The sequence below is a fragment of the Methylobacterium oryzae genome, assembly GCF_021398735.1.
Classification (GTDB): Bacteria; Pseudomonadota; Alphaproteobacteria; order Rhizobiales; family Beijerinckiaceae; genus Methylobacterium.
Map to the genome: position 1 here is coordinate 840,210 of NZ_CP090349.1, position 55,711 is coordinate 895,920.

The following is a 55,711-nucleotide window of genomic DNA, read 5'->3' on the forward strand; positions in this document are numbered from 1 at the left end:
TCGGCGCCGAGACCTTCGGGATCGACGTCGAGCACGTCCACGAGATCCTCGACTACCGGGTCCCGGCCGCGCTGCCGCAGGCGCCGGCCTTCCTGCTCGGCATGATCGACGTGCGCGGGCAGAGCTACCCGGTGGTGGACCTGCGGACCAAGCTCGGCCTGCCGCCGGTGGCGCGCACGCCGGCCACCCGGATCATCCTGCTCAACGTGCCGATGCCCGGCCGGGCGCTGCGGGTCGGGTTCGTGGCCGACCGGGTGATCGAGGTGACCGAGCTCGACCGGGCCGAGATGGAGGCGGCGCCCGAGGTCGGCGGGCGCTGGAACGCCCGCTACATCGCGGGGATCGGCCGCCGGGGCGAGGCCTTCGTGGTGGTGTTCGACCTCGTCGCGCTCATGGACGGCGACGGCCCGGCCCTGGTCGCGACCCCGCAGGCCGCCTGAAGGATCCGCCACCATGGAGGCCGATCCGGGTCACCTGAGCGACCGGCATTTCCGCTCGGTCGCCGACCTCGTCCAGCAGCATGCCGGCATCCAGCTCCCGCCGGCCAAGCGCACCATGGTCGAGGGGCGGCTGCGCAAGCGCATGCGCGCCCTCGATCTCCCGACCCTGGAGGCCTACGGCCGCCACCTGTTCGAGGCCGGCCACCTCGCGGACGAGTTCCCGCACCTCGTCGACTGCGTGACGACGAACAAGACCGACTTCTTCCGCGAGCCCGCGCATTTCGACCTGCTGCGCGAGACGATCGTGCCGCGGCTGGCGGCGCGGGGCGACCGGCCGCTGCTCAAGGTCTGGAGCGCGGCGGCCTCGACCGGTGCCGAGGCCTACACGCTGGCGATGGTCCTGCACGACATGGCCGCCGACCGGTTCCGCTACGCCATCCTCGGGACCGACATCTCCTCGGAGGTCCTCGACCGTGCCCGGACGGCGATCTACCCGGCCGAGATGCTGGACGCCGTGCCGGCGGACCTGCGCCGCCGCTACGTGATGGTCGCGCGCGATCCGGCCCGGCGCGAGGGGCGGATCGTGCCGGAGCTGCGCGCCCGGGTGCGGTTCCAGCGGCTCAACCTGATGGACGAGACCTACCCGATCGACCGGGACGTCGACCTCATCTTCTGCCGCAACGTGCTGATCTACTTCGACAAGCCGACCCAGAGGGCGGTGGTCGCGCGCCTGGCCGGGCACCTGCGCCCCGGCGGCTACCTGATCGTCGGCCATTCCGAATCCATGGCGGGCGTCGGCGTGGCCGGCCTCGACCAGATCTCCTCGACCGTCTTCGGCAAGCTGCGGGAATCCGGCCGGTGAGCGCGTCCAGACCGATCCGCGTCCTGATCGTCGACGACTCGGCCTCCGTCCGCCAGACGCTGTGCAGCATCCTGGGGACGGCGCCCGACATCGAGATCCTGGGCACCGCCGCCGATCCGTTCATCGCGGCGCGCCGCATCCAGGAGGAGATCCCGGACGTCATCATCCTCGATCTCGAGATGCCGCGCATGGACGGCCTGACCTTCCTGCGCAAGATCATGGCGCAGAAGCCGCTCCCGGTGATCGTCTGCTCGACCCTGACCGAGGCCGGGTCCCGGATCCTGTTCGAGGTGCTGGAGGCGGGCGCCGTCGACGTGCTGCCGAAACCGCGCGTCGACACCCGCCAGTTCCTGCTCGAGTCCACGGTCCGGGTCTGCGACGCGGTCCGGGCCGCCGCCCGGGCCAAGCTGCGCGGGAGCCGGCCGTCCCGGCCGCTGGTGGAGGCGAAGCTCTCGGCCGACGTCGTCCTGCCGCCGCCCGTGCCCGGGCGCGTCGTGGCCGGGACCGACCGGATCGTCTGCATCGGCGCGTCGACGGGCGGCACGGAGGCGCTGCGCGACGTGCTCGAGGTGCTGCCCGCCGAGTCCCCCGGTCTCGTCATCGTGCAGCACATGCCGGAGCATTTCACGGCGGCGTTCGCCAAGCGCCTGAACGGCCTCTGCGCGATCGCCGTCAAGGAGGCGGAGGACGGCGATCCCGTGGTGCGGGGCCGTGCCCTGATCGCCCCGGGCGGGCGGCACCTCATGGTCGAGCGCCGGGGCGGCAGCTACGCGGTGTCGGTGAAGGACGGTCCCCTCGTCGCGCGCCACCGCCCGTCGGTCGACGTCCTGTTCCGGTCGGCCGCCCGGGCCGCGGCCGCGAACGCGCTCGGCATCCTGCTGACCGGCATGGGCGACGACGGCGCCAACGGCCTGCTGGAGATGCGCCGCGCCGGGGCGCAGACGGTCGCCCAGGACGAGGCGAGCTGCGTCGTGTTCGGGATGCCCAAGGAGGCGATCGACCGCGGTGCGGCCGCCAAGATCCTGCCGCTGGAGCAGATGCACCTGGAGATCCGGCGCTTCGGCCTGCCCGCGGCGCGCTGAGGCCGGGGCGAGCGCCGGGGCCGGGTTCAGGACTGGTCGCGTTGCCCGGGCTGCGCCTCGGCCTTCGCCCGGCGTCCGCGCGCGCGGCTGGATGGTTGCGCCGCGCCGCGCCGCGTCCCGCGGGGGCCAGCCTTTACCGGCCTGGCTCCGGGAAGCCCCACGCTCCCGCCCCGCCGCGCGCCGCGCTGGGCGACCTGACCGGGACGGTCACCCTCGTCCCGGGGTCCAGAATCCAGCAGGTCCTGAACACCGGGCGGATGCTCGGGCACGCGGAACAGGCGGGCCAGCCCGTCGGCGACGCCCCGGAGAACGGCATCGGCCTGCTCGTGATCGTCCTGGCCCTGTACGACGATGAAACTCATCTGCGCACCCGGATGGTTCGTTCAGGTCCTCAACTCGACACGTTGCGAAGGGTTGCCTGGGCCTGTCGGAAGTCATCCGACGATTATGCGAATCCGCACGTCATGAACGTCATGTAATCAACCGGTGGTCGTATATAGGTGAATAATGAATGATTGTGCCCGGTGGTGACGGCGACTCGCCACGATTCCCGGAGTCTTGCTCAACGCACGGTCGGATCGCGTTCGGGGCGATACCGGGCAGAGTTGTGCTGGTGCGCCACGGCACGCGCTGCGCAGCGCGACGGCGGTTCAGTGACCGGGCGACGGGGAGTCGGACCGGTCAGGGCCGATCCGGCCGGCCGGCTCACGCGGCGTAGCGGTCGAGGGCCAGATCGTCGCTCGCGATCTCCGGCGCCCGTCCGGACACGAGGTCGGCGAGCAGGCGGCCCGATCCGCAGGCCATCGTCCAGCCCAGCGTGCCGTGACCGGTGTTGGTGAACAGGTTCCCGACCCGCGTGCCCCCGACGATCGGCGTGCCGTCCGGCGTCATCGGCCGCAGGCCGGTCCAGAACGCGGCTCGGTCGAGGTCGCCGCCGGCCGGGAACAGGTCCTGCACCGAGCGCGCGAGGGTCTCGCGGCGCGGCAGGCGCAGGGCGCTGCTGAACCCGGCGAGCTCGGCGGTGCCGCCGACGCGGATGCGGTCGCCGAGCCGGGTGATCGCGACCTTGTAGGTCTCGTCCATCACCGTCGAGACCGGCGCGGCCGCCGGATCGGTGATGGGGAGCGTGAGCGAGTAGCCCTTCACCGGGTAGACCGGCAGGGCGATCCCGAGGGGGCGCAGCAGGGCCGGCGTGTAGCTGCCCAGCGCCGCCACGTAGGCATCCGCCCGCAGGAGGTCGCCGTCGGCGGTCTCGACCGCCGTCACCCGGTCCCCGGCGTGATGCAGGCGCGCGATCGCCGTGCGGTAGCGGAAGGTGACGCCGAGGCCCTCGCAGATCGCGGCGAGGCGCTGCGTGAACAGGTGCGCGTCGCCGGTCTCGTCGCCCGGCAGCCGCAGGCCGCCGACGAAGACGCCGCGCATGGCGGCGAGCGCCGGCTCGGCACTGACGCAGCCGGCCGGGTCCAGCACCGTGTAGGGCACGCCGTAGGCGTCGAGGACGCGGGTGTCGTCGCCGACATGGTCGAGCTGCTTCTGCGTCCGGAAGAGCTGGAGCGTGCCCTTCTCCCGGTGGTCGTAGGCGATGCCGGTCTCGGTGCGCAGGTCGCGCAGCGCGTCGCGGCTGTACTCGGCGAGCCGGACCATGCGGCCCTTGTTCCGCTGGTAGGCCTCCTCGGTGCAGTTCGCGAGCATGCGCGTGAGCCACGCGTAGAGGCGGGGCTCGAGCCGCGGCCACAGCACCAGGGGGCGGTGCCGCATCATCAGCCACTTGAGCGCCTTCACGGGGATCCCGGGCGCCGCCCAGGGGGCCGAGTAGCCGGGCGAGACCTGCCCGGCATTGGCGAAACTGGTCTCCAGGCCGGAGCCCGGCTGGCGCTCCAGCACGGTGACCTGATGGCCGGCCCGGGCGAGGTAGTAGGCCGAGGTGACGCCGACGACGCCGCCGCCGAGGATGAGGACGTGCATGGCGGGCCTCAGGCTCCGAGATAGACGCGGTGGAAGCGGTGGCCGAGGCTGGTCAGGACCTCGTAGCCGATCGTGCCGGCCGCGGCCGCGACGGCGTCGACGTCGCGCTCCGGCCCGACGATGTCGACGAGCGTCCCCGGCCCGAGGGTGCCGGGGGCCACGTCGGTGACGTCGAGGACGAGGCTGTCCATCGAGACGCGCCCGACCACGGGCAGCCGGACGCCGCCGAACCACGCCGCGCCGCCCGCCGTGCTGCGGAAGAACCCGTCCGCGTAGCCGATCGCGACCGTGGCGAGGCGGCTGTCCCTGTCGACTCGGGCCGCGTGGCCGTAGCCGACCGGCGTCCCCGCCGGGACGCTGCGCGTCTGCATCACCCGGGCCCGCAGGCCGATCACCGGCCGCATCGGGTTCGGCGCGCCCTCCTGCGGCGCGATCCCGTAGAGGGCGGCGCCGGGGCGTACCATGTCGAAGTGGAAGTCCGCACCGAGGAAGATCCCCGACGAGGCCGCGAGGCTCGCCGGCACCGTCGGCAGGTGCTGCCGGACCGCCCGGAAGACGGAGAGCTGCGCCGCGTTGACCGGGCTGTCGGGCTCGCCCGCGCAGGCGAGGTGGCTCATCACCAGCCGCAGGTCGAGGCCCGCGAGGGCGTCCGGCCGGTCGAAGAGCGCGCCGACCTCCTCCGGCGCGAGGCCGAAGCGGGCCATGCCGGTATCGACCTGGAGGATCGCCGGCAGGCGCCGCGCGCGCCGCCGGGCCAGGCCCTGCCAGCCGCCGAGCTGGGCCAGGTCGTTGAGGACGGGCACGAGGTCGTGGTCCGCGCAGGCCGCCTCGCTGCCCGGGGCGGCGCCGTTGAGCACGGCGATCACCGCGCCGGGGCCGAGGATGGACCGGAGGGCGACGCCCTCGCCGACCTGGGCGACGAAGAAGTGCCGGCAGCCCGCGGCGGCCAGGACCGGCGCGACCCGGTCGGCGCCGAGGCCGTAGGCGTCCGCCTTGACGACGGCCGCGCAAGTCGCCGTCCCGGCTCGCGCGGCGAGCAGGCGGTAATTCTCCGCGACGGCCGCGAGATCGATCGTGAGGAGGGCGGAGGCCGTCCCGGCCGGGCCCGCATCGGGCCGGAGCTCGCGGTCGATCATGCTCATGGCGGCCCTCGGAACGGCGCTCGGATGCAGTGCCGGAAGGCTACACGAAGGATCGTCGAACGAGCGTGCATCCTGTCGAAGGGATTTGAGTTTCGAGCTTGGCCGTGAAAATATCTGCGGCCAGTTCGAAGATCCTGCGAGGCGCGCGTGGACGCGATCGACCGCCGCATCATCCAGGCCCTGCGCGGCGACGGCCGGATCAGCAACGCGGATCTCGCCGCGGCGGTCGGCCTGTCGGCGTCCGCCTGCCATCGCCGCGTGCGGCTGCTGGAGGAATCCGGCGTCATCCGGGGCTACACGGCGCTGATCGGCGGCGCGGTCGACGGGCCGGGCCTCGTGGTCCTCACGCAGTTCACCCTGGACCGCCAGACCGAGGACTATCTCAACCGGTTCGAGGCGGCCGTGCGGCGCTGTCCCGAGGTGCAGGATTGCTATCTGATGACCGGGACGGCCGACTATCTCGTGAAGCTCAAGGTGATCGACGCGGCCGACTACGAGCGGCTGCACAAGGATGTCCTGTCGCGGCTGCCGGGAGTCGCCCGGCTGCAGTCGAGCTTCGCGATCCGGACCGTCGTGGCCGCCGGCCGGCCGCTCTGAAGGGAGCCCCGCCATGACGCCGAGCACCGAACCGCGCGGGGACGCCCCCTGCGACCTGCGCCTCCACGACGCCGCGCTCGCCGAGGGAAGCCGGGTAACGATCGATATCCGGGGCGACCGCGTGGCGGCGCTGCGGGATCCCGGCGCGCCGCTCCCGCCCGCCGGCCGCACGATCGATCTCGGCGGCGCGCTGCTGCTGCCGGGCCTGTCGGACGGGCACGTCCATCTCGACAAGTGCCTGCTCGGCCTGCCGTGGCGCCCGCACGCGGCGGCGGGGTCCGTCCGCGCGATCATCGAGGACGAGAAGGCGTTCCGCCGCACCACGCGGATCCCGCTCGCCGAGCAGGGCGCCGAGGCGCTGCTCGAACGCATGCTCCGCGGCGGCACGACCAGCCTGCGGACCCATGTCGACGTCGACGACGTCACGCGGCTCGACCACCTCGCCCAGATCCTCGACCTGCGGGCGCGCTGGTCCGACCGCCTGCAGATCCAGATCGTCGCCTTCCCGCAGAGCGGGATCCTGGGTTGCCCGCCGGTCGCCGACGACCTGGACGAGGCCCTGCGGATGGGCGCGGACCTCGTCGGCGGCCTCGATCCCGTCGGCATCGACGGAGACCGCGACGGTCACCTGGACATCGTCTTCGCCCTGGCCGAGCGGCACGGCAGGGGCATCGACATCCATCTCCACGAGGGCGGCGCGGCCGGACTCGCCACGATCGCGGCGATCGCGGCCCGGACAGCGGCGGCCGGGCTCGGCGGGCAGGTCACGATCAGCCACGCCTTCGCCCTCGCTGAGGCCGACGACCTGGAACTCGGCCGGATCGCCGAGGCCCTGAACCGGGCCGGCGTCGCGATCCTCAGCAGCGTGCCGGGCGGGGCCCGATGCCCGCCGATCCCGCGGCTGCGCGCGCTCGGCGTCCCGGTCTGCCTCGGCACCGACAACGTCCGCGACTGCTGGAATCCCGCGACGGTGACCAGCATGGTCGCCCGCGCCCAGCTCGCCGCCTACCGGTTCGACCTGCGCACCGACGCGGACCTCGCGGCGTTACTGGCGCCGATCACCGCCGTCCCGGCGCGGGTGCTGGGCCTCGGTCCGGGCGCGGTGGCGCCGGGCACGCGGGCCGACCTGATCGCCTTCGCGGCCGGCGGCGTGCCGCAGGTGATCGTCGAGCGCCAGGAGCCCGTGCTCGTCGTGGCGCGGGGCGCCGTCGCGGTCGACCGGCGCGGCGCGGCCGCAGGAGCCCCGCTACCGTGAACGACCGCGCGCTCCGCTACCTGCTGGCCGTCGTGCGCGCGGGCTCGGTCCGGGCGGCCGCCGAGGTCCTGAACGTCGCCGCCTCGGCGGTGAGCCGGCAGATCATCGAGCTGGAGGCGCAGGTCGGCGAGACCCTGCTCGAGCGCCTGCCCCGGGGCGTGGTCCCCACCGAGGCCGGCCGTCTGGTCGCCGAGCACGCGCAGCGGCAGGCCGACGAGGCGGCCCTGCTGGAGGACCAGCTGAAGCGCCTGCGCGGGGTGCAGCGGGGCACGGTCAGCCTGCGCTGCGGCGCCGGCTTCCTGATCGACCTCCTCGACAACGCGCTGGCCGGCTTCGCGCAGGACCATCCGGGCATCGCCTATCAGGTCGAGATCGGCACGACCGACGGGATCCTCGCGGCGATCGCCCGGGGGGACGCGGATATCGGCCTCGTCTACAACCCGCCCGCGCACCCGGATGTCCGCGGGATCGTCTCCGCCCGGCAGCCGCTCCTCGCCATCCTGCCGATGGGGCATCCCCTCGCCGACGGGGCGGCCCCCGTCCCGCTGCGCAGCTTCGCCACCGAGCCCGCCGCCCTCCTGCCCCCCGACCACGGGGTCCGGCAGCTGATCGGCCGCGTCGAGGCCGACGGCGGCTTCCGGCTGGTGCCGCGGCTGGAGACGGCGTCCTTCGAGCTGCACCGCCGCTTCGTGATGGCCGCCATGGGCGTCGCGTTCCTGCCCCGCTTCGTGGTCGCGGCCGAGCTGCGCGACGGCCTCCTCGCGGCTTTGCCGCTGCGCGACGCGATCCTGTCGGAGGCGAGCGCCCACCTCGTCGTCCGCGCGGGGCGGCGCCTGCCGGAGGGCGCGGCGCGGTTGCTCGGCTGGCTGGCCGACCACATGGTGGCGTTCCGGCCGCCGACCTGACGCGAGCGTGCTGAATTTCCGCACGGAACGTGCAGAAATCGGCTGTTGTCGCAACACTCGATTGCCGGAATTATCGTGCCGCTTCGTGAGGACGGATCGGCATGACCATCGCAACGGTAGGGGTCGTCGGGCTCGGCAACATGGGTCTGGGCATGGCCGCGACCCTGGCCCGCAAGGGCTTCGCGGTCCTGGGCTACGACCTCAGTCCGGCCCGGCGCCCCGCCGCCGAGGCGGCCGGCGTCACCGTCCTCGACGCCCTCAACGACGTGCTCGGCCGGGCCGACGCCCTGGTGTTCTCGCTGCCGCTGGCGCGGGACGTGGAGGCGGTGGTCACCGCGGAGGGCGGGCTCCTGTCCCGGACCGACTGGAAGGTCGTGGTGATCGACACCTCGACCTCGGATCCCGGCACGACCCGGCGCCTCGCCGAGCGCCTCGCCGCGGCCGGTCACGCGCTCCTCGACGCCCCGGTGAGCGGCGGCCCCTCCGGCGCCGCCGCGGGCACCCTGACCATGATGATCGGCGGGGCCGCGGCGGATTACGAACTGGCCCGGCCGGTCCTGGAGGCGATGTCGGCCCGCGCGCCGCATGTCGGGCCGTCGGGCGCCGGCAACATCGTCAAGCTCGTCAACAACCTGCTGGTCGCGGCCCATCTCGTGACCACCGGCGAGGCCCTGCGCCTGTCCGAGGCCGCGGGCCTCTCGGCCGAGGAGGCCGTCAAGGTCGTTAACACCGCCACCGGCCGCAGCGCGATCAGCGAGGTCATGGTCCCGCGCTGGGTCCAGTCCGGCACCTTCGACAGCGGCTTCTCGGCCGGCCTGATGCGCAAGGACGTGCGCCTCGCCCTCGAACTCGCCGCAGAGTGCGGGATCGACCTGCCGCTCTCCGCCGAGGTGAAGCGGATCTGGCAGGCGACGCAGGCCGCCATCCCCGACACGGCCGACTTCACCCGCATGGCCGATTACCGCGATCCCAAGGGAGCCCACTGATGTCCGGCACGCCGCACTCGCCCGCCGCCGACCGGGTCGCCGCCCTCCTGGCCGACCTGCTGCCGGGCGGCCGCATCGGCAGCGTCGTGGCCGGCGAGATCCTCGCCGGGACCGGCGCCGCCCTCGATCTCACCAACCCCGCCGACGGCGGCGTGCTCGCGACCTTCGCCGATGCCGGGCCGTCGGTCGTCGAGGCCGCCATGGCGGCGGCCCGGGACGCCCAGCGCGCGTGGTGGAGCATGAGCGCCGCCGCCCGCGGCCGCGCGATGTGGGCCGTGGCCGCCCTGGTCCGGCAGCACGCCGGCGCGCTCGCCGAGCTGGAGACCCTCTCGGCCGGCAAGCCGATCCGCGACACCCGCGGCGAGGTCGCCAAGGTCGCCGAGATGTTCGAGTACTACGCCGGCTGGTGCGACAAGCTGCACGGCGACGTCATCCCGGTCCCGACCTCGCACCTGAACTACACCCGCCACGAGCCCTTCGGCACCGTGGTGCAGATCACGCCCTGGAACGCCCCGATCTTCACGGCGGGCTGGCAGATCGCGCCGGCCATCTGCGCCGGCAACGCCGTGGTGCTGAAGCCCTCCGAGCTGACGCCCCTGACCTCGCTCGCCCTCGGCCTGCTCTGCGACCGCGCCGAGGGGATGCCCCGCGGCCTCGTCTCGGTGCTGGCGGGGGCCGGCCCGACCACCGGCGCCGCCGCGGTCGCCCATCCCGAGACCCGGCTGGTCGTGTTCGTGGGCTCGGCCGAGGCGGGCGCGCAGATCGCCGCCGCGGCGGCCCGCGCCATCGTGCCGAGCGTGCTGGAGCTCGGCGGCAAGTCGGCCAACATCGTGTTCGCCGACGCCGACCTCGACCGGGCGCTGATCGGCGCGCAGGCCGCGATCTTCGGCGGCGCCGGCCAGAGCTGCGTGGCGGGCTCCCGGCTCCTCGTGCACCGCTCGATCCACGCGTCCTTCGTCGAGCGCCTGTCGCGCGCCGCCGCGCGCATCCCCGTGGGCGCGCCGACCGACCCGGAGACGCAGATCGGCCCGATCAACAACCGGCGCCAGCGGGACAAGATCGCCGACATGGTCGAGGCCGCCGCGGGGGCGGGGGCCACGATCGCGGCGGGCGGGGCCTGCCCCGCCGCCTTGCGCGACACGGGCGGCTTCTACTACGGCCCGACCATCGTGGACGGCGTCGCGCCGGACGCCGCGATCGCCCGGGAGGAGGTGTTCGGCCCGGTCCTGGCGGTCCTGCCGTTCGACGGCGAGGACGAGGCGGTCGCGCTGGCCAACGGCACGCCCTACGGCCTCGCCGGCGCGGTCTGGACCAGCGACGGCGGGCGCGGCCATCGGGTCGCGGCGGCTCTGCGGGCCGGCACCGTCTGGGTGAACGGCTACAAGACCATCAACGTGGCCTCGCCGTTCGGCGGCTTCGGCCGCTCGGGCTTCGGCCGCTCCTCCGGCCAGGAGGCGCTGATGGCCTACACCCAGACCAAGAGCGTCTGGGTCGAGACCGCCGCCGCGCCGGCCGTGACCTTCGGCTACGTGGGCTAGAGCGCTACCCGACCGCGGACCGACAGACTGACGGGCGCGCGGCGCGGGCTCGGACAGCGCGACGGTCCCCCTCTCCCGTGCGGGAGAGGGGACCCGCGCTCCATCCGGCTCGGGCACGCCCCTCGGCGTCGTCCCGCGCAGAGATCAACGACAAGCCGGCGATCAAGACCGGCAGGCAGAGCAACGGGCAGCCCCGAGGGGGGCCAAGGAGGATGACGATGGCGGGGGAACTGTTTGCGACGAACACGCGGCCGGTCGCGCCGCCCGTCTCGGGCGGGGGTAAGCTGACGCTGTTCCTGCTCGCCCTCGTCATCGTCGTCATCGCGGAGGCGATCGGCAACGTCAGCATCCCGGTGGGCGCCGGCAAGATCGTGCTGCTCCCGCTGCTCTGGGCCCTGCTGCTGGGCGGCGCGCTGGGGCTGATGAGCCCGCGCCTGCCCGCGCCGCTGCGGCTGTCGGGCGCCCTGCAGAACGCGGCCGGCGCCTACCTGCAGCCGGCGCTCCTGATCTTCATCGCCAAGCTCGGCCTGCTCGTCGGCGGCTCGCTGCCGAAGATCCTCGCCTCGGGCTGGGCCCTGGCCTTCCAAGAATTCGGCCACTTCTTCGGCACGATGGTGTTCGGCCTGCCGGTGGCGCTCCTGCTCGGCATCAAGCGCGAGGCGATCGGCGCGACCTTCTCGGTCGGCCGCGAGCCGAGCCTCGCCATCATCGGCGAGCGCTACGGCATGGACTCGCCGGAGGGGCGCGGCGTGCTGGCCGAGTACCTGACCGGCACGGTGTTCGGCGCGGTGTTCATCGCCCTGCTGGCCGGGCTGATCACCAGCCTCGGCATCTTCAACCCGCTGGCGCTGGCGATGGGGGCCGGCGTCGGCTCCGGCAGCATGATGGCCGCCGCCTCGGGGGCGATCGCGGCCCAGCAGACGCCGGAGGTCGCCAAGGACGTCGCCACCTTCGCGGCGGCCAGCAACCTCGTCACCACCACGATCGGCACGTACTTCACCCTGTTCCTGTCGCTGCCCTTCACGATCTGGGCCTACGGCAAGCTGGAGCCGATCCTCGGCCGCAACCGGCCGGACGCCGCCCGCCCGGCGGCCGCCGACCCGCAGGCGCCGGCCCATCAGCCGGCTCACGAGGAGGTGAGGATCGGCCTCGGCGAGACCGTGCTCGCCTGGATCCTGATCGGCGCCTACGGGCTCATCGGCAACTGGCTGACCTACGGAATCGTCCCGGACGCGCAGGTCGTCGCCGGGATGGCGATCATCATCGGCACCGTGCTCGCCGGCTGGGGCCTCTACCTGCTCCTCGGCCGGAAGCTGCCCGCCGTCCTCTGGGTGTCGATCATCGGCATGGCGCTGACCTATCCCGGGACGCCCTACGCGGCCGAGATCGCCGCCCTGACCGGCAAGCTCAACTTCCTGGCGCTGGCCACGCCGATCCTGACCTTCGCGGGGCTCTCGGTCGCCAAGGACGTGCCCGCCTTCCGACGCCTCGGCTGGCGGATCGTCGTGGTCTCGTTCATGGCCAATGCCGGGACCTTCCTCGGCGCGGCCCTCATCGCGCAGTTCTTCATGCACCCACCGCTGGGGTGAACCGCCGCGCCGATCGGCGTAGGGTCCGGGCGGGGGATCGAGGCGCTTCGGCAGCCTCCCGTATCTGAGAGAGATCGCATGCGCATCGAGGCGGAGACCGTGGAGCGGATGGTCGCGTGGCGGCGCGACCTGCACGCCCATCCCGAGCTGGCCTTCCAGGAGGTCCGCACGGCGGATCTCGTCGCCCGGGAACTGGCCGCCTGCGGCCTGTCGGTGAAGACCGGGCTCGGTCGCACCGGCGTGGTCGGGACCCTGAGCCGGGGCGACGGCCCGACCATCGGCCTGCGCGCCGACATGGACGCCCTGCCGATCCAGGAGGCGACGGGCGCTGCTCACGCCTCCCGGACGCCCGGCGTGATGCATGCCTGCGGCCATGACGGCCACGTGGCGATGCTGCTCGGCGCGGCCCGGCACCTCGCGTCGCGCACCGACCTGTCCGGGACGGTCCACTTCATCTTCCAGCCGGCGGAAGAGTGCGAGGGCGGCGGGCGCGCCATGGTCGAGGACGGCCTGTTCCGGCTGTTCCCGTGCGATTCCGTCTACGGCCTGCACAACTGGCCGGGTTTGCCGCTGGGGACCTTCGCGACCCGGGTCGGCGCCATCATGGCCTCCCTCGACACGTTCGAGATCGCGGTCGCCGGGTTCGGCACCCACGCGGCCATGCCGGAGCGCGGCACCGACACGCTGGTGGTCGCCTCCGAAATCGTCCTCGCTCTGCAGACCATCGTGAGCCGCCGGATCGCCCCCACGGACCCGGTCGTCCTCAGCGTCACGCAGATCCACGGCGGCGACGCCTACAACGTCATCCCCGAGCGCGCGGTCATCCGCGGCACGGTCCGCTGCCTGGACGAGGCCGTGCGCAAGCGCGTGGCCGAACTCGTCGAGGCGATCGCGGGCGGGACGGCCGCCACGCACGGCGCCCGCGCGGAGGTGGACTACCGGTTCGGATACCCCGCCACCGTCAACACCGCCGACGCCGTCGGCACCGCCCTGGAGGCGGCCGGGGCCGTCCCGGACATCACCGCGCGCCGGGGCGAGGTCGGCCCCTCCATGGCGTCGGAGGATTTCGCCTACATGCTGGAGGCCTGCCCCGGCGCCTACGCGTGGATCGGGACCGACGGGACGCGCAAGAGCCTGCCGCTCCACAATCCGGGCTACGATTTCAACGACGAGGCCCTGCCGGTCGGCGCCGCCTACTGGGCCGCGCTGGGGGCGCACAGCCTCAGGCCGTGACGCGGCGCGCACCCTGAGAGATCGCCCGCGCCGGAGGCGCGGGCGATCTCGTTGGCGGCCATCAGGCCGCCATCGGCCCGTAACGCCGGTGACCCTTCACGTCGAAGCGGTCGAGCATCATGACCTTGTCCCAGGCCTTGACGAAGTCCGCCACGAAGCGCCGCTGGCCGTCGCTGCCCGCGTAGGCGTCGGCGATGGACCGGAGCTGCGCGTTCGACCCGAAGACGAGGTCGCTGCGGGTCGCCTCGAACTTCGTCTGCCCGCTCGCGCGGTCCTTGAGCGTGAAGGTCATCCCCTCCGCATCCGCCTTCTCCCAGACCAGATCGACGTCGGTCAGGTTGCGGAAGAAGTCGGTCGTCAGCGCCCCGACCCGGTCGGTCAGGACGCCCCGGCTCGACCCGTCGTGGTTGGCGTTGAGCGCGCGCAGGCCGCCGGTCAGGACGGTCCATTCCGGGGCCGTCAGCGTCAGCAGGTTCGCCTTGTCGAGGAACATCTCCTCCGGCGAGACGCTGCGCGTCATCTGCCCGAAGCCGTCGTCGACGTAGTTGCGGAACCCGTCCACCACCGGCTTCAGCCACTCGAACATCTCGAGGTCCGTGAGCGCCTGGGTCGTGTCCACCCGGCCCGGCGTGAACGGGACCGGCGTCTCGACCCCGGCATCGCGGGCCGCCTTCTCCACGGCGACGCAGCCGCCCAGCACGATCAGGTCCGCCAGCGAGATCTTCTTGCCGTCGCTGCGGCCGCCGTTGAAGGTCGCCATCACGCCGCGCAGGGCCTCGACCACGGGCGCGGCCCGCCGGTTGACGGCCCAGTCCTTCTGCGGCGCGAGGGCGAGGCGGCCACCGTTGGCCCCGCCGCGCTTATCGCTGTCGCGGTAGGTCGAGGCCGCCGAGAAGGCCGTGAAGGCGAGATCCGAGACCGACAGGCCCGTGCCGGAGATCGCCTGTTTCAGCGCGGCGATCTCCGCCTCGCCGACGAGGTCGTAGTCCCGCTCGGGCAGCGGGTCCTGCCACAGGAGCCCGTCCTCGATCACGACCTCCGGGCCGAGGTAGCGGTGCTTCGGACCCATGTCGCGGTGGGTAAGCTTGTACCACGCCTTGGAGAAGGCCTGGGTGAAGGCGTCGAAGTCGTTGAGGAACTTCTCGCAGACCTTGCGGTAGTCGGGATCGACCTTCAGGGCGATGTCGGACGTCATCATCATCAGCGGGTGCATCTGGCCGGCGACGTGGGCGTCCGGCGTCCTCGGCGCGGCGGGATCCTTCGGCGTCCACTGCAGGGCGCCCGCCGGGCTCTTGGTCTGCTCCCACTCGAACTTGAAGAGGTTCTCCAGGTAGGCGTTGTCCCACTGCGTCGGATCGGGCGTCCAGCTGCCCTCGATGCCGTTGGTCATCGTGTCCTTGCCGGAGCCCGCACCCTTCGGGTTGTGCCAGCCCAGCCCCATCGCCTCCATCGGCGCCATCTCGGGCGGCGGCCCGATCTCCTTGGCCGGCACCATGCCGTGGCTCTTGCCGAAGGCGTGGCCGCCCGCGATCAGCGCCACGGTCTCCTCGTCGTTCATCGCCATGCGGGTGAAGGTGATCCGGATGTCGCGCGCGGAGGCCAGCGGATCGCCGCTGGCGTAGGGGCCCTCCGGGTTCACGTAGATCAGCGCCTGGTGCGAGGCGGCCAGCGGGTTCTCGAGGTCGTAGTCTGCGTCGCCGTTCTTGCCCCGCCAGCGCTTGTCGCGGTTGACCATGTCGTCGAAGCTCGAGACCGAGCCCATCTCGACGACCTCCGGTCCCCAGTAGGTCGCGTCGTCCGCCTCCCAGGCGTCGAGGCGGCCGGCGGCGAAGCCGTAGGTCGGCAGGCCCATGATCTCGAGGGCGCAGTTGCCGGTGAGCACCATGAGGTCGGCCCACGACAGGGCGTTGCCGTACTTGTGCTTGATCGGCTGCAGGAGGCGCCGCGATTTGTCGGTGTTGCCGTTGTCCCACCAGCTCGAGATCGGGGCGAAGCGCTGCATGCCGGTGCCGGCGCCGCCGCGCCCGTCGGCGATCCGGTAGGTGCCGGCCGAGTGCCAGGCCATGCGGATCATCTGCGGGCCGTAATTGCCGTAGTCGGACGGCCACCACTCCACCGACGAGGTCAGGAACTGCTTGATGTCGTGCTTGAGCGCGTCGAAGTCGATCTTGGCAAACTCGGCCGCGTAGTCGAAATCCGGGCCCAGGGGATCGGCCGCCAGCCCGTTCTGGTGGAGCACTTCCACCCGCAGGCGGTGGGGATACCAGTTCTCCAGTGTCGGCCGGTTGCCGTGGGCGCCGCCGATCCGGTCGCCGCCGAACGGACACTGGCCTGCCATGTGAAACGACGTCGTGTCCGTCTTGTCGATCGTCTCGCTCATCGGGTGGTCCCCCTTGGTGTTGCGCGACGGCCGGGCGTGCGGGGCCCGGACGTCGAAGGCGGTGGGCGGTGCAGGCGGTCCGAACCCTCAGGCGATTCCCGTCGCGCTCGAGACTCGTGACGAAATGAGGCGGTCTCCGGCTGGATCAAGCGCGGGGCGTCGAAGTCTTGCCGGGCTTGCGGTGGAGGCTCCCGCAGAGACCGCGATGACGTTGTCGCGATCTGCCCTGTCGCCGCCGTCGCGGAGAGCCGGCATCGACTCGACGTCGACAACGGCCCGCGCCCGGGCATTGCCCTTCGTCTTGGAGCTGTGGGCCGACCGTCATGATGGTCGTCTCGCGGGGGGAGGTCCTGTCCCCGCGCGGACCGATCGAAACGGCCGGCGCCGGTCGACGTCGGTCAGGGCGTGGATCGCGTCCCGGCCGGCGGGGCGCTGATTGATCCGCTCTCGGAGCCGGTGACGACCTTGCGGGCGGCGGCCTGACTCTGGCTGGCGTAGTCGGGCGGCGCGGTCTCACCCTGCCAGATCATCAGGCCGGCCAGGGCGGCGACCATCAACCCCACACTCACGAGGAGCACGATCAGAACCGGCCTGCCGCGCCGACCCTGACGGGTCTCTCGAGACGTACGATATTCGACCATCCGCGCCTCGCTGGACCATGATCCCGGGAAATCCCGGCGGAAACCCGCGGCCCGGCGAATGGATCCTGTACTGCGACGCTGTGGACCACGGGATCAGCGCGCGCCGGCACCGCTCCGTCGCCCATTGGCGCCTGCCGGCGATAGTCATACAGTCATACACATGACCGTCGTGACCGCACCTCAGCCCGATCTCCGCTTGCCGCTCTACCAGCGCCTGCGGGACGAGATCGCCTTCCAGATCGCCCGCAACGTCTGGCGGTCGGGCGAACCGATCCCCACGGAGGCGGAACTGGCGGCGACCCACCGCGTCGCCATCGGCACCGTGCGCAAGGCGATCGACGTCCTCGTCGCCGACGGCCTCGTCGAGCGGCAGCAGGGCCGCGGCACCTTCGTTCGGCGGCCGCGCTTCGACCGGTCCCTGTTCCGGTTCTTCCGGCATCTCGGCCCGGACGGCACCCAGGCGGTGCCGGAGGGCCGGATCCTGTCGCGCGAGGCCTGTCCGGCCCCCGCGACCGTCCGCGAGGCCCTCGGCCTGGACGCGCGCGGCGACGCGATCCGGCTGATCCGGACACGCCACCTCCAGGGCCGCCCGATCCTGTCCGAGACGATCTGGCTGCCGGCCGCGCGGTTCGCGCCGCTCCTCCAGGCCCCGCTGACGGAGATCGGCGACCTCCTCTACCCCGCCTACGAGCGTCTCTGCGGCGAGATCGTCGCCCGCGCCGAGGAGACCCTGACCGTCGGCATCGCCGACGCGACCGATGCGGAGCGCCTCGCAATCGCCGACGGAGACCCGGTCGTCGTCATCGAGCGCCTCGCCTACGGCTTCGATGCCCGCCCGATCGAGTGGCGGGTGACGCGCGGCGCCGCCCGGGACTTCCGGTATCACGTCGACATCCGCTGAAAGGCGGGCGCCTTGACGCGCCGGCCCACGCGTGCTCATCTATTCATATAAATGACTAGTCCTCTTCAGAGGACGGAGGAAAGCCCGTGTTCCGCTGGTACCGAGAGGTCGGTCCGGCCGAGCGTCGCACCTTCTGGGCCTGTCTGGGCGGGTGGTCGCTCGACGCCCTGGACGTGCAGATGTTCAGCCTCGCCATTCCCGCGCTGGTCGCGAGCTTCGGCCTGAGCCGCTCGGAGGCCGGCCTGATCGGCGCGGTCACGCTCGTCGCGGCGGCGATCGGCGGCTGGCTCGGCGGCCTCGCGGCGGACCGGATCGGCCGCGTCCGGGCCCTCCAGATCACGGTGCTGTGGTTCGCGGTCGCGACCTTCCTGGCGGCCTTCGCGCAGAGCTTCGCCCAGCTGCTGACCCTGAAGGCGCTGCAGGGGATCGGCTTCGGCGCCGAGTGGGCGGCCGGCGCCGCGCTGATGGCGGAGGCGATCCGGCCCGAGCACCGCGGCCGGGCGCTGGGCGCCGTCCAGGGCGGCTGGGCGCTCGGCTGGGGCGCGGCCGTGCTCCTGTCCACGGCGGCGTTCTCGGTGCTGGATCAGGAGACCGCTTGGCGAGCCCTGTTCGCCTGCGGCCTCGCGCCGGCACTCCTCCTGCTCTACCTCCGCCGCTCCGTCCCCGAGCCGGTCCGGTCCGTGGCAGGGCCGGCGCCGTCACGGGCCGGAGGGCTCGCGATCTTCGCGCCCGGCCTGCGCCGGATCACGGTGCTCGCGACGCTGCTCGGCCTCGGCGCCCACGGGGGCTTCCACGCCCTGTTCACGTGGCTGCCCACCTACCTGAGCGTCGAGCGCGGCGCCTCGGTCCTCGGCACCGGGCTCTACCTCGCCATCATCATCGCGGCCTTCGGTCTGGGCTGCCTCGTCGCCGGCGGCCTCGTGGACCGGCTCGGCCGCCGCCGGACCGTGGCGCTCTACGCCGCCGGCTGCATGGCCCTGGTCGTCCTGTACCTGCTGCTGCCGGTCGGCGGCACGGGCCTGCTCCTCCTCGGGGCGCCCCTCGGCTTCTGCACGGCCGGCATCCCCGCGAGTCTCGCGGCGCTGTTCAGCGAACTCTTCCCGGACGGGCTGCGCGGGACCGGGATGGGCTTCTGCTACAACGCCGGCCGCCTCGCCTCCGGCCTGCTGCCCCTCGGCGTCGGCTTGCTCAGCGAGATCTGCGGCCTCGGCCCGGCGATCGGCCTGTCGGCCCTCGGCGCCTACGGGCTCGTCCTCCTCGCCGTCGCGCTCCTGCCGGATCGGCAGCCCGGCGGCGCGCTGATCCCCCAGACCGTGAGATGATCCGATGAACCGGCGCCACTTCTGCCGCACCCTGCTCGCGGGCGGCGTCACGCTCGCGCTTCCCGCCCGCGGCCGCGCGGCCGGGACCGGCTCCGCCGCCGACGCCGACGACGGCGTCGCTGCGGTGGACACCCACGCCCACGTCTTCACCCGGGCCCTCACCCTCACGGGCGACCGGCGCTACGCCCCCGACTACGACGCGAGCATCGCCGATTACCGCGCCATGCTGGACCGGAACGGCATGGCCCGCGGCGTGCTGATCCAGCCGAGCTTCCTCGGCACCGACAACGGCTACATGGTCTCGGCCCTGCGCTCCGCGCCGGAGCGGCTGCGCGGCATCGCCGTGCTGGCCCCGGAGGCCGAGACCGCGACCCTGCGCGACCTCGCCGGGCAGGGCGTCGTCGGCCTGCGCCTCAACCTGATCGGCCGGCCCGACCCGGATTTCGCCGGCCCGGTCTGGCGCGCCCACCTCGCGCGCGTCGCGGATCTCGGCTGGCAGATCGAGGTCCAGGCCGAGGCGCGGCGCCTCGCGCGGCTGCTGCCGCCGCTGGTCGCGGCAGGCGTCCCCGTCGTGGTCGATCATTTCGGCCGGATCGACCCCGCCCTCGGCATCGCCGATCCGGGCTTCGCCGACCTGCTCGGCTTCGGCCGCGGCGGCCGCGTCTGGGTCAAGCTCTCGGGCGCCTACCGCATCGGCAGCGGCGAGGCCGGCCGGCAGACGGCGGTGCAGGCCGCCGAGCGCCTGCGCAACGCCTTCGGGGCGCGGCGCCTGCTCTGGGGCAGCGACTGGCCGCACACGCAGTTCGAGACCCAGGCCAGCCCCGCCGAGGCCCGGCGCGACCTCGACGCCTGGGTGCCGGACCCGGCCGAGCGCCGGATCGTCCTGGCCGAGACGCCCGCCGAACTCTTCCGCTTCGACCGCTAGGCCGAGGCGGGCCCGCCCGAATTCCAGCGAGGACAGGACCATGGCAACACCGACCACGCCACACGCGGCGGACGCGGCCGCCTTCGAGAGCCGAACGATGCGGAAGGTCGGCCTGCGCCTGATCCCCTTCCTCGTGCTCTGCTACTTCATCGCCTACGTCGACCGGGTGAATGTCGGCTTCGCGGCGCTGACCATGAACCACGATCTCGGCCTCTCCGCCGCGGCCTTCGGCCTGGGCGGCGGCCTGTTCTTCGTCGCCTACGTCCTGTTCGAGGTGCCGAGCAACCTCGCCATGGAGCGCGTCGGCGCGCGGATCTGGATCGCGCGGATCATGATCACCTGGGGGCTCGTCGGCATCGGCTCGGCCTTCGTCACAGGTCCGCTGAGCTTCGCCACCGCCCGCTTCCTGCTCGGCGCGGCCGAGGCCGGGTTCTTCCCCGGCGTGATCCTGTACCTGACCTACTGGTTCCCCAAGGCCTACCGGGCGCGGATCGTGGCGATGTTCATGGTCGCGATCCCGCTCTCCAGCTTCTTCGGCTCGCCGCTCTCGGCGGCGCTGCTCACCCTCGACGGCGCCGCGTCCCTGCGCGGCTGGCAGTGGCTGCTGATCATGGAGGCGGTCCCGGCCGTCCTGCTCGGCGTCGCCGCCCTCGCGCTGCTTCCGAGCCGGCCGGCCGAGGCGACCTTCCTGAGCCCGGCGGAGCGCGGCTGGCTGACGGACCGGCTGGAGACCGAGCGGCGCGCCGCCGAGGCGAGCGCCGGGCACCACGCTCACGGCCTCGCGGCGGTCTGGGCGGTGCTCGCGAGCCGGCAGGTCTGGCTGCTCGCTGTGATCTACGCGGGCAGCTCGGCCACCAGCAACACGCTGTCGCTGTGGATGCCGCAGATCCTCAAGGGGTTCGGCCTCAGCAACCTGCAGACCGGCCTGCTGAACATGATCCCGTTCGGCATCGCCTCGGTCTTCATGATCGTCTGGGGCCTGCGGGCGGACCGCAGCGGCGAGCGGATCTGGAGCACGGCCCTGCCGCTGGCGCTGACCTCGGTGAGCTTCGCCCTGACGCTGCTGACGGGCTCGCTCTGGATGACGCTGGTCCTGCTCTCGCTGGTCCTGCTCGGCAACTACGCGATCAAGGGCCCGTTCTTCGCCCTCGCCACGGAGACGCTGCCGCCGGCCCAGACGGCCGCCGGCATCGCGGCGATCAACACCCTGGCGCATCTCGGCACCGGGGCGATCACCTCGCTGATCGGGGTGCTGCGCGAGCAGACCGGCAGCTTCCCCGTCGCCCTGCTGCCGCTCTGCGCGCTCACGGGCGTCGGCTGCGCCCTGGTCTTCTGGATCGGCCGGCACCAGCCGCGGGCGGCGACCGTCGGGGCGACCCCGTCGATCGCCCGGGGCTGAGGCGGCGGTCCGTCAGGTCAGCTGGCCGAGGATCCCCAGGATCTCCCGGCGCAGCCGCACGATCTCGGCATCGTCGCGGTGGCGCGGATAGGGCGCCGCGACGGGCAGCTCGACCCGGATCGCGGCCGGGCGGTCGGAGAGCACGATCACGCGCTCGGCCAGCACCAGCGCCTCCTCGACGTCGTGGGTGACGAGGAGCGCGGTGAAGCGCTTCTCCTGCCAGAGCCGCAGGATCTCGGCCTGCATGGCGAGCCGCGTCAGGGCGTCGAGCTTGCCCAGCGGCTCGTCGAGGAGCAGCAGCCGCGGCGCGTTGACGAGCGCGCGGGCGAGGGCCGCCCGCTGCGCCATGCCGCCGGAGAGCTGGTGCGGGTAAACGTCGGCGAAGCCCGTGAGGCCGACCAGCCCCAGCGCCTGGTCGACGAGGGCCGCCCGCGACCGCCCGACGCCGCGCGCCTCCAGCCCCAGGGCGACGTTGCCGCGCACGGTCCGCCACGGATAGAGCGTCGGGTCCTGGAAGACGAGGAGCCGGGACGGGTCCGGGCCCTCCACCAGGTCGCCGTCGACCCGGATCGCGCCCTGGTCGGGCGGCTCGAGGCCGGCGACGAGCCGCAGCAGGGTGGACTTGCCGCAGCCCGAGGGGCCGAGCAGGGCCACGAAGCCGCCGGGCTCCACGTCGAGGCTCACCCGGTCGAGGACCGGCAGGGGCGCGCCGCGGATCGCGAAGGCGTGGCTGACGGACTCGACCGCCAGGCGGGCCCCGGCGCTCTGGGCGGCGGGGCGTTCGAGGGTCGCGGCGGCTACCATTGCACCAGCCCCTTCTGCCACGCGAGCAGGCGGTCGCGCAGGCGGAACAGCAGCGTGATCAGGGAGGAGCACATCAGCGCCATCACGATCAGCGCCGCGTACATGTTGGCGTAGGCGGCCCAGCCCTGCGCCCACTGGAGGTACCAGCCGAGGCCAGACTTCACGCCGAGCATCTCGGCGACGACCAGCACCGCGAAGGAGCCGCCGAGCCCCATGAACAGCCCGACGAAGACGTGCGGCAGCGCCGCCGGGATCGCCACGCGCAGGATCAGGAAGCCGCGCGAGGCGCCGAGCGTCCGCGCCACGTCGAAATAGGCCTTGTTGACGCCCGCCACCCCCGACCAGGTCAGCACCGTGACCGGGAAGCCGGTCGCCAGCGCCACCAGGAAGGTGCTGGCCGACCACGAGGACGGGAAGACGAAGAAGGCGAGGGGCAGCCACGCCGTGGCCGGCAGCGGCCCGACGAAGCGCAGAACGGGATGGGCCCAGTAGCCCACCGCCCGGAAGGTGCCGATGGCGACGCCCAGGACGAAGCCGGTCGCCGCCCCGATGGCGTAGCCGCCGGAGAGCAGGATCAGGGAGTTGAGGATGCTGCCGCCGAGCTTCGGCCAGTCGTCGAGGAAAACCTCCAGGATCGCCTGGGGCGAGGGGAAGAACGGCATCGGCAGCAGGGCGAGCTTCGCCGTGACCGCCTCCCAGACCAGCAGCGCCACCGCCAGCACCGTGAGCCAGGGGCTCCCGTGCCGCAGCCGCGACCCGAGAGGGCCGAGGCGGCCGGCCACGGGCATGAGGGCCAGGAGGGCGAGGCCGAGCGCCGCCGCGCCGGACCCGAGGGCCGCGGTCTCGGGCAGGTCGTCCGCCTCGGGCAGGCCGAGGGTCACGCCGGCCAGGGCGAGCCAGGCGCCGCCCGCGAGGACGATCCGCCAGGGCGGCCGCGGCAGCCTTCGGAACGGGGCGGCGGCCCGCGGGGCGACGCCGGCGGTGATGCTTCCGGACATGGCGCGCCTCAGCTCAGCACGTCGGCGTAGATCCGCTCGGCGAACTTTGCCGTGTCGGTGGACCGCCGCAGGACGTTCACCTGCTTCAGCTCGTCCCCGTAGAGCGCGAGCTGCTGCTTGAGATCGCCGCCGACCGGGCTGTCGCCGTGCTGCTGGCTGCGCAGCATCGCGGCGAGATCCGCGATCGAGCCCTTGCCGCCGTAGCCGGAGAAGGCCCGGGCCGCGGCCTCGGGATCCCGGTGGACGGCGTGGCCGCCCTCTAGGATCGCCCGGGTCAGCGCGCGCGCCACCGCGCGGTCGTTCCGGATCAGGCTGCCGCGGGCGGCCACGACGCAGCAGGTGCGGGTGGCGAACTCGCCCGACAGGTTGGTGGCGACCTCGGTGAAGCGCGGGTCCTTCAGCCAGATCCAGGTCCGCGGGTCGGAATCGGCCAGCGCCTGCGCCTCGCCCTTCTCCACCGCGAGGTTGAGCAGGTCGGCCGGGTACTGCCGCCACTCGACCCCGCTCTCCGGGTCGATCCCCGCCTTGGCGAGCAGCAGGCCGAAGAAGTTCTTGGCCGGGCTCGCCTGGTCGCTGATCGCGATCGTCTTGCCCTTCAGCCCGGCGATGTCGGCGATGCCGGAGGATTTGGCGCTGAGCAGCCGCAGGCAGCCGCCGTGCAGCCCCGCGGTGATCTTCACGTCGAAGCCCTGTTCCAGGGGCTTGAGCCAGCGCAGGGCCATGCCGATTCCGGCATCGGCCTTGCCCGTGGCGATCGCCTCCAGCAGGGCCTCGGTTGAGCCGCCGAAATTGACGAACTCCACGTCGAGGCCGTGCCGGGCGAAGATCCCCTGCTCCTTGGCGAGCGGCGCGGCCGCCGTGCAGATGGCCGTGGCGTTCCAGGCCAGCTTCACGGTCCGGAGCGGGGCCGCGGGCGCCTCCGCGGCGGCGGGTCGGCAGAGCGGGCCGGGGTCGAACGGCGCCCCCGGTCCGGGTGCCCAGGCGCGGCCGGTGCCCATGCCGAGGCCGAGCGGCAGGGCGGCGGCCGCGGCGCCGACCTGCAGCAGGCGCCGCCGGGAGGGCGAGGGATCGGAGGAGGGGCTGCCCGGTCGGGAGGGCGCGTCGGTCATCTCGGGTCTCCGGGCCGCGCGACCGCGCGGCGGGAACGGCGCGCGTCACCGCACCGGTGGCGCGACCGGGCGGATCTGGCGCCCTCGTCTTCGGGAATGATCCGTCGAGGGATCAGGGTGCCGAGTATTCGATCGCTGCAGGACCGAGTCAACGAAAGCGTTTCCTCTATTTTCGCGCGATCGGGTAAGATCATTCACGGATCGGCGCCGTCGCACGGCGCTCAGGCGCCCCGGCTCATCGGCGAGGGGCGTCGTTCGTCTGTCTCTCGATGACGGGACCCCGAATGGCGACCGGGAGAACGATCGATTCTTGCCCCCGGCGGGCGGAAACACGTTCTCCTTCGCCGTCCGACGACGCGGCAAAATCCTCCTGCCGATCCATGAATATTCGGAACGGCATTCCGTTGACGCGACCCGGGTCCGGGCGGACCATCGCGGCTCCCGGGATGGCGCCGCGCGGCCGCCCGCCGATCACGTCGCCGAACACCCCATGACCGTCGCCGTCCCGCCCCCCGACATCGTCAGCAGCCTCGCCGGACGGCTCGCCGCCCGCGCGGCCGACCACGACCGCGCGGGGACCTTCCCGCACGACTCCCTCGCGGCGCTCCGGGAGGCCGGGCTCCTGGCCCTCACCGTGCCGCGGCGTCTCGGCGGCGGCGGTTCGGGTCTCGCGCGGGCCGCCGCACTGGTGCGCGCGCTCGGCGCCGCCGACCCGGCGACCGCCCTGGTCGTGGCGATGCAGTACCTCCAGCACGGGCTGATCCACCGGCCCGACACCCCGTGGCCGCGCGCGCTCGCCGACGCGGTCGGCGCGGCGGCGGTGGCGCGGGGGGCGCTGATCAACGCCCTGCGGGTCGAGCCCGAACTCGGGACGCCCTCGCGGGGCGGCCTGCCGGCCACGGTGGCCCGCCGCGACGGCGCGGGCTGGCGGATCTCCGGGCACAAGATCTACGCGACCGGGGCGCCGGGGCTCGCCTACGGCCTCGTCTTCGTCCGCACCGACGAGGCGGAGCCGCGCACCGGCACCGTCCTGGTGCCGTTCGACGCGCCGGGCATCCGCATCGCGGAGACCTGGGACCATCTCGGCCTGCGCGCCTCCGGCAGCCACGACGTCCACTTCACGGACGTGCCGATCCCCGGGGACCACGCCGTCGACCTGCGGCCGCCGGGCGGCTGGTCGGGGCCAGATCCCTGGCAGCAGGCCTGGAGCTGCACCCTGCTCGCCGCCCTCTACGACGGCGTGGCCCGGGCGGCGCAGGACTGGTTCACCGGCTTCCTGCGGGCGCGCCGGCCCGGTAGCCTCGGGGCGCCGCTGGCGAGCCTGCCGCGCTTCCACGAGGCGGTCGGCGAGAACGAGCGGCTGCTCGCCGTCAACGCGCGCCTCGTCGCCGGGCTCGCCGCCGAGGTCGATGCGGGACATCCTCCTCCGCCGCGCGAGTCCGGCTTCGTGAAGCTCACCGCCACGGAGAACGCCGTCGCGGCGGTCCAGCGCGCCGCGGAGCTGTCCGGCAACGCCGGCCTGTCCCGGGCGAACCCGCTGGAGCGGCACCTGCGCGACGTCCTGTGCGCGCGCATCCACTGGCCGCAAGGGGACGCCGTCCGCGCCGCCGCCGGCAGGGCCGCCCTCGGCGCCTGAACCCGCCCTCGACCCGGAGATCGCACCATGAGCCTGCTTCCCCCCGATGCCGTCGAGTTCATCGGCTTCGTCGCCCCCCGCCACACCTCCGAGATCCACCCGGCGGCGGGGCCGTCCATCGACCGCGACTATCTGAAGCTCCTGGCGCAGGCGCACGAATGGGGCGGGTTCGACCGGGTGCTGGTGGCCTTCCACGCGACCACGCCGGACGCCCTCCTGCTCGCCGGGCAGGTCGCCGCCGTGACCGAGCGGCTGGGGCTGATGATCGCCCACCGCACCGGATTCACGGCGCCCACCGTGGCGGCGCGGCAATTCGCGACCCTCGACCAGCTCACCGGCGGCCGGGTCGCGATCCACGTGATCAGCGGCGGCGACGACCGGGAACTCGCCCAGGACGGCGACCACCTCACCAAGGACGCGCGCTACGCCCGCACCCGGGAGTTCCTCGACATCGTCCGGCAGAGCTGGACCGCCGCGGAGCCGTTCGACTACGCGGGCGATCACTACCGGGTGGAGCGCGGCTTCTCCGAGGTGAAGCCGGTCAACGCGATCCCGGTCTATTTCGGCGGCGCCTCGCCGGCGGCGCTGGCGGTGGCCGGCCGCCACGCCGACACCTACGCCCTCTGGGGCGAGACCCACGCGCAGGTCGCCGAGTTGATCGGCCGGGTGCGGGCGGCGGCCGCGGCCCACGGGCGGGCGCCGCGCTTCAGCCTGTCGGTCCGGCCGATCCTCGCCGAGACCGAGGCGCGGGCCTGGGAGCGCGCCGAGGACATTCTGGCCCGGACCCGGGCCGTCCGGGCCGCCAAGGGCCTCGGCCCGGCGGCGACGCCGCAGAACGAGGGCTCGAGACGACTCCTCGCGGCCGCCGCCGCGGGGCCGCGCCACGACAAGCGCCTGTTCACCGCCATCGCGGCCGAGACCGGAGCGGCGGGCAACTCGACCGCCCTGGTCGGCACCCCCGAGCAGGTCGCCGACGCCCTGCTCGACTATCACGACCTGGGCGTGCGGACCTTCCTGATCCGCGGCTTCGACCCGCTGGAGGACGCGCTCCAGTACGGCCGGGCGCTGCTGCCCGCCGTCCGGGCCGCCCTCGGGCGCCGCGGCGCCGCCGAGGCCGCCTGATGCGCGCCGTCATCCTCGCCCTGCTGGCGCTCCTGGCGGTCCGGCCGGCGCACGCGCAGGAGGTGCTGCGGGTCGGCGACCAGCGCGGCAACGCCCGCGCCCTGATGGAGGCGGCCGGCGTGCTCGACAGGTTGCCCTACCGGCTCGACTGGAGTGAGTTCCCGGCGGCCGCGCCCCTGCTCGAGGCGCTGAACGCCGGCGCGATCGACGCGGGCGGCGTCGGCGACGCGCCCTTCACCTTCGCGGCGGCCGCCGGGGTGCCGGTGAAGGCGTTCCTGGCCTTCCGCAACCGGCAGGACGGGCTGGCGATCCTGGCGCTCAAGGAATCGCCCCTCCGCACCGTGGCCGACCTGAAGGGCAAGCGCGTCGCCACGAACCGCGGCTCGATCGGCCATCAGGTGGTCCTGGCGGCGCTGGAGGAGGCGGGCCTGCCCGCCGACAGCGTGACCTTCAGCTTCCTGCCGCCGGCCGACGCCAAGATCGCGCTGGCTTCCGGGGCGGTCGACGCCTGGGCGACCTGGGAGCCCTACACCTCCACGGCGGAGCTCGCCGGCCTCGTCCGGGTGATCCGCGACGGCAACGGCATCACCCCGGGCCTGACCTTCGCGGTGGCGAGCGACGACGCGATCCGGACCAAGCGGGCGCTGCTCGCCGATTTCGGCGCGCGCCTCGCCCGCGCCCGGGAATGGGCCCTGAAGGATCCGGCGCCCTACGCGTCCGTCTGGTCGAAGCTCATCGGCCTGCCGGAGGCGGTGCCGCTGCGCTGGTTCGGCCGCGCCGCCTACCGGGCCGTCCCGATCGACGCGTCCGTGATCGCCGACGAGCAGCGCAACATCGATCTCTACGTCCGCGCCGGGCTGATCCCGAAGGCCCGCGCGCCGCGGGCCGAGGCGATCCTCGACACGAGCGTCTCGCAAACCGCCGCCGCCGTGCAATGATGGCGCGGGAGGACCCGACATGCACGACCACGGCGACGACCACGGCCACAGCCACGATCATGGCCACGCCCACGATCACGCCCACGATCACGCCCACGACCACGGCGCGTCCGAGCGCTGGAAGCACGACGGCGTTCGGGTGATCCCCGGCGACCGGCTCGACGCCAACACCGCGCAGACGCCCGGCATGTACCGGCAGGCCGCGATCAACGCCGCCCGGGTCGGCGCCCAGAAGATCTGGGCCGGCACGGTGGCGATCCAGCCCGACGCCAAGACCGGCGTGCACCACCACGGCGAACTGGAGAGCGTGATCTACGTGGTCTCGGGCCGCGCCCGGATGCGCTGGGGCGACAGGCTCGAATACGTCGCCGAGGCCGGGCCGGGCGACTTCATCTTCGTGCCGCCCTTCGTGCCGCACCAGGAGATCAACGCCTCGACCGACGAGCCGCTGCACTGCGTGCTGGTGCGCTCCGACAACGAGGCGGTGGTGGTCAACCTGCCCGACGTCGAGGCCGCCGAGGCGCCCGAGACGGTGTACTGGGTCGACCCGATCCACAAGCATCCGTGAGAGACCGGAGACGGCAGCGATGAGCCGGGACCGCCAGCTGCATCTCGGCGCCTTCATGCGCCCGGTCGGCATCCACACCGCGTGGTGGCGCTATCCAGGCAGCTATCCGGACGCGAACTTCAACTTCGAGCACCTGGCGCACTTCGCCCGGCGGCTGGAGGCCGCGAAGTTCGACGCGTTCTTCATGGCCGACCACCTCGCGGTGATGAACATGCCGGTGGCGGCGCTCCGCCGCTCGGCCACCGTGACGTCGTTCGACCCGCTGACCCTGCTGCCGGCGCTCGCCGTGCTCACCGATCGGATCGGCCTGATCGCCACCGCGTCGACCACCTACAACGAGCCCTACCACGTCGCCCGCAAGTTCGCCTCGCTCGACCACATCTCGAAGGGGCGGGCCGGCTGGAACCTCGTCACCTCCGGCAACCCGGACGAGGCCCTGAACTTCGGCCGCGACGCGCATCTGGAGCACGCCACCCGCTACGCCCGGGCGCGCGAGTTCTTCGACGTGGTGACCGGCCTGTGGGATTCCTTCGCGGACGACGCCTTCACGATGGATCCGGCGAGCGGCCTGTTCTTCGACCCGGCGAAGATGCGCGTCCTCGACCACCGCGGCGACTTCCTGAAGGTGAAGGGCCCGCTCAACGTCGCCCGGCCGGTGCAGGGCTGGCCGGTGATCGTCCAGGCCGGCGCCTCCGAGGCCGGCAAGCAGATCGCCGCCGAGACCGCCGAGATGGTGTTCGGCGCGGCCTCGACCGTGGAGGCGGCCCGGGCCTTCTACGCCGACGTGAAGGGCCGGATGCCGGCGGCGGGGCGCGACCCGGACCAGCTCAAGATCCTGCCCGGCTGCTTCATCGTCCTGGGCGAGACGGAGGACGAGGCGCAGGCCAAGAAGGCGCGCCTCGACGACCTCGTCCATCCCGACAGCGGCCTCGCCAACCTCTCGGTCCGCCTCGGCGTCGACGCGACCGGCTTCGCCCTCGACGCGCCGCTCCCGGAGCTCCCCGAGAGCAACGCCAGCAAGAGCGGGCAGGCCCAGATCGTCGACTACGCCCGCCGCACCGGCGCGACCGTGCGGGAACTCGCCCGCAAGGTCGGCGGCTACGGCGGCCTGCAGATGGTCGGCACGCCCGCGCAGGTGGCCGACCGGATGGAGGAGTGGCTGGAGACCCGCGCCTGCGACGGCTTCAACGTGATGTTCCCGTTCGTGCCCGAGGGTCTCGACGACGTGGTCGACCGGCTGGTGCCGGAGCTGCAGCGGCGCGGGCTGTTCCGCCGGGACTACGCCGGGACGACGCTGCGCGACCATCTCGGCCTCGCGCGGCCGGCCAACCGCTTCTTCCCGCCCGACGCCCCGCCCGACGCCCCGCCCGACGCCCCGGCTCGGCCAGGGGGCTGATCGACCCGCCGCGCGGGCCGGCGCGGTCCCGCGCCGTCGGGGTGCGTGGCGGATCATGCGAACGGCGCGAACCTCCGGTCGTGTCGCGCGGTTATTCTCGGATCGTCGCGCGCCGATGGGAGGGGATCGTGCCCGAGGCTGTTCCGCCCCTGTCCGGGTGCCGCGTCCTCGTCGTCGAGGACGAGTATCTCATCGCCAGCGAGGTCAAGCGCTGGTTGCACAGCGCCGGGGCCGAGGTGATCGGCCCGGTCCCACGCGCGGATCTCGCCCTGGACCTGATCGCCGAGCAGACGCCCGACGCCGCGGTGCTCGACGTGAATCTGGGCGACGGGAACAGCGTCTATCCGGTCGCCGAGCGTCTCGGCGTCCTCGGCGTGCCGTACCTGTTCGCCACCGGCGACGTGCGGGTCACCGGCGCCCCGGCCGAGGCGAGCCGGCCCATCCTGGAGAAGCCCTTCGTGGCGGCGGAGCTGGTCCGGGCCGTGACCCGACTCGTCGCGGCCGCCTGAGGCCGCCGCGCCGCCTCAGAGAGGGCCCGGCCCGGGATGCGGGCCCATGCGCCGGCGGTCGTGCTCGATGGCGAAGACGTGGGCGTAGAGGTTCGCGACCCAGCCCCGCCCCTCGACCGTGAGGTCGAGGAACCGGATCGCGTCCCCGATCACGGGCTCGATCTTGCCCCAGAAGAACGACGGGTAGCGCTCCGCGAGGTCGGCCGGGCTGTCGTAGCCGAGTTCCGCGTTGACGCCGATCTCGGCGAATTCGTGGAACAGGGCGTTCAATTTGCGCGGGTAGAGCGGGTCGCCGAGCTGACCGATCAGGTCGGCCGCCCGCAGCAGGCCGGCCTCGGTCCCGGTCTCGCGATGGGAATCGTCCTCGGGGACCGGGAAGCGGGTCAGCTCAATCGCCCGGATGACCCGGGACGCGTCGACGAGATCGTGCGTGCCGAAGCGCTCCTGCACGGCCAGCTTCGAGCGCTCCACGTGGTAGGGTGCCAGCGCCGCGTCAGAGGCGCCCCGGGGCAGGCTGACGGTCGTGCCCTGCGCGTCGATGACGAAGGCCTGCAGCCGGTCTCCGGCGCAGACGCCGCGCACGTAGCCGATGTCGTGGTAGAGGGCGGCCAGGATCATGTGCAGCCAGTCCTCGGGCGTGATGCCCTGCTGCAGGAAGCGGCCGCGGAGGATGTCCTGGGCGACCAGGGTGACGAGGGCCGTGTGGTCGCCGTCATGGTAGAGGGCGTCGCTCCCGACGATCCGCTCGATCGTCAGGCGCGCCGCGGCCTCGATGATCTCGGCGTAGCGCGGCTCCCGGCTGCCGAAGGTCCGCTGGTAGGTCAGGGCCAGGTGCTCGCCGAGGGCGTCGGCGAGCATCTTGGTCGCGTCGAACATGGGATCCTCGCCGTCAGCTGCGTCGGGCGGCGCCGCGCCCGGCCGGGTCGATGGAGATCACGCGGATCGCCCCCCGCGATCGACGAGCCGCTCCTCGAGATAGGCCGCCGCGTCCGCGTAGAGTTCGTAGCGGCGCAGCAGCACCGCCCGCTTCTCGGCCTTCGTCGCCGCGTCGAGCTTGGCGCGGGCCCTGTCGGCGCGGGCGCGCAGCTTCCCGGCGAGCTTCTCGAAGGCGGCATCGATGCGCGCGCCGACCTTCTCGCCCTCGGCGCGCGCCGGATCGGGGTCGTCCCGCCGGCGCTTCGGCCCGGCCCTCTTCGCTTCTCCAGCCATGACGCATCTCCGGTCGCCCCGATCGGTGGCGGAACCGTATGACGGAACGATCACGGGCGCGACATGGGATCGGCCGCCGCGGGCGCGGCGCTTTCTCAGGCGTGTCACGGAACGCTGCTCTAGGTCGGCCCCGCGACGCGCAGGAGAACCGGCGATGCGGCCCGACGACAGCTCTGCCCCGGATGCCACCTTGAATGCCAACGCGGATGCCACCCTGGAGGCGATCCGGCGTGACCTCGCCGACAGCTACGACGAGGAGCTGGAACTCGGGCTCGAGGAGGATCGCCTCGACCGGCTCGCGGCCGAGCTCGGCGGCGCGCCGCCCGATCATCTCGACCGCAAGGTCTATTTCCGCGCGCTGCTCCGGCTGCAGCACGAGCTGGTCCGGCTCCAGGACTGGGTGCAGGACCGGAAACTGCGCGTGGTCGTGCTGTTCGAGGGCCGCGACTCGGCCGGCAAGGGCGGCGTGATCAAGCGGATCACCCAGCGCCTCAATCCCCGCGTCTGCCGCGTCGCCGCCTTGCCCGCCCCGAGCGAGCGCGAGCGGACGCAATGGTATTTCCAGCGCTACGTCTCCCATCTGCCCGCCGGCGGCGAGATCGTGCTGTTCGACCGCTCCTGGTACAACCGCGCCGGCGTCGAGCGGGTCATGGGCTTCTGCACCGAGGCGGAGGTCGAGGAGTTCTTCCGGTCGGTCCCCGAATTCGAGCGCATGCTGGTGCGCTCCGGCATCGTCCTGGTAAAATACTGGTTCTCGATCACCGATGCCGAGCAGGAATTCCGCTTCCGGATGCGGATCCGCGATCCGCTCAAGCAGTGGAAGCTGTCGCCCATGGACGTCGAGTCGCGGCGCCGCTGGGAGGACTACACCCGGGCCAAGGAGGACATGCTGGCGCGGACCCATATCCCCGAGGCGCCCTGGTGGGTGGTCGAGGCGGTCGACAAGCGACGGGCCCGCCTGAACTGTATCAGCCACCTGCTCGACCAGATCCCCTACGGCAGCGTGGAGCACCCGGCGGTCCACTTGCCCGAGCGCCTGCGGCACGCGGACTACGTGCGCGGCCCGGTCCCCGCCGCGATGCTCGTTCCGGCCGCGTTCTGATCGCGGCGCGGAGACGGCGCGGGAGTCGTGATCCTGTCGCGGTGGCGCGGCTATAGCGCCGCCATGGCGAAGCGCCCCATGACTCTCGACCTGTTCACGACCCTGGATATCGTCGATGACGACGTCTCGGCCGTCGTCGACGCCTATCTGGCCGATCCCACGCCCGGTTCGGTGGCGTTCGGGGACGGCTTCCGCATCGATCCCGCGGCCGCGGTGGCCTCGCATCCCTTCGCCCGGACGCTGATCGATCAGCCCTGGGCCGATGCCGGGCTGCGCCGGGCCGCCATCCGCGCCGCCATCCTGCTGGCGGAGCCGGAGCGGGTCTGACCGGATCGGCCGCCTGTCGCGCGATATTCGTGGGGCTGGCATGCCGCTTCCATCGCGCTGGCATACCGCTGTCATGTGGCCGTCATGGGCGGGATGGCAGGTCGCCGCCACGGCGAACCTCCCGACCCTATGCCGCCACTCCGCCCGCCCGGTCCTGCCGTGGCGGGCTTTTGTATGCCCGCGGCTCGGCCATCGCGACGACGCGCGTCGGATCCTACGCCTAAAACGGTAGGTGTGCCGGCCTCCGACCACACGACGCCCGGTTGTAATCTGAGGCGGAGACGGCGCGGATGAACGGCGCGCCTTCACGGTGAACGATCGGTTTACCCAAACCGCACAATTGCGCCGACCGCCCCGATCCGGGCGCGATCGGCGGGCGTTCTACGGGCAGGTCCACCGGAGACGTGCTGACATGCTGATCCTCAACCCGATGACCGGCCAGATGGTCGAGGTGCGCGTGCCCCGGCCGAAGCCGAAGGCCGCCTGAGCGCGCCAGCTCTCCGTCCGCTTCCCCGCACGCCCGCGGCCCAGGCGGCGTGCCCCTCCAGCCCCGCACGACCAATGCTGCCGACCGATCTCGACCGACCCGCCGAACTGACCCTCTGGCCGGGCTACGCGCCGGCCCGGGTGGCCGTGTCGCACAGTTTCCCGACGCTGCGGGCCGCCCTCGCCGCCGCGGTCGCGGCGATCGACGCCGAGGATGCCAATCCCTGGATCATCACCGAGGGCGGCGACATCCTCGCTCCGGGATGGATCCGCGCGAACACCGCGGGCGCCGTCCTGCAGTAGCCGGACGTCAGCCGGCGAGCTGGTCCGCGCCGCGGTTGCGCCACCGGTACTCGCTCGGCGAGATCCCGTAGCTGTCCTTGAAGCGGCGGCTGAAATGGCTCTGGGTGCAGAAGCCGCAGCTGTAGGCCAGCTCTCCGACGGCCAGATGGGCGAAGCCGGGATCGGCGAGACGCTGCGCGGCGGTCTCCAGCCGCCGCCGCCAGATCCAGTCGGCGATGTTGCGGTCCTGCTCGCGGAACAGGGCCTGGAGGTGGCGCAGCGACACGCCGACGGCCGCCGCGAGCCGGGCGGGGTCGAGGTTCAGGTCGCCGAGATGGGCCTCGATGTGGGCCAGCGCGCGCTGGAAGATCAGGACGCCCTGGATGTTCTTGGGGGTCTCGTGCGCGAGGCGTTCCGCGATGCTCGCGACGATGAGATCGACGCCGACCGACGCCATGCGGTTCGACATGTCCGGCGTCAGGCGCTCCGCGTTGCGGACCAGTTCCTGGAAAAAGGTCGTGACCATCGACGTGCCGACTTGATCCGCGCCGATCGTGAGGCACGTGAACCGGCGCGTCGAGCCGAGGGCGCGCTCCAGGGCCGCGCGCGGCAGCTCGACGAACAGCGTCTGCGTGTCGACGTCGGAGGCCATCGTCGCCGGCCGACGGTCCATCACGACGATGTCGCCGGGATTCTGGATCGCGGTGCGGTCGTCCTGCGCGCTGAACACGCGGCCCTTGAGCGTGATGGCGACGTTCAGGGTCTCGTACTTGCCGTGCCGGCGGATCGTGTCCGGGGTCGCGACGGTGGTGACGGCGCTCTGCGTCACGCGCGTGATCAGCAGCGGCCCGACCTCCGCGGCCTCCAGCGTGCCGGTGAAAGCGTGCGCCACGGCAGGCGTAAGTTCGACCGGCACGATCCGCTCGAAGATCGTCTCACGCCAGAGGCGGAAACTGTCTTTCGGCTTGAAATCCGCCGTAGAGAACAAAGTCCTCATAGAAAATTCTTGTATTCATGCTTCGCCGCGCGCGCTCGGGAAAACGGTAGCACGCTTTCAGGCAAGCGCAACGGCGCCGACCAACCTAAGAGGGTTCTCGACCTTGTCAGGAGCCCATAACGTGTCCGATTCGTCCCTCGTCAGCCCCCAATCCAATATCGTGCTGACGGCAGGGCTCGTCGCTGCCTATGTATCGAACAATCGGGTTCCGACCGCCGACCTTCCGACCCTCATCGCGCAGTGTCACGACGCGATCACCGCGCTGGCCGCCAACGGGGCGGCGTCGATCGAGGCGGCGGGGGACACGGACGCGCTGCGCGACCGGCCTACCGCCGCGCAGATCCGCAGCTCGATCCGGCCCGACGGCATCGTGAGCTTCATCGACGGGCGCCGGTACAAGACGCTCAAGCGCCATCTCACGGCCCACGGCCTGCACCCGCAGAGCTACCGCGAGCGCTACGGTCTGCCGGCCGATTATCCGATGGTCGCGCAGGAATATGCCGAGCGCCGGTCCGCGCTGGCGCGCTCCATCGGCCTCGGCGTGCCGGGCGAGCGCGCCGCCTGAGCCGACCCGCCTCGGCAGGCCGCGGCTGATTCGTGGCTGGCGCTCCGGGCCTCAGGCGGCCGCGTGCCGTCCGTCGGGCAGCAGATCCCGGCTCGCCTGCTCGATCCGTTTGAGCCAGTCCTCGGCCGCCGCCGCCCGCAGGGTCGCGGCCTCGGCCCGCGCCTGGGCCTCCCGGACGCGCCGGTCGGCTTCCGCCTCGCGTTCGAGGACCTGCCGCGCCGCCTGCGCCCGCGCTTCCTCCAGGAGCGCCCGCAGGGTCCGGATCTCCTGCTGGGCGGCCTCCAGATCCGCGGCCAGCGTCTCGCAGGCGGTCGATTGCTGGTGCAGGCGCTGATCCTGCGCCTGCTTCGCAACGGTCGCGGCCGACAGGGTGTCGAGGATCTGGCTCCAGTCCGCCACCGGCCGCGACGGCGTCTCCGGATCGGGTTCGGGGGACGCTTCGGAACGCGCCGCCGGGCTCGGTGCGTCGGCCACGAGGGGGCCGTCGGCGATCCCCGGAGCCGGCTCCGTCGGTTCTCCGCGCTCGCGCGCGATGCGGGCGTCGAGCTGGGCCCAGAACGTCGCGTTCATCGCCGTGGCGGTTCCGCAGGGCCCGCGCCGGTCACGAAGCCGCCCGCGTCGCGGAAGCCCGAGCGCTGCCCGCCTGGCCGGTCACCTGTCCGCCCGGCTGCATCACGAATTCCGCGTCGATCGTCTCGGCGATGCGCTGGAGCATCTGCTCCGCTGCCGCGGCCCGCTCCTCGGCGGCCGCGGCCCGGTCCTCGGCGGCCTGGATCAGCTTGATCGCCTGCGCGTGGACCTCGTGGGTCTCCCGCTCGGCCGCCAGCACCTGGGCGCGGGCCGCGTCCATGTCGGCGCGCACCTGCCGCAGCAGGTCCTGGACGTGCGTCTCCTGCTCCTGTGCCCGGTCCTCGACGTTCCGGATGTAGCGCGCCGCGCCCTGCACCCGCTCCAGCAGGTCGGGCCACCGCTCGACCGGCGACGGGTTCTGGTTGCGCCCCTGCGCCGAGACGCGCTCGTCCGCGGCGAGCAGGACGAGGTTGCCGGTGCGGATCCGGGTCGTCGGCTCGCGGGCGTCGCGCGCGACGGCATCGATCTGGTCCAGCGCCTCGGCCTTGGGGTGCTTCGTCTGTTCCATCACGCGTCCTGCCGACAGGGTGCAGCGCAAGCCTTCGGTGAGGCATCGGCGTCCGCCTCACACCGACGGAAAATGGTTAACAACTCCTTAATGTTCGCGCTAGGGTTGCGCTGCCGCGGCGATACCCGCGCGACGTCGCGCGGGACCGCCGGATCGCGGGCCGTCTCACGGGTAGCGGACGGGCTGCGGGTCCTCCGGCAGCGGGATGAACTCGGCGTCGTTCGGCACGGTGTCGAACCGGCCCTGGCGCCAATCCTCCTTGGCCTGCGCGATCCGCTCGGGCCGGGACGAGACGAAATTCCACCACAGGTGGCGCGGGCCGTCCATTGGCTCGCCGCCCAGCACCATGAACCGGGCCGATTCCGTGGCGCGCACGCTGATGCGGTCGCCGGGGCGGAACACCAGCAGCTGGCCGGGGCCGAAGCCGTCGCCGGCGATCTCGATGGCGCCCGCGACCGTGTAGATCGCCCGCTCGTCGTAGGTCGGATCGAGGGGCAGGACGGCGCCGGCCTCGAGGGCCACGTCGGCGTAGACCATCGGGCTCGAGGTCCGGACCGGCGAGCGCGCGCCGAAGGCCTCGCCGGCGATCAGCCGGACGGTCTTGCCCTCGCCGGTGAGGACAGGTAGCGCGGCGGCGTCGTAGTGCTCGAAGGCGGGGGCGTTCTCCTCGTCCCGGTCCGTCAGCGCGACCCAGCTCTGGATGCCGAACAGGCGGGAGCCGGTCTGACGCAGCGTCGGGGCGGTGCGTTCCGAGTGCGTGATGCCGCGGCCGGCGGTCATCCAGTTCAGCTCGCCCGGCCGGATCGGCAGCTCCGTGCCGAGGCTGTCGCGGTGCATGATCTCGCCGTCGAACAGGTAGGTGACGGTGGAGAGGCCGATATGCGGGTGCGGCCGCACGTCCATGCCCTGCCCGAGGAGGAATTCCGAGGGGCCCATCTGGTCGAAGAAGATGAAGGGGCCGACCATCCGGCACTCGGTGGAGGGCAGCGCCCGGCGCACCGCGAAGGAGCCGAGATCGCGCGAGCGGGGCACGATCAGGGTCTGGATCGCGTCGCAGCTGAAATGGTCGCCCGGGATCGGGTCATCGGCACTGTGCCAGCTCATCGCCTTGCTCCTCCGCGCGGGGATCGGCCCCCCATCCGCAGGCATCCTGGACCGGGAGCGTCCGGGTTGGAACAGAAACGATCGAAACGCATCGTTTCTGAAAAATCGCTCGATCGTCCCGGCCGGGGCGACGGCCTACCAGCGCGTCGGCTTGGGGTTGCGCTCGTCGAAGCCGCGCTGGTGCCAGTACGGGTAGATCGGGGTCTCCTGGCTCGCCGCGTCGAGCCGGGCGACCTGCTCGGCCGTCAGGGTCCAGCCGAGGGCGCCGAGGTTCTGCTTCAACTGCTCCTCGTTGCGGGCGCCGACCACGATGTTGCAGACGGTCGGCCGGGTCAGCAGCCAGTTGAGCGCCACCTGCGCCACCGTCTTGCCGGTCTCGGCCGCCACGGCGTCGAGGGCGTCGACCACGCCGAACAGGTAGTCGTCGGAGACCGGCGGCCCGCCCTCGGCGCCGCCGGCGGCGATGCGGCCGCTCTGGTTGGCCTGTCCGCGGCGGATCTTGCCGGTGAGACGGCCCCAGCCCAGCGGGCTCCAGACCATCAGGCCGACGCCCTGGTCGAGGCCGAGCGGCATCAGCTCCCACTCGTAGTGGCGGCCGATCAGCGCGTAGTAGCCCTGGTAGGCGACGTAGCGGGCGAGCCCGTGGCGCTCGGAGGTCGCGAGCGCCTTCATCAGCTGCCAGCCCGAGAAGTTGGAGGCGCCGATATAGCCGATCTTGCCCGCGCGGGTGAGGTCGTCGAGCGCCCGCAGCGTCTCGTCCACGGGGGTGAGGGCGTCGAAGCCGTGCATGAAGTAGACGTCGATATGGTCGGTGCCGAGCCGCTTCAGACTGGCCTCGCAGGCGCGGACCAGGTGGTAGCGCGAGGAGCCGACCTGGTTCAGCTCGTCGTTGAACCGGAAGGTCGCCTTGGTGGAGATCAGCGCCCGGTCGCGCTTGCCCTTCAGGGCCTGGCCCAGGATCTCCTCCGAGGCGCCGCCCGAGTAGATGTCGGCCGTGTCGAAGAAGTTGACGCCGGAGTCGAGGCAGAGATCGACCATGCGGGTCGCCTCGGCGACGTCCGTCTGCCCCCAGCGCTGGAAGAATTCGTTCGTGCCGCCGAAGGTGCCGGTGCCGAAGCTGAGCACCGGCACGGTGAGGCCGGAGCGTCCGAACTGCCTGTAGTCCATCGGGTCCTCGTCGCGATCGCGGCCGCCGCGCGGCGGCGCGCCTGCCGGATCAACGCGCCGCGCCGCCCGGTTTTCCCGGCCGGCGCGCGTCGTCAGCGCCGCGACTCGACGACCGGCGCCCCGTCGCAGCGCTGGCCGGCGGCCGCGCCCGTGCGCCGGCCGGGCGGCAGTGCGTCCGGCGACCCGGCTGTCTCGGCCAGGATCGCGACGTTCGCCGTCATCCCGGCCGCCAGCACGATCGGGCAGGGCACGTCGTCGAGGTCGATCCGGATCGGCACCCGCTGCGCCAGCCGGACCCAGGTGAAGATCGGGTTGACCGTCGGCAGCCCCTGGACGCCCGGGGCGGCGTCGGCGACGCTGATCCCGCGGCCGAGGCCGGTGACGCGCCCCCGGATCGGACGGTCCGGCCACGCCATCAGCGACACGCGCGCGGCGTCGCCCGCGCCGATGCGCGGGAGCTGCGTCTCCTCGAAATAGCCCTCGATCCAGAAGCTGTCGCCGTTGACCAGCGTCAGCGCCGGCTGTCCCGTGGCGGCGAACCCGCCCTCCTGCAGCAGCAGGTTGGTGACCCAGCCGTTCACGGTCGCCCGCAGGGTCGTGCGCTCCAGGTTGAGCCGCGCCTGCGCGAGCGCACCCTCCGCCTGGACCACGTCGGCCTGGGCGGCCTGCGCCTGGCCGCTGGTCGTCTGCTTCTGCTGCGGCGTGGTGGCGAGGTCGTCGAGGTCGGCGGTGCGCTGCGCGATCCCCGCGAGGTACCCGGCCCGCGCCCGGGCACTGGCGAGGGCGCCCTCGGCCTGGGTCACGGCGTTCCTGAACGTGCCGGGATCGATCGTGAACAGCACGTCGCCCTTGCGGACGAACTGGTTGTCGCGGACCCGGACCGCCACCACCGTGCCGGAGACCTCGGGCGCCACCTGCACGGTGTAGACGCGCACGCGCCCGTCCCGGGTCCAGGGCGTGTAGGCGTAGTAGAGGAAGGCGAGGTAGGCGAGGCCCACGGCCGCCGCCAGCGCCAGCAGGGTGGCGGCGACGTTGTAGGCGGGCGGCGGCTGCCAGTCGCGCAGCGACGGTCGCGGTTTCAGGGCCATCTCACGGGCCCTGGACGCGCAGGGACAGGATCAGCAGCGCCGTCACGGCGGTCAGGAGGCTGAAGTCGAACAGGGCGCGGTTCCAGACAAGGTGGTTGATGCCGATCCAGTCCAAGATCCAGCGCAGGGCCCAGGTGATCACCAGGGCGGCGAGCAGGCAGATCACCGCGGGCTCGACGAAGAGCCCCAGCACGTCGACCGCCCGCAATCCGACCACGCCGATCACGCCCGCCCTCCCGGATCGAGGTTCGGCCAGCCCGCGCGGTCGAGATCCGACACGAGGGCGGCCAGCGCCCCGATGCGCTCCGCCTGGAGGGGCAGGGTCGCCCGGTCGGCGAGCGCGCGCAAGGGATCCGGCACCGTCTCCGGCCCCGCCGGACGGGACGCGGCGAGCCGCGCCCAGACCGCCCGGCCGACGCGGCGGCCCTCCCGGTCGTCCGTCTCCCGCAGGGCGAGCAGCAGGAGCCCGATGACGAGCAGGCGCTCGCCGCTCCGGGCCGCCGCGTCGTCCGCGCCGATGAGGGCGAGTCGGCCGAAGCCCCGGGCGAGGTAGCGGTCGAGCGGCGGCAGCAGGAGCGCCGGGTCGAGGGCCGCGCCGCGCACCGACCGGACCAGCCGGCGTCGGGCCCGCAGGCGCAGGGTCGCGGCGCTCACCGGCGGCGGCAGGGCGGCGAACGCGATCGCCGCCACCGCCATGCCGAGCAGCTCGGCCAGCACGGTGTTGAGCGAGTCGGCGAGGTCGTAGGTCATCGGGTTCTTGGGATCGAGCACGCCGAAGACGAAGAACCCGAAGCCGATCCCGTAGATCGCGCGCTTGTCGGCGCGGCCGACCACCGCCAGCATCGCCACCGGCAGCAGCACCGCGGCCAGCAGCGCGAAGCTCCCGGTGGTCGTCAGCAGGGTGTAGCGGACTGTGAGCCCGACCACGCCGGCGAGCAGCGCGCCAACCAGGAAGGCGCGGGATTCCGCACGCGGGTCGGCATGGGCGGCGAGCAGGACGCAGACGAGGCTCGCCCAGGTCGCGGCGCCGGCCCCGTGCGACCAGCCGGTGACGTACCAGAAGCCGTTGACGAGCAGGACGGCGGCGGCGGTGCGCAGGGCGTTGTCGAAGGCGTGCCAGCCGTCCCAGTCCAGGTCGTTCCACAGGAGCAGGTGCGGGCGGAACGGGACGCGCCGCCGGCCCACGCGCCCGCCGGCCCGCAGGAGCCGCGCCGAGACCCGGACGCGCCCGACCTGCCGGACGGCGATCGCCCCGCCGGCCCCGATCAGGTCGGTCGAGCGCGATCCCGGCCGGTCCGGCAGCAGCGCCCGCAGCAGGCCCGCGGCGAGCACCCGCCGCAGCCGGGGGGCGGCGTTGCGGATGCCGCGGCCGCCGGAGCGCAGGGAGGGCTGCTCGGTGAACGTGTCGGTGACCTCCTCGCCCAGGGTCATGACCGCGGCGATCGGCATCGGGCCGGGCCGCTCGCCCCGCCGCAGGGCGGCCATCCAGGCGTCGCAGGCCTCCGCGGCCGCCTCGAGCCGCCCCGCCAGGGCGCGGCTGACGGCGGGGACGCCCGGCGCCACGAACACGTTCGACGCGTAGGCGCAGCCGATCCCGAGCAGGATCGTCGAGCAGCGGTCGACGCCGATCTGGAACACGGCCTCCGGGTTCTGCACGTCGGCCAGCGCGATGATCGGCACGGTGAAGCCCATCGAGGCGAAGCCGTAGGCGCGCTGGCCGCTCTCGACGCTGGAGGCCGCGGTGAGCAGGCCCATCCACAGGGCCAGCGCGAGGTCGAAGGCCAGGGTCGCCTGGGCGAAATTGGCCACCAGCACCATCGCGACGGTGACGCCCACCAGCGTGCTGCCGGCGCGCCACAGGCTCTTGCGCAGGGAGGCCGCGCGGGTGGCGAGCGTCACCGAGATGACCGTCCAGCCGGCCCAGTGCGGCAGCGCCAGCTCGAGCCACATGGCGAGCCAGATCGCCGCGATGGCGGTGAGCGCGATGCGCACGGCCTCGGCCGCCTCGCGCGGCCACCACGCCGCGAGGCGCTGCAGGAGGCCCGGCGCGTCGTCGGAAAGGGCCACCTCACCGGCCATCGCGCGGCCTCGCCGGCCGGGGCGGGTCCGGGAATCCGGCTGCAGGCTCAGTCATAGTGCTCGGCGATGTCGACCTTCCCCTTGAACACCCGGTAGACCACCAGGGTGTAGATCAGGGTGATCGGCAGGACCACGATGCCTGCGCCCCAGAACATGAAGGACAGGCTCGCCTCCGGCGCCGCCGCCTCGGTCACCGTCACGCTGAACGGCACCATGTAGGGCAGGAACGAGGCGGCGAGCGTCGCGAAGGCGGCGGCGAAGATCAGCGCCAACAGCGGGAAGGGCAGGGCATCGATCCGGCGCCGCGCCGCGTAGAGGAGCCCGGCGCAGGCCACGGCCCCCACGAGCGGCAGGACCAGCATCTCGGGCCGCTCGACCCAGCGGTGCAGCACCCGCAGGTTCATCGCCAGCGCGTACGCGAAGGCCGCGCCGAGGAAGACCAGGACGCCCAGCAGGAGCCGCGGCAGCAGCCGGAAGCCGAGGTCGCGCACGTCGGACTCGGTCTTGCCGCACAGCCACGCGGCGCCGAGCAGCGCGTAGCCGAGGCACAGGCCGAGCCCGCAGAGCAGCGAGAACGGCGTGAGCCACGTGAACGCCCCGCCGGCGTAGAGCCCGCCCTGCACCGGCAGCTCCTGCACGAGCGCCCCGACCGTCACGCCCTGCACGAAGGCCGCGCAGTAGGAGCCGCCGACGAAGCCCGCGTCCCAGACCCGCCGCAGCCGCCGGGACTTGTAGCGGAACTCGAAGGCGACGCCGCGCAGGATCAGGGCCGCGAGCATCAGGAGGAGCGGCAGGTAGAAGGCCGAGAGCAGCAGCGCGTAGACCGTCGGGAAGGCGCCGAACAGGATCGTGGCGGCGAGCACCAGCCAGGTCTCGTTGCCGTCCCAGACCGGGGCGATCGCCTGCATCATGTGCCGGCGCGCCGTCTCGTCCGGGGCGATCCCGAACAGCATGCCGACGCCGAGGTCGAACCCGTCGAGCAGCACGTAGAGCATCAGGGTGAGGGCGAGGGCGGCGGCCCAGAATTCGATCACGGCCGCTCACTCCGCCGGATTGCTGCTGGGGGTGCCGGGACTGTCGCCCGGCACGGCGAGCGGCCGCTTGGGGTTGGCGGCGCTCCCCGCACGGGCCGGGGTCGGCAGGATGCCGGCCTTGAGCATGCGGTAGATGTAGACGGTGCCGGCCGCGAAGATCAGCGCGTAGACCGCGCCGAACACGGCGAGCGAGGTCGCAACCTGCGGCGCGGCCAGGAACGGCGTCGCCGCGTCGGCGGTGCGCAGCTGGCCGTAGACCGTCCAGGGCTGGCGCCCGACCTCGGCGGTGAACCAGCCGGTCAGGGTTGCGACGAAGCCGAGCGGGAACGACAGGAAGATCGCCCATTGCAGCCAGCGCGCCCGCTCTAGCCGCCCGGTGGCGTAGAAGGCCATCCCGCCCCAGGCCAGCGCCAGCATCAGCAGCCCGCAGCCGACCATGATGCGGAAGGCGAAGAACGGGATCAGCACCGGCGGCCGGTCGGCCTTGGGGATGTCCTTGATGCCGATCACCTTGCCGGTGAGGGTGCCGTCGTCGATCAGGCTGCCGATCGGGGCGGGCAGCGCGATGACGAAGTGGTTCTTCTCCTGCGCCTCGTCGGGCCACGCGAACAGGATCTCGCCGGCCGGCGCCTGGCTCTCCCAGTGACCCTCGATCGCGGCGATCTTCGAGGGCTGGTGCTTGACGACGTAGTCGCCGGTGAGGTGGCCGAAGAACAGCTGCAGCGGCACCAGGATCGCGGCGAGGCCGAGCCCCATCCGGATCATGGCGCGGGCCTCGATCCGGTCGCTGCCGCGCAGCATGTACCACGCCCCCGTCGCGGCCACGCAGAAGCTGGTGGTGACGTAGGCGGCCAGGACCATGTGGGGGAAGCGGACCCAGACGACCCCGTTGAAGATGATCGCCCACCAGTCCGTCGGTACGAACACGCCGTCCGGGCGCTGGGCGAAGCCGGTCGGGTACTGCATCCACGAGTTGTTCACGAGGATCCAGAAGGACGACAGGCTGGTGCCGAGGCAGACCATCAGGCAGGCGAACAGGTAGAACCAGCGCGGCACCCGCCTGCGGCCGAACATCAGCACCCCGAAGAACGAGGCCTCGAGCGCGAAGGCCGTGAAGCTCTCGTAGCCGAGGAGCGGCCCCTGGATCGGGCCGGTGCGGCGGGCGAGCTCGCTCCAGTTGGTGCCGAACTGGAACGCCATGACGATGCCGGAGACGACGCCGAGCCCGAAGGCGACGGCGAAGATCTTGAGCCAGAAGGCGAACAGGCGGTCGTAGACCGGCTCGCGCGCGATCATCGCCCGCGCCTGCAGGAAGGCGAGCCAGGCCGCCAGCCCGACCGTGAAGGCCGGGAAGATGATGTGGAACGACACCGTGAAGGCGAACTGGATGCGCGAGAGCATCAGGGCGGAGATGTCCATCGTTCCTCTCTCCGGCCGAAGCTCGCCGGTCCGCCGCCGCGGGCCGGGCGCGTCGCACCCTCAGATGTCCGCCGGCGGGGCGCGGGGAACCGCGCCTCGCGAACCTGTCAGACGTTGTCGATCCTCAGGACCGGCGCCGTCTCGGCCCGGGTGCGGCGGCAGGCCTCGGCGTCCCGCTTGAGGTCGATGCCGTAGGTCGGGATCACCGCCTTGAGGCGGGGCAGCCAGGCATCCGGCGTGAGCCGGTCGGCGAAGCACTTCTCCAGGACCTCGACCGCGATGAAGGCCGCCGTCGAGGCGCCGGGCGAGGCGCCGAGCAGCGCGCAGATCGAGTTGTCGGCCGCGGCCACCAGCTCCGTGCCGAATTCGAGGTCGCCTTCCTCCAGCGGGTTCGCCTTGCCGGTCGGCTTGATCGTCTGCACCCGCTGGCCGGCCACCGCCGAGGTCCAGTCCTGCTTCAGCGCCTTGGGGAAGAAGTCCTTGAGGGTCGCGAACTGGTGGTCGGAGCTCTGGAGCACCTGGCCCACGAGGTACTCGGTGAGCGCGACGTTGTCCTTGGCGACGTCCAGCAGCGGCACGATGTTGTGCGGTGTCAGCGCGGTGAACAGGTCGGTGAGCGACCCGTGCTTCAGGAAGCGCGACGAGAAGCCCGCGTAGGGCCCGAACAGCAGCGAGCGCTTGCCGCCGATGATGCGGGTGTCGAGGTGGGGGACCGACATCGGCGGCGAGCCGGAGGCGGCCTTGCCGTAGACCTTGGCGTGGTGGCGTGCGCTGACCGCGTCGACGTCGCAGCGCAGCCAGATCCCCGAGACCGGGAAGCCGCCGTAGCCGCGCCCCTCCGGGATCTTCGAGGCCTGCAGCAGCGGCAGCGAGCCGCCGCCCGCGCCGATGAACACGAACTTGGCCGTCACGGTCTGGCGCGTGCCGTCGTAGGTGTCCTCGACGGTCACGGCCCAGCGGCCGTCGTCGACCCGGTCGAGGGCGACGACCTTGCGGTTGTAGTGGACGGCGAAGCCGGGCTGTGCCGCGAGCTGCTTGACCAGCAGGTGCGTCAGGGCGCCGTAATCGACGTCCGTCCCGGTGACGATCCGGGTGGCGGCGATCGGCTCGCCGGGATCGCGGCCCTCGATGATCAGCGGCGCCCAGCCGGCGATGACCTGCGGGTCCTCGCTGTACTCCATGCCGTGGTAGCAGTGGTGCGCCGACATCGCGGCGTAGCGCGCCTTGAGGAAGGCGACGTTCTCGGCCCCCCAGACGAAGCTCATGTGCGGGCAGGGATGGATGAAGGCGCGGGGGTCCGGGATCGCGCCCTTCCTCACCAGATGCGCCCAGAGCTGGCGCGAGATGTCGAACTCGGTGTTCACCTCCAGGGCCTTGGCGATGTCGACGCTGCCGTCGGGGCGCTGGGGCGTGTAGTTCAGCTCGCAATTGGCCGCGTGGCCGGTGCCGGCGTTGTTCCAGCCCTCCGAGCTCTCCTGCGCGCAGTCGTGCAGCGTCTCGAACATCGCGATCCTGAGCGACGGCTCCAGCTCCTTCAGGACCGTGCCGAAGGTCGCGCTCATGATCCCGGCGCCGATCAGCACCACGTCGGGAGCGTCGTCGAAGCTGATCTCGGCCATCGGGCCCCTCCTCAGGCGGTCTTGTTCGGGACGAAGGGGAGCCGGGCCTCGGCGCCGGGGGCGAGGATCACGTAGGCCCGGCACCAGGGCTCGTCGTCGACGAGGCGCCAGGAATGGCCGGAGCCGGCCGTGTCCTCGGCGATGAGGATGTCGCCGGGGCGGATCGTGAAGTGCGCGCCGGCCCTCGTCTGGAAGTCGAGGGTGCCGCGCAGGGTGATGACGAACTGCCGGGTCGGCGCCGCGTGCCACGCGTAGGTCCCGCCGGCCTGGGTCTCGCGGAAGGAGATCGAGACCACGTCGGTCGTGCCGCTGAGGATGTCGCCGCGCTCGCCGTGGGGCAGGTCGATGACGCCTTCCTCGAAGTAGGAATTGTCGTCGTCACCGGTCCAGATGCGTACGCAGCGGATCATCGGGCAGAGCTCCGGCTTCGGAAGGGCGCCTCAGCGCCAGAGGTTGGTCTTGGCGAGGTCGATGATCTCGGTGCCGCGCCCGTCGATGACCGCCCGGGCGAGCCACATCCCGAAGCCCGTCACCTGCTCGAGGCCGACCTTCGGCGGCATCGACAGCTCCTGGCGGGCCGAGACGACGTCGAGCAGCGCCGGGCCGTCATGGGCGAGCATCGCGGCCATCGCGTCCGGCAGCGCGGCCGGGTCCTCCACGCGCCGGGCGAAGATGCCGGCCCCGCTCGCCATGGCGGCGAAGTCCGGGTTCACCAGCTCGACGCCGGTCTCGAGGAAGCCCGCCGCCTTCATCTCCATCTCGACGAAGCCCAGCGTGCCGTTGTTCAGCACCACGATCTTCACCGGCAGCTTGTGCTGGTTGAGGGTCAGCAGGTCGCCCATCAGCATGGCGAAGCCGCCGTCGCCGGAGAACGAGATGATCTGCCGCCCGGGATAGGCCGCCTGCGCGCCGATCGCCTGCGGCAGGGCGTTGGCCATCGAGCCGTGGTTCAGCGAGCCGATCAGCCGGCGCTTGCCGTTCATGGCGAGGTAGCGCGCCGCCCAGATCGTCGGCGTGCCGACGTCGAAGGTGAAGACCGCGTCCTCGGAGGCCGCCTCGCTGAGCGTCCGGGCGACGTATTGCGGGTGGATCTTGCCGCCGGGCTTGCCGACCGCCAGCGCGTCGAGCCCGGCGCGGGCCTTGCGGTAATGGGCGAGGCTGTCGTCGAGATGCGCCCGGTCGGTCTTGGCCTGCAGCTTCGGGAGCAGCGCCGCGATCGTCTCCCCGACGTCGCCGATCAGGCCGAGATCGATCCGGCAGTGGCGCCCGAGGCTCCCGGCCCGCAGGTCGACTTGCGCGACCTTGGCGTCGTCCGGGTAGAACTGGCGGTAGGGGAAGCCGGTGCCGAGCAGCAGCAGGGTGTCGCAGTCGAGCATCGCCCGGTAGCCCGACGAGAAACCGATCAGGCCGGTCATGCCGACGTCGTAGGGATTGTCCCACTCGACGTGCTCCTTGCCGCCGAGCGCGTGGACGACCGGCGCCTTCAGCGCCTCGGCGAGTTGCAGCAGCTCCGCGTGGGCGCCGGCGCAGCCGCGGCCGCAGAACAGGGTCACGCGCCCGGCCGCGTTGAGCATCCCGGCGAGCGCGTCGAGGTCGGCCTCGCGCGGGCGCACCACGGGCGGGGGCGGCACCAGGGCGGCCGAGAGCTCGGGCGCGTTCCCCGGCATGGCCATGAGGCCGACATCGCCGGGGATCACCACGACGGCGACCCCGCGCTCGGCGATGGCGACGCGCATCGCGGTCTCGATCACGCCGGGCAGCTGGGCCGGCGAGGAGACCAGCTCGCAGTAGTGGCTGCATTCCTGGAACAGGTTCTGCGGGTGCGTCTCCTGGAAGTAGCCCCGGCCGATCTCCGCCGAGGGGATCTGGGCCGCGATGGCCAGCACGGGCACGCGGGAGCGGTGCGCGTCGAACAGGCCGTTGATCAGGTGCAGGTTGCCCGGCCCGCAGGATCCGGCGCAGACCGCGAGCTCGCCGGTCAGGTGCGCCTCGGCGCCGGCTGCGAAGGCGGCGCTCTCCTCGTGGCGCGTGTGGATCCAGGCGATCGAGCCGTCCTGGCGCAGGGCCTCGGTCAGGCCGTTGAGGCTGTCACCGACCACGCCGTAGATGCGCTTCACGCCGGCCTGCGCCAGCGCCCGGACGAACAGATCGGCGACCTTCGTGCTCATGGTGTCTCGCTCAGCTGAGGGGGCGGACGGACGGTCCCGGCGCGCTTCAGGCGCCGGCCAGCCCGTGGCCGATCATGGTTCTGGGATCGCACACCGCGTCGAAGCGCTCGGCCGGGACGCCCTCGGCCAGGGCGGCCGCGCGCAGCGTCGTCCCCTCGTCGTTGGCGCGGTGGGCGATCTTCGAGGCGAGGTCGTAGCCGATCACCGGCGACAGGGCCGTGACCAGCATCAGCGACTGGTTCACGGTCTCGTCGATCCGCGTCCGGTTGAGTTCGGTGCCCTCGACCGAGTAGGTCCGGAACTTCTCGCAGGCGTCGCCCAGCACGCGGATCGAATGCAGCGTGTTGTTGATGATGATCGGGCGCATCGCGTTGAGCTCGAAGTTGCCCTGCGAGCCCGCGAAGGCGACCGCGTTGTCCTCGCCGATCACCTGGATGCAGACCATCACCAGGGCCTCGCACTGGGTCGGGTTGACCTTGCCGGGCATGATCGAGGAGCCCGGCTCGTTGGCGGGCAGCAGCAGCTCGCCGAGGCCGCAGCGGGGCCCCGAGGCGAGCCAGCGCATGTCGTTGGCGATCTTCATCAGCGCGACCGCGAGCCCGCGCACCGCCGCCATGGCGGCGACCATGGCGTCCAGCGACCCCTGCGCGGCGAACTTGTTGGGCGCCGTGACGAACGGCTTGCCGGTGAGATCGGCGATCCTGGCGGCGATCTCCGCGCTGAACCCCTCCGGAGCGTTGAGGCCGGTGCCGACCGCGGTGCCGCCGGCCGCCAGCTTGTACAGCCCGGCGCGCGACGCCTCGACGAGGGCCAGCGCGTCGCGCATCTGCGCCACGTAGCCCGACCATTCCTGGCCGACGGTGAGCGGCGTCGCGTCCTGCAGGTGCGTCCGGCCGGTCTTGACCACGTCCATCCAGGCCCGCGCCTTGGCGTCGATCGCGTCGGCCAGCGCCCGCGCCTTGGGGAGCAGGACCTCGTCGAGTTCGAGCACCGTGGCGACGTGCATCGCGGTCGGGAAGGTGTCGTTCGACGACTGGCCCATGTTGACGTGGTCGTTCGGGTGGACCGGGCTCTTGGAGCCGAGCACACCGCCGAGGAGCTGGATCGCGCGGTTCGACAGCACCTCGTTGACGTTCATGTTGGACTGGGTGCCGGAGCCGGTCTGCCAGACGTAGAGCGGATAGTGCGCGTCGAGCTTGCCGGCGATCGTCTCGTCGGCGGCCTGGACGATGGCCTGCGCGCGCCAGTCCTCCAGGCGGCCGGCGGCGGCGTTGACCAGGGCGGCGGCCTTCTTGACGTAGCCGTAGGCGTGGTAGACCCGCTTGGGCATGCGATCGTCGCCGATCGAGAAGTGCTGGAGCGAGCGCTGCGTCTGCGCGCCCCAGTAGCGGTCCGCCGGCACGTCGATCCCGCCCATCGAGTCCGTCTCGTGCCGCATCCCGGTGGCGGCGATGCCGATCGGAACGTCGCGCAGGATGGGGTGGCCCGGGGCAGACTCGTTCATCGTCATCCTTCTCGGTGTCGGACCGTCTGGCACAGTGCGAGACGGGTTCGGCGAACCGGGTGCGCTTTGACGTAAACGGTGGTATTATTTTCGGTCTTCGGTCGATATGTGCAGATTTTAAGAAGACTGACTATTAAATCTTCACTTAAACCTAGTATTAAAAACGCCGACAAAACGCATTACAGATCATGAAGGCGAATTGCCAGATAACATAGATCGGTGTCAAGCGTTCCGCCGCGCGGAGGCTGCAAAAACATTCCCGCGATTGGTCAATTTATAGCGCTTCTGCTCCCCGGAGCGGCTTTCGAGCCGGACAAGCGCGCGCCGCCGAAATGTCTGACTTGTGCGGCCTCCGCCGTGCCGAGATCGCAGGCCGGGCGATCCCACCGCAGCGGCGCGCCCTCGATCCGCACGGGCGCGTGCAGCCGGAGGGCAGGTCCCCACGCCGTGTCCTCGATCTCCGGGGCGTAATCCGCGTCCCGATATCCGCCGAAGGCGGGCCCCGGCGCGCTGCCGGGATGGTCCGTGAGCAGGCGCGCGGTCCGGGCCAGGGAGAGCCGCGCGATGACGGCGTGCCCGTCGCGCTGCCGGGCGATCAGGCCTCGCACGGCCGCCGCCGCCATCAGGTAGCCGGTGGCGTGATCGAGCGCCTGGACGGGCAGCGGCACCGGCCGGTCGGCCTGTTTCCACCGCTGCCCGGCCGCCGCGATGCCCGTCGCCATCTGGACGAGGCTGTCGAAGCCGCGCCGTCCGGCCCAGGGTCCGGTCCAGCCGTAGGCGCAGAGCGCGACGTCGATCAGGTCCGGGTTGAGTGCCCGGCGTCGCGCCGCGCCGTAGCCGAGCCGCTCCAGGGCGTCCGGGCGGTACCCGTGCACGAGGATGTCGGCCTCGGCGAGCAGGGTCTCGAAGTGCCGGCGGTCGTCGACCTGCCGGAGGTCGAGGCGCGTGCAGACCTTGCCCAGGGTGACGTCGGGCGCCAGGGACGGTTCGTCCCAGCCGGGCGGGTCGATCCGCAGGACGTCGGCCCCGAGGCCGGCCAGGACGCGCGTGGCCACCGGCCCGGCCAGGATGCGGGTCAGGTCGAGGACCCGGATCCCCGCGAGGGGACGGGCCGGGTCCGGGCGCCACGGCGACCGGTGCTGGACGGGCCGTTCCGCGACCGCCACGAGGGGCTCGGCCCGGACCGCCCGGCCCTGGTCCAGGCCTTCCCAATCGTCCGGACCGCGCATCGCCGCGGCGCAGCCGCCGGCGCGCAGGATCGCCCCTTCCAGGTCCTCGGCCGCCGTGCGGGCCACGGCGGCCGTGACCGCCTCCCGCTCGCCCGGGCAGTCGAGGATTGCGAGGGCGGCGGCGCGGTGATGGGGCGCGTTGGTGTGCAGCCGGATCCAGCCATCCGCCGCCTGGTAGTCGCCGGCGATCGGGTCCCAGGCGGCCGGCAGCGTCCAGCCCTGCGGCCGCACGGAGGTGCCGAACCACGCTGAGGCCAGGTGCCGGTCGACCGTGACGGCGGGCGCGGGGCCGGACAGGCCGAGGAGTTCGGAGACGGCGAGGCCGGCGGCGCCGATCGACGCCGTCGCCAGCGCGGTGACCGGGAAGCAGGAGGGCAGGCTCCCGGTGCCGGTCACCGCCAGCCGGTCCCCGGCCTCGGGCGGCAGCGCCAGGGCGGCCAGCGCCTCCGCGAGGATCGGCGCCAGGGCGTCGTGGTCGGCGTGTCGTTCGCGCATGGTCCCGGCCCTCGATCGGTTCGCGCAGGCTGCCGGCCATCGACGGATCGATCAATCTTGATACATCTAATCAACATGACGGAATGGCTGGACCGCGCCGAAGCCCTCGACGCCCTCGGGATCCGGGCCCAGACGCTCTACGCCTACGTCAGCCGCGGGCTGATCGAGGCGCGGCGGGCGCCGGGGCGGCGGCACAGCCAGTACCGGGCCGCCGACGTCGCGACGCTCGCCGACCGGCGCGGCCGGAGCCGCGCCAGCGCGGCGATCGCCGCGGGGGCCATGGCCTGGGGCGAGCCGTCGGTCGTCACCGCGATCAGCACCGTCCACCGGGGCAGCCTGATCTACCGCGGCCGCGACGCCGTGGCGTTCGCCCGCGACGCGAGCCTGGAGGCGACCGCCGACCTCCTGTGGGACAGCCCGGAGGCGACGCTGTTCGAGGTTCCGGCCGACGCGGCCGCGACGCCGTTCCTGGCGCTGGCCGGGCTTCTGCAGGAGGCCGAAGCCGCGCTGGGCCGCGGGCACCACCGCCTGTGCCGCGACGCGCGCCGCGCCGTCGCGCATCTCGCCGCGTCCTGCGGCATCCCCGAAGGCCGGGCGCCCCTGCATCAGGGCTTGGCGCGGCTCTGGTCCCTCGACGCCGCGACCGCCGACCGGGTCCGTCAGGCGCTGGTGCTGCTGGCCGACCACGAACTGAACGCCTCGACCTTCGCGACCCGGGTCGCCGCCTCCACCGGCGCGCCGATCGCGGCCTGCCTCATGGCCGGGTTGAGCGCCCTGTCGGGACCGCGCCACGGCGGCGCCGCGGCGGCGGTGCTGCGGCTCGTCGACGAGGCTGACGCGACGAACCCCCGGGAGGCCGTGCGCGCCTGCCTGGATCGGAGCGGCGCGCTGCCGGGCTTCGGCCACCCGCTCTACCCGGACGGCGACGCCCGCGCCGCGGCCCTGGGCGCGGTCCTGCCCGCCGACCCCCTGCTGGACGCCGTCCGGGACTGCGCCGAGGCGGCGACGGGGGCGCGGCCGAACATCGACTTCGCGCTGACGGCGCTCGTCCGGACGGCGGGCCTGCCGCGGAGCGCGCCGTTCACGATCTTCCTGCTCGGCCGGAGCCTGGGCTGGGCGGCGCACGCCATGGAGCAGGGCCGCCAGGGGACGCTGATCCGGCCGCGGGCCCGGTACGAGGGGCGGCGCAGCCCGGCGGACCGCCCATAGCGAGAGGGCCGGCCTCGCGGCCGGCCCTCAATCCGTCGCAGCCTCCCGCGCCGGCCTCAGGCGAACATGTCGGGCTGGGTCTCGGCGATGTGGCTGTACAGCGTCTGGAAGTGCAGCCAGCCGATGTAGTCGCTGCCGACGTGCTCGCGGCTGTAGCGGGCGGTCTTCTCCGAGAGGAGCTGCGGCTTGATGCCGGAGGCCTCGACCAGGAGCTGCTGCTGGCAGGCCCGCTCCAGGGCGATGAACCAGAAGGCCGCGTCGTCGATGCTGTGCTGCGAGCAGGTCAGCAGGCCGTGGTTCTGGTGCAGCACGCCGCGGTTGCGGCCGATCTGCTGGGCGACCGACAGGCCGCTCTCCTTCTCCACCGCCACGGCGCCCGCCGAGGCGCCGATCACGGCGTGGCTGTTGTAGAAGGCCGCCGCGTCCTGGCTGATCATCTCCAGCGGTCGGCCGGTGGCGCACCACGCGGTGCCGTAGGTGGTGTGCGCGTGGCACATCGCCATGACCTCCGGGTACTCCTCGTGCACGGCGGCGTGGAGGACGAAGCCCGCGCGGTTGATGGCGTGGCGCCCCTCGACCACCCGGCCCTTGTGGTCGGCCAGGATCAGGTTCGACATCCGCACCTGCGAGAAGTGCACGCACATCGGGTTGGTCCAATACAGCTCCGGACGCTCCGGGTCGCGGATCGTCAGGTGGCCGGCGAAGCCGTAGTCGAAGCCGTGCATCGCGAAGGCGCGGCAGGCGGCCACGAGGTGCTTCTTGCGGTAGTCCCGCTCCTCGGCGTGGTCGGCGAAGTCCGGGATCTCCGGGAAGATCAGGCCGGCCTGCTCGGGCTGGTAGATCGAGGTCCGCCTGCGGCCGGCATCGTCGTTCGGCAGGTCGAGGGCGACGGCCGCCTCGTGGGCGTGGTCGTCGAGCATGGCGTCTCCTTTCGTCGGGGTACGGACCGGCCCGCCGATCGCGTCGTGGCCGGCACTATCCTGCCGGATCCGCGCGTTGACAAACGACGATTTTTCACGCTTTCCATGAATTCAATTCACGGATTGCGCATGCGCCGGATCCCGAGCTTCTCCGCCCTGCGGGCCTTCGAGGCGGCCGCGCGCCTCGGCAGCTTCGCCCGCGCCAGCGCGGAGCTGCACCTCACGCCCTCGGCGGTGAGTCACCAGATCCGGGCGCTGGAGCGCTGGTTCGGGCGCGCCCTGTTCCGGAGGGCGAACCGCCAGGCGCTCCTCACCGCCGACGGCCAGCGCCTGCTGGCCGGGCTCTCGAGCGCCTTCGACGCGATCGAGGCGGTCTGCGCCGACCTCAGCCCGCCGTCGCCCACGTCGCTGGCCGTGCACTGCACGCCGAGCTTCGCGGCGAAGTGGCTCGGGCCGCGGCTCCCCGCCTTCGTGGAGGCGCATCCCGGCATCGCCATCCGCCTCTCCACCAGCGCCGACCCGGTGGATCTCGGCCGGCACGAGGAGATCGACATCCTGATTGCCTACGGCCGGCCGCCGCACGGGCCCGGCCTGACCGTCGAGTCCCTCGGCCCGGAGGAGATCGCCGCCCTCTGCGCGCCGGAGGTCGCCCGGGCCGCGCAGCCGGACGCGGCCGGATCGATCGGGCCCTTCACCCGGCTCGACTCGTCCTTCAGCCCCGTCCGCTGGCCGGACTGGTTCGCCCATAACGGTCTGCCGGTCCCGGCCGGGGCGGCGGGCGCGGCTTTCGACCGGGGCTCGCTGGTGATCTCGGCGGCCGTTCAGGGGCTCGGCGTGGCGCTGGAGACCCTGCGGTTCGCCCGGGACGAGCTCGCCGCCGGGCAGCTGGTGCGCCTCGGCGGCGATCGGGTCGCGAGCCTGACCCGCGACCTCCACTTCATCTGCTACCGCGAGCGCGACGGGGCCCTGGAGAAGATCCGGGCCTTCCGGCACTGGCTCCTCGACGTGGAGGCGCAGAGCCGGGCCGAGGCGGCCTGAGGCGGCCCGAGGCGGAGAGACCCGATCCCTCACCCCGCCCCGCTCCCGCACGGGAGAAGGGGGCGGCGCGTCGCCCGAACAGACCCCCCGTCTTTTCATCCGGCAGGCCTCAACGGCATCGGGAACCGCGCTAGGTCCCCGTCCAACGACGCGGCGAGCGCGGCGGGGTCCGGTCCCGACCGCGCGCCACCCAGGGAGAGAACGCCCCATGTCCCTTTCCGCCAAGCTGCAGCGGCGCGCCGACGAGGGCCGGCCCGTCCGGGTTGGCTTGATCGGCGCCGGCAAGTTCGGCTCGATGTACCTGTCGCAGGCGCCGCGCACGCCCGGCATCCACCTCGTCGCGGTGGCCGACCTATCGCCCGACCGGGCGCGCGAATCGCTGCGCCGGGTCGGCTGGGACGATTCCCGGTTCGCCGCGCGGGGGCTAGAGGAGGCCGCGCGCGGCGGCACGACCCTCGTGACCGAGGATGCCGACGCGATGATCGCGAGCCCGTTCGTGGACATCGTCATCGACGCCACCGGCAGCCCGGCCGCCGGCATCCGCCACGCGCTCAAGGCCTTCGCGCACGGCAAGCACATCGTCATGGTCAACGTCGAGGCCGACGTGCTGGCCGGGCCGCTGCTGGCGCGCCGGGCGGCCGAGGCCGGGGTGATCTACTCCATGGCCTCGGGCGACCAGCCGGCGCTCATCGCCGAGCTGGTCGACTGGGCCCGCACCATCGGGCTGGAGGTGATCTGCGCCGGCAAGGGCACCAAGTACCTCCCGGCCTACCACGCCTCCACGCCCGACACGGTCTGGGGCCATTACGGCTTCAGCGAGAGCCAAGTCGCGGGCGGCGACTTCAACCCGCAGATGTTCAACTCCTTCCTCGACGGCACCAAGTCGGCGCTGGAGATGGCCGCGGTGGCCAATGCCTGCGGGCTCACCCCGCCGCGCGACGGCCTCGCCTTCCCGCCCTGCGGCGTCGACGACCTGCCGAGCGTCCTGAAGCCCGCGGCGGATGGCGGCCTCCTCACCGAGCGCGGCACCGTCGAGGTGGTCTCGTCGGTGGAGCGGGACGGGCGGCCGGTCTTCCGGGACCTGCGCTGGGGCGTCTACGCGGTGTTCGAGGCGCCGAGCGCCTACGTGCGCGACTGCTTCGCGCAATATGGCCTCAAGACCGATTCGAGCGGCCGGTTCGCCGCGACCTACAAGCCCTATCACCTGATCGGGCTCGAGCTCGGCATCTCGGTCGCCTCCATCGCGGTCCGCGGCGAGGCCACGGGGGCGACGGGCGACTGGCGCGGCGA

Annotated in this window: 53 protein-coding genes (2 of these 53 only partly in view); 28 read left to right on the forward strand and 25 right to left on the reverse strand. The window is 72.7% G+C overall.

Features of this window, described 5'->3' with window-relative positions:
- The 4 genes in view from LXM90_RS03915 to LXM90_RS03930 are tightly spaced (at most 41 nt apart) and all read left to right on the forward strand, a layout consistent with a single transcriptional unit that may run on beyond the window.
- Positions 1–440, forward strand: the 3' portion of a protein-coding gene (locus LXM90_RS03915) for a chemotaxis protein CheW (protein WP_026604606.1). It extends 34 nt beyond the left edge of the window; the window shows 440 of its 474 coding nt (coding positions 35–474); its start codon lies beyond the left edge, outside the window; the stop codon is at positions 438–440.
- Positions 441–453: 13 nt separating this feature from the next.
- Positions 454–1,302, forward strand: coding sequence for a CheR family methyltransferase (locus LXM90_RS03920; RefSeq protein ID WP_020091065.1), 849 nt, complete (start codon positions 454–456; stop codon positions 1,300–1,302).
- Positions 1,299–2,384: a protein-glutamate methylesterase/protein-glutamine glutaminase gene (locus LXM90_RS03925; protein WP_020091064.1), complete on the forward strand. Its 1,086-nt coding sequence runs from the start codon at positions 1,299–1,301 to the stop codon at positions 2,382–2,384. Before LXM90_RS03920 ends, LXM90_RS03925 begins: the two co-directional genes overlap by 4 nt.
- 41 nt (positions 2,385–2,425) lie before the next feature.
- Complete coding sequence (locus LXM90_RS03930; protein ID WP_158684185.1) at positions 2,426–2,863, forward strand: hypothetical protein; 438 nt, start codon at positions 2,426–2,428, stop codon at positions 2,861–2,863.
- Positions 2,864–3,089: 226 nt separating this feature from the next.
- Here LXM90_RS03930 and LXM90_RS03935 read toward each other — a convergent pair whose 3' ends face one another.
- Together LXM90_RS03935 and alr are read right to left on the reverse strand one after the other, a co-directional pair.
- The gene (locus LXM90_RS03935; RefSeq protein WP_020091062.1) at positions 3,090–4,349 is read right to left on the reverse strand and encodes a D-amino acid dehydrogenase; all 1,260 of its coding nucleotides are present in this window, start codon (positions 4,347–4,349) and stop codon (positions 3,090–3,092) included.
- Between the two features lie 8 nt (positions 4,350–4,357).
- Entirely contained in the window at positions 4,358–5,491 is a 1,134-nt protein-coding gene (alr, locus tag LXM90_RS03940) for an alanine racemase (protein ID WP_234081809.1), read from the reverse strand.
- A 147-nt stretch (positions 5,492–5,638) separates the two neighbouring features.
- Between alr and LXM90_RS03945 the strand changes: the two genes are divergently transcribed.
- The 7 genes from LXM90_RS03945 (at position 5,639) to LXM90_RS03975 (ending at position 13,594) form a co-directional block, all read left to right on the forward strand.
- Positions 5,639–6,088: an Lrp/AsnC family transcriptional regulator gene (locus tag LXM90_RS03945; protein ID WP_192710968.1), complete on the forward strand. Its 450-nt coding sequence runs from the start codon at positions 5,639–5,641 to the stop codon at positions 6,086–6,088.
- A gap of 13 nt (positions 6,089–6,101) precedes the next feature.
- Positions 6,102–7,343 carry an amidohydrolase gene (locus tag LXM90_RS03950; RefSeq protein WP_234081811.1) on the forward strand — a complete coding sequence of 414 codons (1,242 nt, stop codon included), beginning with the start codon at positions 6,102–6,104 and terminating at the stop codon, positions 7,341–7,343.
- Entirely contained in the window at positions 7,340–8,248 is a 909-nt protein-coding gene (locus LXM90_RS03955) for a LysR family transcriptional regulator (RefSeq protein ID WP_234081813.1), read from the forward strand. Before LXM90_RS03950 ends, LXM90_RS03955 begins: the two co-directional genes overlap by 4 nt.
- A gap of 101 nt (positions 8,249–8,349) precedes the next feature.
- Positions 8,350–9,234: an NAD(P)-dependent oxidoreductase gene (locus LXM90_RS03960; RefSeq protein WP_234081814.1), complete on the forward strand. Its 885-nt coding sequence runs from the start codon at positions 8,350–8,352 to the stop codon at positions 9,232–9,234.
- Positions 9,234–10,772, forward strand: coding sequence for an aldehyde dehydrogenase family protein (locus tag LXM90_RS03965; protein WP_234081816.1), 1,539 nt, complete (start codon positions 9,234–9,236; stop codon positions 10,770–10,772). Before LXM90_RS03960 ends, LXM90_RS03965 begins: the two co-directional genes overlap by 1 nt.
- A gap of 218 nt (positions 10,773–10,990) precedes the next feature.
- Positions 10,991–12,361 (forward strand): DUF3100 domain-containing protein, encoded by a 1,371-nt coding sequence (locus LXM90_RS03970; protein ID WP_234081818.1) that lies wholly within the window; start codon positions 10,991–10,993, stop codon positions 12,359–12,361.
- Positions 12,362–12,439: 78 nt separating this feature from the next.
- Complete coding sequence (locus LXM90_RS03975; protein WP_020091054.1) at positions 12,440–13,594, forward strand: M20 aminoacylase family protein; 1,155 nt, start codon at positions 12,440–12,442, stop codon at positions 13,592–13,594.
- 61 nt (positions 13,595–13,655) lie between these two features.
- On the opposite strand, the gene katG is transcribed toward LXM90_RS03975, so the two are convergent.
- Together katG and LXM90_RS03985 are read right to left on the reverse strand one after the other, a co-directional pair.
- Complete coding sequence (gene katG, locus LXM90_RS03980) at positions 13,656–15,974, reverse strand: catalase/peroxidase HPI (RefSeq protein WP_020091053.1); 2,319 nt, start codon at positions 15,972–15,974, stop codon at positions 13,656–13,658.
- Between the two features lie 398 nt (positions 15,975–16,372).
- Entirely contained in the window at positions 16,373–16,552 is a 180-nt protein-coding gene (locus tag LXM90_RS03985) for a hypothetical protein (protein WP_234081819.1), read from the reverse strand.
- Positions 16,553–16,775: 223 nt separating this feature from the next.
- On the opposite strand from LXM90_RS03985, the gene LXM90_RS03990 reads away from it, so the two are divergent.
- The 4 genes from LXM90_RS03990 (at position 16,776) to LXM90_RS04005 (ending at position 21,162) form a co-directional block, all read left to right on the forward strand.
- Positions 16,776–17,516: a GntR family transcriptional regulator gene (locus LXM90_RS03990; protein WP_020091051.1), complete on the forward strand. Its 741-nt coding sequence runs from the start codon at positions 16,776–16,778 to the stop codon at positions 17,514–17,516.
- Positions 17,517–17,602: 86 nt separating this feature from the next.
- Entirely contained in the window at positions 17,603–18,838 is a 1,236-nt protein-coding gene (locus tag LXM90_RS03995) for an MFS transporter (RefSeq protein WP_020091050.1), read from the forward strand.
- Between the two features lie 4 nt (positions 18,839–18,842).
- A complete protein-coding gene (locus tag LXM90_RS04000) occupies positions 18,843–19,763 on the forward strand; it encodes an amidohydrolase family protein (RefSeq protein WP_234081822.1) in 921 nt (306 codons plus the stop codon).
- Between the two features lie 40 nt (positions 19,764–19,803).
- Positions 19,804–21,162 carry an MFS transporter gene (locus LXM90_RS04005; protein ID WP_056522792.1) on the forward strand — a complete coding sequence of 453 codons (1,359 nt, stop codon included), beginning with the start codon at positions 19,804–19,806 and terminating at the stop codon, positions 21,160–21,162.
- Between the two features lie 12 nt (positions 21,163–21,174).
- Here LXM90_RS04005 and LXM90_RS04010 read toward each other — a convergent pair whose 3' ends face one another.
- The 3 genes from LXM90_RS04010 to LXM90_RS04020 are packed head-to-tail and all read right to left on the reverse strand — an operon-like array spanning position 21,175 to position 24,073.
- Complete coding sequence (locus LXM90_RS04010; RefSeq protein ID WP_234081825.1) at positions 21,175–21,966, reverse strand: ABC transporter ATP-binding protein; 792 nt, start codon at positions 21,964–21,966, stop codon at positions 21,175–21,177.
- Complete coding sequence (locus tag LXM90_RS04015; protein ID WP_234081827.1) at positions 21,960–22,964, reverse strand: ABC transporter permease; 1,005 nt, start codon at positions 22,962–22,964, stop codon at positions 21,960–21,962. The genes LXM90_RS04010 and LXM90_RS04015 overlap by 7 nt, the downstream gene beginning before the upstream one ends.
- A gap of 8 nt (positions 22,965–22,972) precedes the next feature.
- On the reverse strand, positions 22,973–24,073 hold the full coding sequence (locus LXM90_RS04020; protein ID WP_234081830.1) for an ABC transporter substrate-binding protein: 1,101 nt from the start codon (positions 24,071–24,073) through the stop codon (positions 22,973–22,975).
- A 490-nt stretch (positions 24,074–24,563) separates the two neighbouring features.
- Between LXM90_RS04020 and LXM90_RS04025 the strand changes: the two genes are divergently transcribed.
- The 6 genes from LXM90_RS04025 to LXM90_RS04050 all read left to right on the forward strand — a co-directional run bounded on the left by LXM90_RS04025 (position 24,564) and on the right by LXM90_RS04050 (position 30,242).
- Positions 24,564–25,709, forward strand: coding sequence for an acyl-CoA dehydrogenase family protein (locus LXM90_RS04025; RefSeq protein WP_234081832.1), 1,146 nt, complete (start codon positions 24,564–24,566; stop codon positions 25,707–25,709).
- Between the two features lie 27 nt (positions 25,710–25,736).
- Entirely contained in the window at positions 25,737–26,831 is a 1,095-nt protein-coding gene (locus LXM90_RS04030; RefSeq protein ID WP_020091043.1) for an LLM class flavin-dependent oxidoreductase, read from the forward strand.
- The gene (locus LXM90_RS04035; protein WP_234081833.1) at positions 26,831–27,769 is read left to right on the forward strand and encodes an ABC transporter substrate-binding protein; all 939 of its coding nucleotides are present in this window, start codon (positions 26,831–26,833) and stop codon (positions 27,767–27,769) included. The genes LXM90_RS04030 and LXM90_RS04035 overlap by 1 nt, the downstream gene beginning before the upstream one ends.
- A 19-nt stretch (positions 27,770–27,788) precedes the next feature.
- Complete coding sequence (locus LXM90_RS04040) at positions 27,789–28,337, forward strand: cupin domain-containing protein (protein WP_020091041.1); 549 nt, start codon at positions 27,789–27,791, stop codon at positions 28,335–28,337.
- A 19-nt stretch (positions 28,338–28,356) separates the two neighbouring features.
- A complete protein-coding gene (locus LXM90_RS04045; RefSeq protein WP_020091040.1) occupies positions 28,357–29,733 on the forward strand; it encodes an LLM class flavin-dependent oxidoreductase in 1,377 nt (458 codons plus the stop codon).
- Between the two features lie 128 nt (positions 29,734–29,861).
- Positions 29,862–30,242 (forward strand): response regulator, encoded by a 381-nt coding sequence (locus LXM90_RS04050; RefSeq protein WP_020091039.1) that lies wholly within the window; start codon positions 29,862–29,864, stop codon positions 30,240–30,242.
- Positions 30,243–30,257: 15 nt separating this feature from the next.
- On the opposite strand, the gene LXM90_RS04055 is transcribed toward LXM90_RS04050, so the two are convergent.
- On the reverse strand, positions 30,258–31,118 hold the full coding sequence (locus LXM90_RS04055) for a hypothetical protein (RefSeq protein ID WP_020091038.1): 861 nt from the start codon (positions 31,116–31,118) through the stop codon (positions 30,258–30,260).
- A 57-nt stretch (positions 31,119–31,175) separates the two neighbouring features.
- Positions 31,176–31,451 (reverse strand): hypothetical protein, encoded by a 276-nt coding sequence (locus LXM90_RS04060; protein ID WP_020091037.1) that lies wholly within the window; start codon positions 31,449–31,451, stop codon positions 31,176–31,178.
- A gap of 154 nt (positions 31,452–31,605) precedes the next feature.
- On the opposite strand from LXM90_RS04060, the gene ppk2 reads away from it, so the two are divergent.
- From ppk2 to LXM90_RS04075, 3 genes are all read left to right on the forward strand, one after another.
- Positions 31,606–32,553, forward strand: a complete 948-nt coding sequence (gene ppk2, locus LXM90_RS04065; RefSeq protein WP_020091036.1) for a polyphosphate kinase 2 — start codon at positions 31,606–31,608, stop codon at positions 32,551–32,553.
- 78 nt (positions 32,554–32,631) lie between these two features.
- Positions 32,632–32,880 carry a hypothetical protein gene (locus LXM90_RS04070; RefSeq protein WP_128083267.1) on the forward strand — a complete coding sequence of 83 codons (249 nt, stop codon included), beginning with the start codon at positions 32,632–32,634 and terminating at the stop codon, positions 32,878–32,880.
- A 561-nt stretch (positions 32,881–33,441) separates the two neighbouring features.
- Positions 33,442–33,669: a hypothetical protein gene (locus LXM90_RS04075; protein WP_020091033.1), complete on the forward strand. Its 228-nt coding sequence runs from the start codon at positions 33,442–33,444 to the stop codon at positions 33,667–33,669.
- A gap of 7 nt (positions 33,670–33,676) precedes the next feature.
- Here LXM90_RS04075 and LXM90_RS04080 read toward each other — a convergent pair whose 3' ends face one another.
- Entirely contained in the window at positions 33,677–34,645 is a 969-nt protein-coding gene (locus LXM90_RS04080) for a helix-turn-helix domain-containing protein (protein WP_026604602.1), read from the reverse strand.
- Between the two features lie 121 nt (positions 34,646–34,766).
- Here LXM90_RS04080 and LXM90_RS04085 point away from each other — a divergent pair, with 121 nt between their 5' ends.
- Positions 34,767–35,210, forward strand: coding sequence for a MucR family transcriptional regulator (locus LXM90_RS04085; RefSeq protein WP_020091031.1), 444 nt, complete (start codon positions 34,767–34,769; stop codon positions 35,208–35,210).
- A 51-nt stretch (positions 35,211–35,261) separates the two neighbouring features.
- Here LXM90_RS04085 and LXM90_RS04090 read toward each other — a convergent pair whose 3' ends face one another.
- The 14 genes from LXM90_RS04090 to LXM90_RS04155 all read right to left on the reverse strand — a co-directional run bounded on the left by LXM90_RS04090 (position 35,262) and on the right by LXM90_RS04155 (position 51,254).
- Positions 35,262–35,780, reverse strand: a complete 519-nt coding sequence (locus LXM90_RS04090; protein WP_020091030.1) for a hypothetical protein — start codon at positions 35,778–35,780, stop codon at positions 35,262–35,264.
- A 31-nt stretch (positions 35,781–35,811) separates the two neighbouring features.
- Entirely contained in the window at positions 35,812–36,348 is a 537-nt protein-coding gene (locus LXM90_RS04095; protein WP_020091029.1) for a hypothetical protein, read from the reverse strand.
- Between the two features lie 165 nt (positions 36,349–36,513).
- A complete protein-coding gene (locus LXM90_RS04100; RefSeq protein ID WP_020091028.1) occupies positions 36,514–37,452 on the reverse strand; it encodes a pirin family protein in 939 nt (312 codons plus the stop codon).
- Between the two features lie 135 nt (positions 37,453–37,587).
- Complete coding sequence (locus LXM90_RS04105) at positions 37,588–38,619, reverse strand: aldo/keto reductase (protein ID WP_020091027.1); 1,032 nt, start codon at positions 38,617–38,619, stop codon at positions 37,588–37,590.
- 92 nt (positions 38,620–38,711) lie between these two features.
- Entirely contained in the window at positions 38,712–39,707 is a 996-nt protein-coding gene (locus LXM90_RS04110) for an HlyD family secretion protein (RefSeq protein ID WP_020091026.1), read from the reverse strand.
- Between the two features lies 1 nt (position 39,708).
- On the reverse strand, positions 39,709–39,933 hold the full coding sequence (locus tag LXM90_RS04115) for a DUF1656 domain-containing protein (RefSeq protein WP_020091025.1): 225 nt from the start codon (positions 39,931–39,933) through the stop codon (positions 39,709–39,711).
- Positions 39,930–41,786, reverse strand: coding sequence for an FUSC family protein (locus LXM90_RS04120; protein WP_020091024.1), 1,857 nt, complete (start codon positions 41,784–41,786; stop codon positions 39,930–39,932). The genes LXM90_RS04115 and LXM90_RS04120 overlap by 4 nt, the downstream gene beginning before the upstream one ends.
- A 47-nt stretch (positions 41,787–41,833) precedes the next feature.
- Entirely contained in the window at positions 41,834–42,820 is a 987-nt protein-coding gene (cydB, locus tag LXM90_RS04125) for a cytochrome d ubiquinol oxidase subunit II (protein WP_234081835.1), read from the reverse strand.
- 6 nt (positions 42,821–42,826) lie between these two features.
- Positions 42,827–44,239: a cytochrome ubiquinol oxidase subunit I gene (locus tag LXM90_RS04130; protein ID WP_020091022.1), complete on the reverse strand. Its 1,413-nt coding sequence runs from the start codon at positions 44,237–44,239 to the stop codon at positions 42,827–42,829.
- A 107-nt stretch (positions 44,240–44,346) separates the two neighbouring features.
- The gene (gene mqo, locus LXM90_RS04135; RefSeq protein ID WP_234081837.1) at positions 44,347–45,858 is read right to left on the reverse strand and encodes a malate dehydrogenase (quinone); all 1,512 of its coding nucleotides are present in this window, start codon (positions 45,856–45,858) and stop codon (positions 44,347–44,349) included.
- Positions 45,859–45,869: 11 nt separating this feature from the next.
- Positions 45,870–46,268 (reverse strand): hypothetical protein, encoded by a 399-nt coding sequence (locus tag LXM90_RS04140; protein WP_020091020.1) that lies wholly within the window; start codon positions 46,266–46,268, stop codon positions 45,870–45,872.
- 30 nt (positions 46,269–46,298) lie between these two features.
- The gene (gene poxB, locus LXM90_RS04145) at positions 46,299–48,026 is read right to left on the reverse strand and encodes a ubiquinone-dependent pyruvate dehydrogenase (RefSeq protein ID WP_091676006.1); all 1,728 of its coding nucleotides are present in this window, start codon (positions 48,024–48,026) and stop codon (positions 46,299–46,301) included.
- A gap of 46 nt (positions 48,027–48,072) precedes the next feature.
- On the reverse strand, positions 48,073–49,530 hold the full coding sequence (gene fumC, locus LXM90_RS04150; protein ID WP_026604601.1) for a class II fumarate hydratase: 1,458 nt from the start codon (positions 49,528–49,530) through the stop codon (positions 48,073–48,075).
- A 269-nt stretch (positions 49,531–49,799) separates the two neighbouring features.
- Positions 49,800–51,254, reverse strand: coding sequence for a CoA transferase (locus tag LXM90_RS04155; protein ID WP_234081839.1), 1,455 nt, complete (start codon positions 51,252–51,254; stop codon positions 49,800–49,802).
- 75 nt (positions 51,255–51,329) lie between these two features.
- Between LXM90_RS04155 and LXM90_RS04160 the strand changes: the two genes are divergently transcribed.
- Complete coding sequence (locus tag LXM90_RS04160) at positions 51,330–52,463, forward strand: citrate synthase (RefSeq protein WP_234081841.1); 1,134 nt, start codon at positions 51,330–51,332, stop codon at positions 52,461–52,463.
- A gap of 56 nt (positions 52,464–52,519) precedes the next feature.
- Here LXM90_RS04160 and LXM90_RS04165 read toward each other — a convergent pair whose 3' ends face one another.
- Positions 52,520–53,383: a class II aldolase/adducin family protein gene (locus LXM90_RS04165; protein WP_020091015.1), complete on the reverse strand. Its 864-nt coding sequence runs from the start codon at positions 53,381–53,383 to the stop codon at positions 52,520–52,522.
- A gap of 129 nt (positions 53,384–53,512) precedes the next feature.
- Here LXM90_RS04165 and LXM90_RS04170 point away from each other — a divergent pair, with 129 nt between their 5' ends.
- The gene (locus LXM90_RS04170; protein WP_234081842.1) at positions 53,513–54,421 is read left to right on the forward strand and encodes a LysR substrate-binding domain-containing protein; all 909 of its coding nucleotides are present in this window, start codon (positions 53,513–53,515) and stop codon (positions 54,419–54,421) included.
- Between the two features lie 208 nt (positions 54,422–54,629).
- Positions 54,630–55,711: the 5' portion of an NAD(P)H-dependent oxidoreductase gene (locus LXM90_RS04175; protein ID WP_234081845.1), read on the forward strand. Its footprint extends 280 nt past the window's final position; only the first 1,082 of its 1,362 coding nucleotides appear in the window; it begins with the start codon at positions 54,630–54,632; the stop codon falls past the right edge of the window.

Coding starts and splice junctions, on each gene's coding strand:
- LXM90_RS03920 (WP_020091065.1), top strand. CDS start 454: ATGGAGGCCGATCCGGGTCACCTGAGCGACCGGCATTTCCGCTCGGTC.
- LXM90_RS03935 (WP_020091062.1), bottom strand. CDS start 4,349: ATGCACGTCCTCATCCTCGGCGGCGGCGTCGTCGGCGTCACCTCGGCC.
- alr (WP_234081809.1), bottom strand. CDS start 5,491: ATGAGCATGATCGACCGCGAGCTCCGGCCCGATGCGGGCCCGGCCGGG.
- LXM90_RS03950 (WP_234081811.1), top strand. CDS start 6,102: ATGACGCCGAGCACCGAACCGCGCGGGGACGCCCCCTGCGACCTGCGC.
- LXM90_RS03960 (WP_234081814.1), top strand. CDS start 8,350: ATGACCATCGCAACGGTAGGGGTCGTCGGGCTCGGCAACATGGGTCTG.
- LXM90_RS03965 (WP_234081816.1), top strand. CDS start 9,234: ATGTCCGGCACGCCGCACTCGCCCGCCGCCGACCGGGTCGCCGCCCTC.
- LXM90_RS03970 (WP_234081818.1), top strand. CDS start 10,991: ATGGCGGGGGAACTGTTTGCGACGAACACGCGGCCGGTCGCGCCGCCC.
- LXM90_RS03975 (WP_020091054.1), top strand. CDS start 12,440: ATGCGCATCGAGGCGGAGACCGTGGAGCGGATGGTCGCGTGGCGGCGC.
- katG (WP_020091053.1), bottom strand. CDS start 15,974: ATGAGCGAGACGATCGACAAGACGGACACGACGTCGTTTCACATGGCA.
- LXM90_RS03990 (WP_020091051.1), top strand. CDS start 16,776: ATGACCGTCGTGACCGCACCTCAGCCCGATCTCCGCTTGCCGCTCTAC.
- LXM90_RS04000 (WP_234081822.1), top strand. CDS start 18,843: ATGAACCGGCGCCACTTCTGCCGCACCCTGCTCGCGGGCGGCGTCACG.
- LXM90_RS04005 (WP_056522792.1), top strand. CDS start 19,804: ATGGCAACACCGACCACGCCACACGCGGCGGACGCGGCCGCCTTCGAG.
- LXM90_RS04010 (WP_234081825.1), bottom strand. CDS start 21,966: ATGGTAGCCGCCGCGACCCTCGAACGCCCCGCCGCCCAGAGCGCCGGG.
- LXM90_RS04015 (WP_234081827.1), bottom strand. CDS start 22,964: ATGTCCGGAAGCATCACCGCCGGCGTCGCCCCGCGGGCCGCCGCCCCG.
- LXM90_RS04020 (WP_234081830.1), bottom strand. CDS start 24,073: ATGACCGACGCGCCCTCCCGACCGGGCAGCCCCTCCTCCGATCCCTCG.
- LXM90_RS04025 (WP_234081832.1), top strand. CDS start 24,564: ATGACCGTCGCCGTCCCGCCCCCCGACATCGTCAGCAGCCTCGCCGGA.
- LXM90_RS04030 (WP_020091043.1), top strand. CDS start 25,737: ATGAGCCTGCTTCCCCCCGATGCCGTCGAGTTCATCGGCTTCGTCGCC.
- LXM90_RS04035 (WP_234081833.1), top strand. CDS start 26,831: ATGCGCGCCGTCATCCTCGCCCTGCTGGCGCTCCTGGCGGTCCGGCCG.
- LXM90_RS04040 (WP_020091041.1), top strand. CDS start 27,789: ATGCACGACCACGGCGACGACCACGGCCACAGCCACGATCATGGCCAC.
- LXM90_RS04045 (WP_020091040.1), top strand. CDS start 28,357: ATGAGCCGGGACCGCCAGCTGCATCTCGGCGCCTTCATGCGCCCGGTC.
- LXM90_RS04055 (WP_020091038.1), bottom strand. CDS start 31,118: ATGTTCGACGCGACCAAGATGCTCGCCGACGCCCTCGGCGAGCACCTG.
- LXM90_RS04060 (WP_020091037.1), bottom strand. CDS start 31,451: ATGGCTGGAGAAGCGAAGAGGGCCGGGCCGAAGCGCCGGCGGGACGAC.
- ppk2 (WP_020091036.1), top strand. CDS start 31,606: ATGCGGCCCGACGACAGCTCTGCCCCGGATGCCACCTTGAATGCCAAC.
- LXM90_RS04070 (WP_128083267.1), top strand. CDS start 32,632: ATGACTCTCGACCTGTTCACGACCCTGGATATCGTCGATGACGACGTC.
- LXM90_RS04075 (WP_020091033.1), top strand. CDS start 33,442: ATGCTGCCGACCGATCTCGACCGACCCGCCGAACTGACCCTCTGGCCG.
- LXM90_RS04080 (WP_026604602.1), bottom strand. CDS start 34,645: ATGAGGACTTTGTTCTCTACGGCGGATTTCAAGCCGAAAGACAGTTTC.
- LXM90_RS04090 (WP_020091030.1), bottom strand. CDS start 35,780: ATGAACGCGACGTTCTGGGCCCAGCTCGACGCCCGCATCGCGCGCGAG.
- LXM90_RS04095 (WP_020091029.1), bottom strand. CDS start 36,348: ATGGAACAGACGAAGCACCCCAAGGCCGAGGCGCTGGACCAGATCGAT.
- LXM90_RS04100 (WP_020091028.1), bottom strand. CDS start 37,452: ATGAGCTGGCACAGTGCCGATGACCCGATCCCGGGCGACCATTTCAGC.
- LXM90_RS04105 (WP_020091027.1), bottom strand. CDS start 38,619: ATGGACTACAGGCAGTTCGGACGCTCCGGCCTCACCGTGCCGGTGCTC.
- LXM90_RS04110 (WP_020091026.1), bottom strand. CDS start 39,707: ATGGCCCTGAAACCGCGACCGTCGCTGCGCGACTGGCAGCCGCCGCCC.
- LXM90_RS04120 (WP_020091024.1), bottom strand. CDS start 41,786: ATGGCCGGTGAGGTGGCCCTTTCCGACGACGCGCCGGGCCTCCTGCAG.
- LXM90_RS04130 (WP_020091022.1), bottom strand. CDS start 44,239: ATGGACATCTCCGCCCTGATGCTCTCGCGCATCCAGTTCGCCTTCACG.
- mqo (WP_234081837.1), bottom strand. CDS start 45,858: ATGGCCGAGATCAGCTTCGACGACGCTCCCGACGTGGTGCTGATCGGC.
- LXM90_RS04140 (WP_020091020.1), bottom strand. CDS start 46,268: ATGATCCGCTGCGTACGCATCTGGACCGGTGACGACGACAATTCCTAC.
- poxB (WP_091676006.1), bottom strand. CDS start 48,026: ATGAGCACGAAGGTCGCCGATCTGTTCGTCCGGGCGCTGGCGCAGGCC.
- fumC (WP_026604601.1), bottom strand. CDS start 49,530: ATGAACGAGTCTGCCCCGGGCCACCCCATCCTGCGCGACGTTCCGATC.
- LXM90_RS04155 (WP_234081839.1), bottom strand. CDS start 51,254: ATGCGCGAACGACACGCCGACCACGACGCCCTGGCGCCGATCCTCGCG.
- LXM90_RS04160 (WP_234081841.1), top strand. CDS start 51,330: ATGACGGAATGGCTGGACCGCGCCGAAGCCCTCGACGCCCTCGGGATC.
- LXM90_RS04165 (WP_020091015.1), bottom strand. CDS start 53,383: ATGCTCGACGACCACGCCCACGAGGCGGCCGTCGCCCTCGACCTGCCG.
- LXM90_RS04170 (WP_234081842.1), top strand. CDS start 53,513: ATGCGCCGGATCCCGAGCTTCTCCGCCCTGCGGGCCTTCGAGGCGGCC.